The sequence below is a fragment of the Amycolatopsis sp. cmx-4-83 genome, assembly GCF_046548815.1.
Classification (GTDB): Bacteria; Actinomycetota; Actinomycetes; order Mycobacteriales; family Pseudonocardiaceae; genus Amycolatopsis; species Amycolatopsis pretoriensis_A.
The window spans coordinates 223,569-280,231 of sequence record NZ_JAEBEF010000012.1; the positions used below are offsets into that span (position 1 = coordinate 223,569).

The window sequence follows — 56,663 nt, forward strand, 5'->3', positions numbered from 1 at the left end:
CGCCGTCTCGACCGTCCAGCTCCCCGCCGCGTTGCGAGCCCCGCTCGCGATGCCGACGGGTTTCCAGCACGAAGACGGCACCGGTGCCGCGGGCGAGTCCCGCGATTCGCACCGTGACCTGCCGTCGCCGCTGGCCCCGGTGCAGCTTCCGGTCGCACCGTCCGTCCCCACCGCCCCGGGTGGCAGCACTGCCCCCGGTGGTCACCTCGACGGCCTCAACTTCGGCGTCCCCTTCTGGACGACCGAAGCCGTCGACTCCGCCGTCGCGGCCATGAGCCGCGCCGGCCTGCGCACCGCGATGCGCACCCCGGGCGAGCAGCCCGGTGTCACTCCTGACTGAACACCTCCTGCACGGGTAGCTGACGCGCCCAAGTCCGTCCTCAGCTGACGGCGCCCGCGTCCGCGACACCCGTGATCCGGCGGTGCGCTTTTTCGCGCCCGCAAGAAGTTCCTTCCCCCTCGGGTGCGGCTCGGACTCCATTTCGAATTCGACGAGCGCACCCCCACAAGCCCGCAAGGGAACCCGAAATAAAGGAGAAAAACCCCATGCAGACGTGGGCAAAGCGCGGACTCCAGACCGCACTTGTCACGGGTGGGTTGCTGATGCTGGGTACCGGCATCGCCTCGGCCGACGAGAACGTCAACCCGGACGCCCCGGCGTCCCCGCTCGACCTCAACGTGACGGTCCCCATCCAGGAGGCCAACAACGCGGTCGGGACCCCCTTCGGCCAGCTGGACCTGCCCGCCGGGCAGACGGAGCTGAGCGCCAAGCCGGTCACCAACGCGGCGAACGAAGCGGCGAAGCAGCTCGACGAAGCGAGCCCGATCAGCCAGAGCACCCTCGGCGGTGTCACCAAGGCCGACGGTGCGGGCGCCTTCACCCCGAGCCACAACAACCTCAAGGGCAACAAGGTCACGGGCGACGTCGTCGTCCCGATCCAGATCGTGGACAACGCGGTCGGCGTGCTCGGTGACGCGACCGTGCAGGGTGGCGACCACACCCAGACCTGGGACCACAACCAGGACATCGCGACGACCGGCAAGGACTCGAGCCTCGCGGGCAACGCGGTCGCCCTCGACTGGGCGCTCCCCGTCCAGATCGCCGGCAACGGCGGCGGCGTCGCCGGCGGCACCGGCCGCGTGACCGGTGGGTCGGCCAACCAGAGCGCCACCGAGACCGGGGACGTCGACACCAACGGCGACGGCTCCTCCCTCTCCGGCAACATCGTCGCCGGCCAGTTCGCCACCCCGGTGCAGGTGACCGGCAACGCCGCGTCGTACCTGCTCGGCAACGGCCAGAGCCACGGCTACTCGGCCGACACGGTCGCCACCTCCGGCGGCTCGCTGTTCAGCTCGGGCGACCAGGCCAGCGGTTCCGGCAACGTGGTCGGCGCGCCGATCGCCCTGCCGGTCAAGTTCAACTGCAACTCGGGTGCCGTGTGGGGCTCGCTGTCGAACTCCGACGGCTGCAACACCTCCGCCGACGCCACGGCCGGTGACACGCGCGAGGGCAGCCTCGGCATCCCGACCTACCTCGAGACGAGCGGCAACGACTCGTTCCTGTCCGGCAACGGCGGGGCGGCCTCGCTCTCCCCGATCGCGAACGTCGCGGGTGTCGCGGGCTCGTGGATCGGCAACGCCTCGGCGGGCATCCCCGACACCGGCAGCTCCTCCAGCACGGTCGACTCGGGCGGCTTCGTCAAGACCGCCGGTGACAACGCGAGCGGCTCGGGCAACGTCCTGAACCCGTCGGTCGCGCTGCCGGTCGAGGCCTTCGGCATCGGTGGCACCTACATCGGCCAGGCCAACGCCGCGCACGACAACACCACCGACGCCAACGCGGGCAACGGCAGCTACACCCGGGGCAACGACTCCGTGCTGGGCGGCAACATCGTCAACACCCAGGCCGCGGGCGCGCCCGAGGTCTTCGGCATCGGCGGCAGCCACATCGGCAACGCGACCGGCACGGCGACCGAGGACAAGACGGTCACCGCCGGGGCGTACGACGGCACGCAGGGCAACGACTCGTCCGGCTCGGGCAACGTCGTCCAGGTGCCGGTCGGCCTCCCCGCCGAGGTCTTCGGCGTCGGCGGCTCCTTCATCGGCCAGGGCTCCGGCTCGGCCGAGGAGACCAAGGTCGTCTCCGGTGGCGGCGGTGGCTCCACCCACGACGACAACGGCTTCCTGAGCTCCAACCTGGGCACCGTGCCGGCTTCGCTGCCGGTGCAGGTCGCCAACATCGGCGGCGCGTTCGTCGGCCAGGGCCACGGCAAGGGCTCGACCGACACGACGTCCAACGCGGGCGGCGACGTCACGGCGAACGGCCCCGCGGGCGCCGGCGCCGGCAACATCATCGAGGCCCCGGTCTCGCTCCCGGTGCTGGCCGCCGGCAGCGGTGCCGCCCTCGCGGGCATCGGCACCGGTGAGAACGACAACATCACCGACTCCTCGGCGGGCGGCGACGCCCTCACCGACGGGCAGGACGGCGCGCTCACCGGCAACATCGTCAAGGCACCGATCGCCGGTGTGGCGCAGGTCTTCAGCGACGGCGTCGCGGGTGCCGCGCTGGGCCACGGCCTGGGCACCAACGACACCACGTCGGTGGCCGGCGGCGACGCCACCACCAACGGTGACGGTGGCTCGGTGGCCGGCAACATCGTCGGCGCGGACGCGCTGCCGGTGGCGCAGGTCTTCGGGGACGCGGTCAGCGCCGCGGGTGTCGCGAGCGGCACCGGCGTCAGCATGACCTCGGTCGAGAACGCGGGCGACGACACCACCTCCGGTGTCGAAGGCGCGATCTCGGGCAACATCCTCGACCTGCCGGTGACCGCGATCGCGCAGCTGTTCGGCGACGCGGTGACCGTGGGCGGCGTCGCGCACGCCGTCGGCGACAACACGCTGACCACGGAGAACGGCGGCGAGCCGACCACCGAGGGTGACGGGTCCAGCCTGTCGGGGTACAACTTCTACCACGACATCGTGGCGCCGGTGCAGATCTTCGGGGTGCCCCTGGAGCTGCTCGGCGTGGCCACCGCCGACGCGACCGACATGACGAGCATCGACGGGGAAGCCACGGACGCGGCCGACGCGATCGCGAACCCGGTCGAGGGTTCGGAGCTGGGTGCCGGCGAGCTGCCCTCGCTGACCTCGCTCGCCAGCGGCCTGCCGACGGCCGGGCTGCCCACCGCGGGCCTGCCCGCGCTGCCGACGGCCGTCCCGGCGCAGCGCGCCGACGTGCCGGTGAGCTCCCCGATGGCCGGGCTGCCCCACCTGCCCACCGCGGGTGGCCTGCCGGGTCTGAACGGGCTCTCGGGCCTGGGCGGTTCCCTGGCCGGCGGCGCCCAGCGCGCCGACCTGCCGACCGGTGGCCTGCCGGTGCACATCCCGGTCCTGAGCGGCGGCCTGCTGCCGGCGCTCCCGGCGCTGGGTGGCACCGAGCGTGCCGACCTGCCGACCGGTGGCCTGCCCGTCGCGGTGCCGGCCCTGCCGGCCCTCGGTGGCGTCCCGGCCCTGCCGGTCGCGCTGCCGGTGACCCCGGCCCTGCCGGCCACCCCGGCGCTGCCGGTCGCGCTGCCCGCCGCCCCGGCCCTGCCGGTGAACGCGAAGCTGCCGGTGCTGGACAGCGCGGCCCCGGCCGCGCAGGTCCCGGCCATGTCGGGCCTCGACTCGACCGGCTTCCTCGCGAAGCTGCTGGGTCTGGTCAAGCGCAAGTAGTCCGGTACTGCCGGGCGGGTTCAGCCAGAGCCCGCCCGGCCGCTGACCCCGCTGTCACGGGTTGGCGTTCCACCGCGCCGCGAGGGTGACCTCGCACGGAACGCCCCCGGCCCGCGATCGCGGTACTCGAAAAGGCTCTCCTTCCCTGGAGAGGACGAACCCCAGGAGCCGACCCGGCCCCTGGGGTTCGTTCGTGTCCGGGGGAAGTCAGGAGAACTGCAGGGAGCGCTTCGCCAGGCCGTGCCAGAAGCCGTCGATCACGGTGCGGCCGGAGCCCTCGTCCGAGCTGGCGCCGAGGGAGACGAACAGCGGCGCGAAGTGCTCGATCCGCGGGTGCGCGAGCGTCGCCGCCGGTGCCTTGTGCCGGAAGTCGAGCAGCGTGTCGACGTCGCCGCTGCGCAGGACCTCGTCGCCCCAGTGGTCGAACTCGGCCGACCACGCCGGCGGGGTGCCGTCGGTGGCGCGGGCCATCCCGCTGAGGTTGTGGGTGAAGAAGCCGCTGCCGACGATCAGCACGCCTTCGTCGCGCAGCGGCGCGAGCTTGCGGCCCAGGTCGAACAGCTCCTGCGGGTCGAGCGACGGCATCGAGACCTGCAGCACCGGGATGTCGGCGTCCGGGTACATCTCGACGAGCGGCACGTAGGCGCCGTGGTCGAGGCCCCGCTCCGGCGCGTCGTGCACCGGTGTGTCGGTGGAGCGAAGCAGCTTGCGCACCTTCGCGGCCAGCTCCGGTGCGCCGGGAGCCGCGTATTCCACCTGGTAGTAGCGCTCGGGGAAGCCCCAGAAGTCGTACACGAGCGGCACGGTCGTCGTCGCGCCGAGGGTCAGCGGCGCTTCCTCCCAGTGCGCCGACACGACGAGGATCGCGCGGGGCTTCGGCAGGTCGGCCGACCAGCCGGCGAGCTGACGGGTCCAGGTGGCGTCGTCGGCGAGCGGCGGGGCGCCGTGGCTGAGGTAGAGGACCGGGGTGCGGGTCATCGAGCGCTCCAGTGATTGAAAGTTCAACTACTAGAGTACTGGACGCCGGGAGGGCCCGGGATATTCCTCAGGCGGCTTCGAGGTTGGCCGCGCACCGCTCCAGCGTGCGGATCGTCGTCCGGTAGTCGTCGTCGCTCACGCCGCCGGTCGCGGCCGCGCGGAAGGCCTTCACCTGCTCCTCGACGCGGGCGTGCGCGGCGCGGCCCACTTCGGTGAGCTCACCGGTTTCGGCGACCCAGCCGCGGGCGCGCAGGTCGGCGACCTTCGGGGCCATCGAGCCCTCGGCGACGACGAACGGCGCCATGGCCGCGTCGACCTCCTCCGGCGTGCGGGCGCCGAGGGCGATCGTGTTGAGTACCTGCCAGTGCCGCCGGGTCAGCGATTCCGCTTCGAGGACCCGGGCCATGGAGGATTCGAGGAGCTCGTGGAGGTGGCGCAGCCACCAGCCGAGGGGTTTCATGAGGACTCCGATATGTCAGTGAACAACTGCATGTAAAAGTACATGCAGTTCGGAGGTGGAGCAACCATGACGGACGCGGTGGCCGACGTCGAGCGCGCGATGATCGCGATCCGCCGCGGCCAGCAGCGGCGGGCCCTGAGCCGGATCGGCAAGGCCAGGGGCCGCGGCGCGCACGACCCGGTGCACGAACTGCTCGACGTCGTCGAGGAGCTCGGCGACCGCGGCGAGCCCAGCACGGTGACGGCCTTGAGCGCGGCGATGGGCGTCGACCAGCCCCGCGCGAGCCGCCTGGTGGCGCGCGCGGTCGAGCAAGGGCTGCTTCGCCGCGAAGCCGATCAGCGTGACGGAAGGCGCGCGGTGCTCGTGCCGACCGAAGCCGGCCAGGCGCACCTCGACGAGCTGCACGCCTTCCGGCGCTCGGTGTTCGCCGAGGTCATGGCGGACTGGCCGGACGAGGACCGCGACACCTTCGGCCGCCTGCTCACCGCGTTCGTCCGCGGGTACGGCGCCCTCGGCTAGTCGTGCGAGAGGTCGACGAAACGGCTGTAGTGCAGCTGGTGCGCGACGGTGATCGTCGCCGTCGGGCCGGCACGGTGCTTGGCGATGATCAGGTCCGCCTCGCCGGCCCGCGGGTCGTCGCGCTCCCAGGCGTCCGGGCGGTTGACCAGGATGACGAGGTCGGCGTCCTGCTCCAGTGAGCCGGACTCACGCAGGTCGGACAGCATCGGGCGCTTGTCCGTGCGCTGTTCCGGACCACGGTTCAGCTGGCTGATCGCGATCACCGGGACCTCGATCTCCTTCGCCAGCAGCTTCATCTGCCGCGAGAACTCCGAGACTTCCTGCTGCCGCGACTCGACGCGCTTGCCGGACGTCATCAGCTGGAGGTAGTCGAGGACGACGAGCTTCAGGTCGTTGCGCTGCTTCAGCCGCCGCGCCTTCGCCCGGATCTCCATCATCGTCATGTTCGGCGAGTCGTCGACGAACAGCGGCGCTTCGGACACCTCGCTCATCCGGCGGGCCAGCCGCGTCCAGTCGTCGTCGGACATCTTGCCACCGCGCATGTCGGAGAGGCGGATCTTCGCCTCGGCCGAGAGCATGCGCATGACGATCTCGGTCCGGCTCATTTCCAGCGAGAAGATGACACTGGTCAGCCCGTGCTTGATGGACGCCGACCGGACGAAGTCCAGACCCAGTGTCGACTTGCCGACACCGGGGCGGGCAGCGACGATGATCATCTGGCCCGGGTGCAGGCCGTTGGTCAGCTCGTCGAAGTCGGTGAAGCCGGTCGGGATGCCCTGGGACTGGCCGCCGCGCGAGGCGATCGCGTCGATCTCGTCCATCGTCGGCTGCAGCAGCTCTTCCAGCGCGACGTAGTCCTCGCTGGTCCGGCGCTCGGTGACGTCGTAGATCGCGGCCTGCGCGCGGTCGACCACCTCGTCGATGTTCGCGCCGTCGGCCGCGGCCGCGCCGTAGCCGTACTGCACGATCCGGGTGCCCGCCTCGACGAGCCGGCGCAGCACGGCCTTCTCCGAGACGATCTCCGCGTAGTACCCGGCGTTCGCCGCCGTCGGCACCGTCGCGATCAGCGTGTGCAGGTAGGGCGCGCCGCCGACGCGGCCCAGTTCGCCGCGCCGCTCCAGCTCAGCCGACACCGTGATCGGGTCGGCCGGCTCGCCGCGGCCGTAGAGGTCGAGGATGCAGTCGTAGATCGCCTGGTGCGCGGGCCGGTAGAAGTCGTCGGGGCCGAGGGCCTCGATGACGTCGGCGACCGCGTCCTTGGACAGCAGCATGCCGCCGAGCACGGACTGCTCGGCCGCCATGTCCTGCGGCGGCTGGCGGTCGAACCCGCCGCCGCCACCGCCCCCGCCACCGCCGTCGGGCGGTGGTTCGCTCGGGCCCGGGTCGGACTCCGCGTACATCGGACTGCGGTCGTCGGTCAGCGCCACCGCCCCGGACACCTCCTCATCGTGTCGAACACCCGTTCGATTATGCCGGATCTTCGCTCTCGAAGCACGCGGCTCGTGCCGTGCTTCCCCGTCGCCCGGACCTCGTCACCGGAGATGATCGACGACAACGTCGACCGGCGGCCGCAGACACGCGGAGCGCCACGGTGAGTACAGGCCCGAGGCGGGACGCTAGATCCCCCACACGGCCGATGGCAATTCCGGGTGGGGAGCCTTCTGTGGACAACCTGGGGATGAATGGGGGTAACCAATCACAGGTGGCGTGAGAGCTGTGGACAAGTTGGGGACAAGCGTGATCGGTCTCCCGAAATCCCCAGGTCAAGCCATGTGAACAAGCTGTGGAGAACTTGCCGAAAACTCGTTCGGCGTGTCGCGTGAAGTCCGTCCTTCGGCGTGTCGTGGACCAATCCGGGCCCATTGACCCCCAGGGCCTGTGGATGAATATCACGCAGGGTAGAGCGGCCACCCGGTGGGCTGAACGGCGCGGGCATCAGGCCGCGGTGAGCCGGCCCTGTGCGCTGCGTAACCGGTCAGCGAGAACGCGCTGGTCGGCCGGGGTGAAGGCGATCCGGTTCTCCCCGCGCCCCGGAACCTCTTCGGTCAGCCACCGGCCTTCCGACGTATCGATGTAGTTCACCGGCCGTTCGATCCGGTGCCGCGCGCCGCTCCGGTTGCGGGCCGCGACGTAGAGGCTGCCGCTGCCCATCCGGCGCAACGCGAGGATCCGGCGGAGCTCGTCGGCCTCCTGCGAACCTTCGGCCGGGCGGTCGTTGCGGAGCACCGCGAACCCGTCGTCGTCGCGGCGAGCGGTTCCTTCGATCTGGCTCTTCGGCACGGTCAGCGGAGCACCGCGACCGGGCGCCAGCTTCGGGATCTGGCCGAGGAAGTCGTCGAGGAGTTCGCCGGGGCGCGAAGAGCCGAGCACGACGACGTCCATTTCCTCGTGCTTGGCGAGCACGAACGCCTCGCCGCCGGCGCTGCCGCCGAGCAGCCGGTAGCTGACCGGCTTGCCTTGGAAGCCGCCGTCGACCCAGCCGTAGTACTCCAGCTGCGGCCGCGCGATCGCCTCGACCGTCGCGACGAACCCGGGGTGCATGCCGCGCGGGCCGAACAGCCCGGCCTTGGCGAGTTCGGCGTTGACGCGCTCGTCTTCCTCGCGCTGGGCCTCGTCGCTGTACCAGGTCGGCGTCTCCGCGAGCACCGTGTGCGGCTCGCCGCCCCGGCGCCGGATGAGGTTGAGCAGGGTGCCGGTCGTGATCGTGACTTGCCTGTCCAGCACCGCTCTTCCCCCAGTCGAAAACAGTTCTCGAACCCGCTGAAAAGCCGGGCGCGCCCATCTTGGCACGCGCCCGGTGGCCCCGCGTGCGCTACTCGCCGATGACCGGCGGCGCGGTGAGCTCGTCGGTGCCGAAGATGTCGTTCGGGTCGTCGCCGAGGAGGTACTTCGACGTGCGTTCCTCGTCGCCACCGCCCTGGCCCTTGGCGCCGTGACCCATGCCGCCCATGCCACCCATCCCGGTGGCACCGGCCCGGCCGGCCCCCGCGCCGCCCGCGCCCACGGCACCACCGGCGGCGCCGGCGCCCATGCCGCCCCGGCCCGCGCCCGCCCCACCGGGCACGGCCGCGCCGGTCGAGCCGCCGGGCCCGAAGCCCCCGCCGCCCGGGCCGAAGCCCGCCGACGGGTCACCGATCCGGCCCGAGCCGCCGGGGCCGAAGCCCCCGCCGCCGGGGATCGAGAAGTCGCCCGCGCCACCCGAACCACCGGGACCGAACCCGCCGGCCCCGGGGATCTTCGGCGGCGTGAAGCCGGACGCGTGGGTGCCGTCGAAGTTCGGCGGGGTGTAGCTGCCGGGCCCGGGGATCTGCGACGGGTCGTAGTTCCCGCCGGGGATCTGCGACGGGTCGAACTTCGGCGTCTTACCGGGGTCGAAGCCCGGCACCTTCGACGGGTCGAAGCTGCCGCCGGGCGGCGTGGTCGGCTGGCCGCCGAAGGACGGCACACCCCCCGCGCCCGGCATGTTCACGCCGGGCATCGAGCCACCGCTGCCGCTGCCGCCGCCGGTCCCGGTGCCGTTCCCGTTGCCGTCGCCACCCGGCTTCTTCTTGCCGTCCTTGCCGCCGTCGACGTTCACGTTCTCCTGCTGGCCCTTGAGCGCGGAGTACGTCGGCAGCTTCTGGCCGTTGTCGTTGCTCGCCTTGTAGTAGGTGTTGAAGGCGTCGACGTTGGCCTGGCCCTTGGCGTTGTAGTCGCGGATCGCCCGGTCGGTGTCGGTCGTCCACGGCGTCACCGCGTTGAGCAGGTTGTTCTTCGGCGGGTCCTTCGGGACCTCCTGGACCTGCGTGTGCACGGTGGTGAAGGCGTTGTGCTGCTCGCCGAGGTACTTGTCGGACTCGGTCAGCTTGGTGCCGGAGTCCTCCATCCACACCCGCAGCGGGTGCGCGCCGGCGTTCTGCGCCGCGTCGGAGCCGCCGCCCGTCCAGGCCGCGTCCATGTCCTTGGCCAGGCCGTCGATGGTGCTGAGCCGCTCGGCGTAGGCACCCTTGAGCCGGCTCGCCGCCGACTGCCCGTTCGCGATCGAACCCGCGCCGGGACCGGTGGTGATCTTCTCCCAGATGTCGTAGCAGTCGATCTTGCGGTCGCCCTGCGCCGAGGTGTGGTCGTCGGAGTGCGTGGTGGCCATGTTGTAGGCGGCGAAGCCGCCCAGCAGCACCAGTTCCAGCATCTCAGCCTCCCAGGGTGTGGATCATCGCTTCGCCGAACTTCTGCGCGACCGAGCACGGGTCCGAAGCGCCGGCGCCGTCGTCGTACTGCACCAGGATGTTGACCGCGAGCTCGTCGGTCACCGCGACGAACAGGCCGCACTTGCCGCTCTTGCGGTCGTCGACCGCGGCGGCGTAGACGGCCGGGTAGCCGGCGGCCTGGGTCTCGCCCCAGTAGGCGTCGTTGGCCTTGGTGTCGTAGACGTCCTGGAGGCCGTTCTTGTTCGCCGTCACCGTGGTCACGTCGATCTGGTTGCCCGTGTCGGCGGTTTCGGTGAACGTGCAGCTCGGGCCGTTGCCCGTGGTTCGCGGCTCGCCTTCGCCGAGGCCCAGCTCGGAGCGCGTCGACGCGGACTGCGTCGCGCAGGCGTCCGAGGTGATCGACCCGGCGTTCAGCGGGCTCGGCACCCGCGGCGCGGTGTCGGCGACCGAGCGGGTCTCGCTGCTGGATTCGGCGGTCGACGGCGCCGCGTTGGCGGTGCCCCTGGTCTTCCCGCCGCACCCGGCGACGGCGAGCACGGCGCAGGCCAGTGCCGGGACGGCGAGCAGTCGTCGGTTCACGTGGCCTGGTTCCCCGTCTTCGCCATGTCGGCCTGGGTGTCCGACTCCTTGGTGGTGATCTTCTGCTTCGCCGCGGTCAGCGCGTCGATGTAGTTCGTGACGTATTCCTGCATCTTGCGGTTCTGCTCGAGGAAGGCCTGGCCGGACGGGTTCGCGAGCTTCTCCCAGTCCTCGCTGGCGAACTCCTTGCCGGGCGCCTTCACGTTCGCCATCAGGTTGGCGTCGTTGTAGTCGCGCTTCAGATCGGCCCGAAGATCCTGCCACTTCTTGATGACGGCGTCGATCTTGTCGGCGTCGAACGTGAAGCCACCGCCACCGGCCGGTGCTGACATGTTGACTTCATTGGCCATCCGGATCCATCCCCTTCGCGTCCCCGCCCATTCTCCTCCGACGCGGCCCGTGTGTCCGGGGTTCCCCCGAAACGCGTGAAGGCGGGCCGTCCACCAGGGACGACCCGCCTTCCACGAGGTACTGCCTTACTGCGCGACGGCCTTGACCTCGAGCCGCACGTCGACCTTCACGTCCGGGTGGAGCCGGGCGCCGACCGAGTGCTTGCCCACGGTCTTGATGTGGTCGCGGAGCTCGATGACCCGCTTGTCGAGCAGGGGGCCACCGGCCGCCTTGATCGCGTCGACGATCTCGCCGGCGGTGATCGAACCGAAGAGCTTCTTCGAGCCCTCGGCCGCCTTGCCGGTGAGCTGGATGGCGCCGAGGCCCTCCAGCGTCGCCTTGATCTCCTTGGCGTGGTCGAGGTCGCGGATGCGACGGCTCTCCTGCGCGCGCTGGATGGTGCGCACGTTCTTCTCCGCGCCCTTGGAGGCCACGATCGCGTAGCCCCGCGGGAGCAGGTAGTTGCGCGCGTAACCGTCCTTGACCTCGACGATGTCGCCGGGGCCGCCGAGGTTGGCCACGTCCGTGGTGAGGATGATCTTCGCCATTTCAGTGCCCTCCCTTAGCGCGCGGTCGAGGTGTAGGGGAGCAGCGCCATTTCGCGGGAGTTCTTGACCGCGATGGCGATGTCACGCTGGTGCTGGCTGCAGTTGCCGGTGACGCGACGGGCACGGATCTTGCCGCGGTCGGAGATGTACTTCCGCAGCAGGTTGGTGTCCTTGTAGTCGATCAGTTCCGGGCGGCCCTTCTTCTCGGCCTTGCAGAACACGCAGACCTTCTTCTTGGGCTTGCGGATGGGTGGCTTGGCCACTGTCTACTCCTGGTAATTCAAATCTTTGTGGATGTGTACGAGATCAGAAGGGGGGCTCGTCCGAGAAGCCGCCGCCGCCACCGCCGCCGGCCGGCGGGGCCGAGCCCCACGGGTCGTCGGCGGGCGCGCCGCCGCCACCGCCACGGTTGCCGCCGCCACCGCCGCCGCCGAAGTCACCACCGCCGCCGCCACCGCGGCTGACCTTGTTGACCTTGGCCGTGGCGTAGCGCAGCGAGGGGCCGATTTCGTCGACCTCGAGCTCGACGACGGTGCGCTTCTCGCCTTCCTTCGTCTCGAACGACCGCTGCTTCAGGCGGCCCTGCACGACGACGCGGGCGCCGCGGGTCAGGGACTCGGCGACGTTCTCCGCCGCCTGCCGCCAGATGTTGCAGCGCAGGAACAGCGCCTCGCCGTCCTTCCACTCACCCGACTGCTTGTCGAGCGTGCGGGGCGTGGACGCGACGGTGAAGTTCGCGACCGCCGCACCGGACGGGGTGAAGCGCAGTTCCGGGTCGGACGTCAGGTTGCCGATCACCGTGATGACGGTGTCTCCAGCCATCGGGGTTCCCCTTGGGCTCAGGCCTTGGCGGCAGCGGGCTTGGCCGCGGCGCGCTTGACCTCGCGGCGCATGACCTTGGTGCGGAGCACGGTCTCCTGCAGCGACAGCTGGCGGTCCAGCTCCTTCACCGCGTCCGAGGACGAGTTCAGGTCGAGCAGGGCGTAGATGCCCTCCGCGTGCTTCTTGATCTCGTACGAGAGGCGACGACGGCCCCAGACGTCGACCTTCTCGACGCTTCCGCCCGAAGTGCGGATCACGTTGAGGAACGTGTCGAGGGTCGGGGCGACCGTACGCTCGTCGAGCGTGGGGTCCAGGATGACCATTACCTCGTAATGGCGTGACACAACCACTCACCTCCTATGGGCTCGCGGCCACGGACTGTCCGTAGCAGGAGGGTTTGTCCAGGTAAGGCTACCTGGGGGTACCGGCAGGACCGGACGGCGGGGTCAGCTCGCGCGGCGCAGGACCCAGGTCCGCACCAGCCCGGCGGTCACCCCGGCCAGCACGATCACCGCGAGCAGCATCGGCAGCTGCACGTCGTTCGAAGCCCCGTTCGAGGCGAGCGACTGCGCGTTGCCAGCGTCCCGGATGTCGGCGCCCTGCCCGCTCTGGTCGCCGACCCCGGCCTGCGGCGCGGACGCGTCACCCGGAAGGGTGCCGTTCGCGGGGTACCGGACGCCCGGGGCGACGGCCGTGCCGGCGGTCGCGGTGGGGATGCCGCTGTAGTCGCGCATCGGCGCGCTGCCACCCGTGCCACCGGCGGTGCCGGGGTTCAGGTTGGAGAGGTTGCCGGACGTGCCGCCGGGAACGGTCCCGGTGCCGCCGCCGGCCTGCGGGGTGCCGCCGTTCGACTGGGTGGGCGTGCTGGGAGCGACGTAGTTGCCGGCGAGCAGCGTGAGGCCGCACCCCTTGGCGACCGTGCTCTCCACGCTGTTCAGCGTCTTGTTCGGGTCGAACCCGAGGCCCCACGTGCCGGAGTTCGCGAGTGCGGTGCGCACCGCCTTGCCGATCGCCGCGCCGGTGGCTTCGCCGCCCGCGGAGTTCGGCACCTGACCGACCGCGATGGCGTGGATCTTGGCGATGGAGTCGCCCGCCCAGCTCCCGACGGCCAGCGTGCCGGCGTTGTTGGCGCCGTTCGTGACCAGGGTCTTCACCGAAGCCCCGTCGATCGCGATCTGGTCGCCCATCTGGCCGGTGACCGTGCCGGTGCAGCTGGTGCTCACGACCTGCTGCGCGGCCGAGGCGGTGCCCGCGGAGAGGAACGCTCCCCCGGTCACGAAGGCGGCGACGGCGGTGACGGTCAGTGCGCGGCGGGTCGTCTGCCAGGTGGGGATCTTCCGCACGAGCACTGTCCTCCAGGGGAATTACGGGGGCGTCGTTCCAGGCAACACCAGGATCAACGAAGGAGATACGCGAAAGATACTCGGCAGTCGGGTCAATTCGCAGCGGCCATTCGGCGGAGCACCCAAGTGCGGACCAGGCCCGCGCTGACTCCGGAGAGTGCCAGGACCGCGATCAGCAGCGGCAGATTCGACACGTTCGTGAAACCGTCCGATGCGGACGGTAGCGCTTCGGCGCGGCCCGCCGTCTGGACGCCGGCACTGCCGTCGGCCGCGGTGGCGTCGGGGCCGGTGAGGCCGTACTGCGGGGCGTAACCCGGGATCTGGCTGCCGTACCGGATCGCCGGGGACGGGGTGAACAGGCCGGCCGTCGCGAACGGGATGCCGCTGTAGTCGCGCATCGGGGCGTAGCCGGTGCCGATACTGAACGGGAAGCCGCCGAACGCGGGGCTCGCGCCGCCGCCGGAGAAGCCGGGGAGCAGCGGGCTGTTCGCCTCGGGGATGCCGCCGGAGCCCTGCGGGGTGCCGCCCTGCTGCGGCGCACCACCGGTCCCGCCGGACGGCGGTTGCTGCGGGTTGCCGCCGGTGCCGGGCTGCGGGGACGACTGCTTGCCGCCACCGTTGATCGTGTTGAGGCCGCTCGTGCCGGCGGAGTTGAGCCCGTCCGCGGCCTGGTTGAGCGCGCTCGCGGCCGGTGCGCCGACCACCGGTACCGGCGAGACCACGGTGTTCACCACGTTGACCGTGACCTTGCAGACCGTGTTGAGCAGGCCACCCACGACGCTCGTGAGGACGGTGGTCGCCTGGCCGACGATGCCCAGGTCGATGGTGGGAATGCCGAGCAGCGAGCCCTGGATGTGGTCGCCGGGCTTGGCGGTCACCGTGCTGCCGCACGGCACCGTCTTCGTGTCAGCCGAGGCTGTGCCGGGCAGGCCGAGCACGGCCGAACCCGCGAGCACGAACGCCGTCGCACCGACCGCCGTTGCCCTCCGTGTCCGCTCCTGCATGCGCGCCGCCCCTGGTGTCGTGGCCTCTTTCCCAGGACAACGACGTTAGGGCAGCCGGGTAACGCCCGCGCGCTCAGAAATGTCCGGCATTCGAGTGGTAGCGGGGGTGACCCTGCGTCAAGGCGTCAGGCGGGACTGCGGCGGATCCACGCCCGGACGAGGGCCGCGGCCACGATCGCGAGGGCCAGGACCGCCAGCAGCATCGGGAGTTTCGCCGGCGGCGTGATGGCGGGCAGCGCCTCCGCGGTGCCGGACTTCTCGGCGTCGACCGTCGGGACCTGCTGGCCCGGGATGATCTGCGCGACCACCGGGGCCTGCACCAGGCTGCCCGGCAGCAGCGCGGCGTTGGTGAAGATGCCCGAGATCGCGTCGCCCGGCAGGCCCGCGTTGCCCGGTCCCGTGGTCACCGGGCCGGTGCTGTCGCCCGGCGGGTTCTGCCCCGGCGGCACCGGGGACGGCGGCGCGGGCTGCGGCGGGTTCGGGGACGGCGGCGACGGCGGGGCCGGTGGGAGCGGCAGCGGGGGCAGGTCCGCGCCCTGCACGACGCCGCCGACCGTGTTGACGACGCCCTGCGCGGCCGGGCAGACGGCCTTGGCCGCCGCGTCGCCGACCACCGGGACCTCGCCGATGCCGAGCGCCTTCACGGTGTCGCCCACCGGGAGGGTGAGCAGCGGGGCCGTGCCGTTCGTGTTCCGCGCGCTCGAGTCGAGGCCGATCGTCAGCTGGTTCGGCGAGTTCAGCGGGGCGCCGGCGTCGAGCACGAGGCCCGTCTTCGCGTCGCGGGCCTGGCCGTTCTGCAGCGTGGCCGCGCAGTCGCCGCCGAGGGTCGGGCTGGTGTCCGCGCTCGCGATGCCCGGCATCGCCAACGTGGCGGACGCGGCGAAGGTGAATCCCAGTGCGGTGATCCGGGTGAGCTGCTTCCCCATCGATGCCCTCCGGCAGTCGGACCAATCTGGATCACGGAACGCGCTCACGGTACTCCACGAGCGTCACCAACCGGTCCCGCAGGGGAAAAGAGAGCCCGGAGTAGCGTGCTCGGCATGCTGATTGGCGCCCATGTCCGTGACGACGACCCGTTGACCGCGGTCGCCGAGCGCAAAGCCGACGTCGTCCAGTTCTTCCTCTCGGACCCGCAGGGCTGGAAGGCCCCGAAGCCCCACCCCCACGGCGAGGCCATCGCGGCCGACCCCGTCGAGGTGTTCATCCACTCGCCGTACCTCATCAACGTGGCTTCGCTGAACAACCGGATCCGGATCCCCTCCCGCAAGAACGTCACGCAGCACGCGGACGGTGCGGCGGCCATCGGCGCCAAGGGCCTGATCGTGCACGGCGGGCACGTCGGCGCGAACGACGACGCCGAGGCCGGCCTCGACAACTGGCGCAAGCTCTTCGAGCGCGAGCAGGAGAAGGGCGGCTTCAAGGTCCCGATCCTGATCGAGAACACCGCGGGCGGCGAGAACGCGATGACCCGCGACCTCGACGTCATCGCCCGGCTGTGGGACAAGGTCGGCGAGTTCGGCGCCGGGTTCTGCCTGGACACCTGCCACGCGTTCGCCGCGGGCTGGGACCTCGCGACCGCCGTCGAAAAGGTCAAGGCCATCACCGGCCGGATCGACCTGGTGCACCTCAACAACTCCCGCGACGAGTTCGGCTCGACCCGCGACCGGCACGCCAACGTCGTCGAGGGCGAAGGCACGATCGACCCCGAGGTGCTGGCCGAGGTGGCCCGCGCGGCGGGTGCGCCGGTCGTCGTCGAGACCCCGGCCGACGGCCAGGCCGCCGACATCGCCTACCTGCGGGAAAAGCTCGGTTAGACGGCCACGGCCTTCCGGCGGCGCCTGGTGGCGTTCGGGATGATCACGTCCCGGGCGCCGTCGAGGAAGCCGCCGGCCGGGTCGTCGTCGCCCGCCAGCCGGACCAGGTCCGTCGAGGGGCGGTAGATCTCCCGGACGATCAGCACGCACAGCCCCACGACGGCCAGGTCGCGCACCACGACCGTGCCGAGGAACCAGCCTTCGGGCAGGCCCTTGTGGTCGACGCCGAGGTAGTAGAACATCCGCGGCACCCAGACCAGCGCGTCGATCAGCATCCAGCCCAGCAGCAGCCGCCAGCGCGGGATGGCCAGCACCGCCAGCGGCACCAGCCACAGCGAGTACTGCGGGCTCCACACCTTGTTCGTCAGCAGGAACGCGGCCACGACCAGGAACGCGAGCTGGCCGACGCGCGGCCGTCGCGGAGCGGCGAGCGCGAGGTACGCGATCCCCGCGCAGCAGGCCAGGAACAGCACGGCCACCGTGAGGTTCAGGTACGCCGGCGTCTGGTTCTTCTGCAGCACGCCGTCGAACCCGGCCCAGCCCGTCGTGTACGAGAGGACGTTGTACAGCGAGTCCGGGTCCATCGGCCGCAGGGTGTTCATCCGGAAGAACTCCCACCAGCCGCGGGTGGCGGTGAGGATGAACGGCGCGTTCACCACCAGCCACGTCACGACGGTGGCGCCCGCGGTCTTCCAGAACGGCGTCAGCTTCCCCGCGCGCAGGCACAGCACGAACAGCACGCCGAGCAGGAACAGCGGGTAGAGCTTCGCCGTCGCGCCCAGGCCGAGCAGGAGCCCGGCGAGCAGCGGCCGCTTGCGCGCCCAGGCCAGCAGGCCGGTCGCGGTGAACGCGGTCGCGATCGCGTCGAAGTTGGTGAAGGCGTGCACCAGCACCAGCGGTGAGATCGCCACCAGCACCATGTCCCACGGCCGGCGTTTCATCGTCCGGCCGGTCGCCCAGACGGTGACGAGCCAGGCGAGCGCCAGGAACAGCGCCGTGAGGTCGAAGTAGATGGCCACCGGCAGCCCGCCGGGCAGCCAGCCGGCCTCGGCGACGTGGTACCAGCCCGCCGCGAGCTTCGCGTTCGCCCACTGGAAGAGGCCGGTGAACACCGGGTACTCCATGTACCGGGTGCCGTTCTCCGCCGTTTGGGAGTTCTCCTTCCACGACGTGTAGTACGGGAAGGTGCCCGGCCGGTCGAGCCGCTCGGAGCTGTAGAGCGGCACGATGTCGGAGTAGCACATCGCGACGAACGGGCGGCCCGCGCGCCAGTCGAGCTGGGTGGCGCCGCTGGAGTCCTGGTACTGCTGGATGCAGGACCCCTTGCCGAACCAGCAGAGCATCAGCGCGAGCGTGGCCAGCAGCAGCCCGACGCGCTGGGGCGACCAGAACCAGTGCCTGCCGACCGCCGCGTGCTCACCGAGCGGGCCGCCGACGGGTCTGGTGACCGCCGCCGCGAGTGGCTCGTTCCAGCTCGGGACGACCCGGTCGGCCCGGGTCAGCGTCACGGGGCCGGGGTCCGGCTCGCGCGTGGTCTCCTCTGGCACGAGGCGGATCGTATCGGTGATCGCCGAGCGCGGCGGTGAAGCCGGTGATCATGCCGGATTCGCGTAGTACGAGGCCAGGACCTCGGCGGCGGCGCCGCGGGTCACGAGCTCCTCGCCGGAGGTGTCTTCGACGACCTCGATCCGCTGCCAGTGCGGCAGCGGCAGCAGCTCCTCGAGCCGGGCGGAAACGGCTTCCCGGTGCACGTCCGGTTCGTCCCGCACCGCGCGGCCGGCCAGCACGATCCGCTCCAGGTCGAGCACCTGGACGAGGTCGGCGAGCCCGATGCCGAGGTAGCCGGCGGCGGCCCGCGTGTCCGGTGCCCGCTTGGCCATGATCTCGACGCAGCCGCGTCGCCCGCAGGCGCAGACCGGCCCGTCGTAGGCGATCGTGGTGTGCCCGAACTCACCCGCGTTGGTGCGCGGGCCGCGGTAGAGCCGCCCGTCGATCAGCAGGCCGACGCCGATGCCGGTGCCGACGAGCACCACCGCGGTCGCCGTCGGCTCGCCGTGCGGCCAGAGCCGGGCGAACGCGGCCGCGTTGGTGTTCTTGTCGAGCGACACCGGCAGCCCGGTGCGCTTCTCCAGCAGGTCACGCAGGGGGACGTCGTGCCAGCCCGGCATGTTCGTCGCGTCGCGGACCAAGCCGGCGAGGTGGTCCAGCGGGCCGACCGCGCCCAGGCACAGGCCGAGCACGTCGAAGCCGTCGGCGAGCTCGAGCGCGGCGGTGCCGATGGCCTCGACCGCCTGCTCGGGCGTGAACCCGGGCGGCAGCGGGCCGCCCGCCGTCTCCTCGACCTCGCCGATGAGGTTGGTGCGCAGCACGCGGAACTCGTCGCGGTCGAGCCGCGCGCCGAGCGCGTGCCGGGCGCCGGGCCGGACGGTCAGCAGCGTGCGCGGCTTGCCGACCCCGGCCGACGGCTGGCGCTGCTCGTCCAGCAAGCCGGCGTCGAGGAGTTCGGGCACGATCTTGGAGACGGCCTGCTGGGTGAGCCCGGTGCGTTCGGCCAGCTCGACGCGGCTGAGGCCACCGGCGCGCAGGATGTGCGTGAGCAGCAGGGCGCGGTTGTGCTCCCGCACGCCGCGCAGGTTGACCCCGGTGTCCGCCATGGACAGGATCTTCGCACGCCTGGCCAATTACGCAACAGTGTTGTTTAATGGCGGGCATGAGTGACTTGCGCGTGGGTGTTCTCGGCTACGGCATCGGCGGACGCGTCTTCCACGCCCCGCTGGTGGCGGCGACGCCCGGCCTCACCCCCGCGGTGATCACGACGTCGTCCAACGCCGCGCAGGCGCGCACCGACCACCCCGGCGCGGAGGTCGTGCCGGACGCCGACGCGTTCTTCGCGCTCGCGGACGAGCTCGACCTCGTCGTGGTCAGCACGCCCAACCGCACGCACGTGCCGCTCGCGCTGCGGGCGATCGAGGCCGGCCTGCCGGTGGTCGTCGACAAGCCCTTCGCACCCACCGCGGCCGAGGCCGAGCGGGTCGTCGCCGCGGCGAAGGCGGCGGGCGTCGGCCTGACCGTGTTCCAGAACCGGCGGCTCGACTCCGACTTCCTCACCGTCCGGAAGGTCCTCGAGTCCGGCAAGCTCGGCGAGATCTTCCGCTTCGAGTCCCGCTACGACCGCTGGGTGCCCAAGCCCAAGGACAACTGGCGCGAGTTCGGCGACCCGGCCGAGGCCGGCGGCCTGCTCTACGACCTCGGCGCGCACATCGTCGACCAGGCGCTGCAGTTGTTCGGCCCGGTCACGCGCGTCTACGCCGAGGTCGACCGCCGCCGCGCCGGCGTCCAGGTCGACGACGACGTCTTCGTCGCGCTGCACCACGCGAACGGCGTCCGCTCGCACCTGTGGGCGAGCGCGCTCGCGGGCACCCTGAACCCGCGCTTCCGGGTGCTCGGCGACCAGGCGACCTTCACCAAGTACGGCCTCGACGTGCAGGAACCGCAGATCAAGGCGGGCATGCGCCCGGGTGACGACGCGTGGGGCGTCGAGCCGGCGTCCGACGCGGGCAAGATCGGCGTCGGCAACGACACCAAGACCGTCCCCACCGAGACCGGCCGCTACGAGTCGTTCTACGCGCAGGTGCGCGACGCGCTGCGCGGCGAAGGCGAGTTCCCGGTCGACCCCGAGTCGTCGGTCGCGGCCCTGCGCGTGATCGAAGCCGCGCACCGCTCCGGCGTCGAAGGCGCAGTGGTCGCCCTCTGACCGGCCGTGACCTCGGTGACCCCCAGCTCCGAGGTCACGGCCTCCTTCGGCCGCGCTGCTGGTCCTGCAGCTCCTGCAGCCGCTGCTGGAATTCGCGGATCCGGTCCAGCTGGTCGTTCTGCTGCCGGTTGCCGCCGTCGCCGAACTGGACCGAGTCCCGCTGATCGCGCTGTTGTTGCTGCGGCGGCGGCGGTTGCTGGACCTGCACCCGGTCCTGCGGCGAGCTGATCGCGGCGACGCGGTCGAAGCGCTCCCCCGGCCGGCCGCTCAGGTAGAGCTGCATGAACCGGTCCCAGATCGGGCCGGCGAGCGTCGAACCGAACAGCGGGGCGCCACCCGGGCCGCGGAGGGCCTTGTCGCCGTCGCCGCCCACCCAGACCGCGGCCGACACCGAAGGCGTGTAGCCCACCATCCACGTCTGGGAGTTCGCGTTGGCCGCCGACGCGGGTTCGTCGTTCTGCGGCGTGTGCTGCTGCGTCCCCGTCTTGCCCGCGCATTCGTGACCGGTCGGGCAGGTCAGCCGGGAGAACTGGATCACCGGCGCCAGTGCCGCCGTCACGTTCCCGGCGATCTGCGCGCTCTTCTGCGTGTCGTTGTCGGCGAACGCGTCGGCCGAGCGGAGCTTCGCCTCGTACGCGGTTTCGCCGTTCGCGTTGGTCACCTTCTGCACGAAGTGCCGGTCGCGCTGGACGCCGCCCGCGGCGAAGGTCGCGTACGCCGAGGCCATGTCGGACGGCGTCACCTGCGTGCCGCCCCCGCCGATGGAGATGTTGTTGTCGCCGGTGAACAGCTCGCTGCGGCCGCCGTTGTCCTTCGTCCGGATACCCGCCTCCCGCGCCGCTTCCGCCACGCCGGCCGGCTTCGTCACGTTGAGGACCATGTCGTAGAACACCGTGTTCGTGGACCGCTGCATCGCCTCGGAGACGGTGCACTCCTGCGAGCAGCTGCTGCTGTCGCCGGCGTTGCGGATCGGGAGGTCGACGCCGGGGAACGTGCGCGGGGACGTGCCGTCGAACCGCGCGTCGAGGCCCCGGCCGAGCTTGAGGAACGCCGCCAGATCGAACGGCTTCATCGACGACCCGGGGTTGTGCGCCTCGTCGGCCCAGTCGCGCCCGGCTAGGTCCTCGCCGTTCGGGCCCTTCACGATCGCCTCGCCGCCGTGGTAGGCGAGCACGCCGCCGGTCTTCGGGTCGACGGCGACCAGCGCGTTGAGGATCCGGTCGTCGGTCTGGCCGTCCATCCCTTCGGCGACCGCCTTTTCGGCGGCCTGCTGCGCCTGCGGGTCGATCGTGGTGAACACCTGGAACCCGCCCGAGTAGTACTGCTTCTCGTCGATGCCCTGCGCGGCCAGCTCGGCCTTGACCTGCTTCTTGATGAACGGGTTCAGCGCGCCGGCCTGCCTGCTCTCGCGCAGCGGGATCGGCGTCGGGAACTTCGCGGCGGCGCGCTGGGCCGTCGTCAGGTAGCCGTTCTTCAGCATCCGGTCCAGCGCCGTCGTCCACCGGTTCGTCGCGACGGCCGTGTTTTCCGAGCGGCCCGGCTGCTGGATCAACCCGGCGAGCAGCGCGGCCTGCGAGTAGTCGAGCTGGCCCGCGTCCTTGCCGAAGTACGCCTGCGCGGCGGCCTGGATCCCGTAGGAGCCGCGGCCGAAGTAGATGATGTTGAGGTAGGCGGTGATGATGTCCGCCTTGTCGTAGGTCTGGTTCATCTTGAACGACTTCGCGAGCTCGGCCCACTTGCGGGTCAGCGTCGGATCGTCGTCGCCGGAAGCGTTCTTGATGTACTGCTGGGAAATCGTCGACCCGCCGCCGGAACCGCCGGTGACCTGGTTGTAGGCCGCGCGCAGGATGCCGCCGACGTCGAAGCCGGAGTTCGTCTCGAAGGACGCGTCTTCGGTGGCGATCACGGCTTTCTTGACGACGTCCGGGATCTGGTTCGCCGCCAGGATCTGCCGGTTGCCGCCGGTGGGCACGTCCTTGCCCATCTCGGTGCCGTCGCTGAACAGGTACGTGACGGCCTGGCCCTGCGCCTGCGCGATCGTTTCCGGCGAGGGGACGTCGACGGCGAGGTAGGTGATCGCGAAGGCGATCCCCGGGACGGCGAAGAACAGGCCCGCGGCCACGTACCCGATCCGCCGGACCCGCCGCCACCGCCGTCGTCGCAGGTCCTGGGCGGTGAGCGGCCGCGGCCGCCGCGGTGGCTCGCCCGCGCGCTGCCGGATGATCGGCACGGTCGGCGGCTCGTCCGGCTCGGTCCCGTTGTGCGCGTGGTGGGTGATCAGCTCGGGCTCGCTGCCCAGCAGCCCGGCGCGGGGCGCGGGCCGCCGGGCGCGACGGCGACGGGGGTCGGGCTGCCGGTCGTGGTTCACGGGCCGTCCTCCACGGTGGGCTGCGGACGCAGTCCTCTCGGGAGGCACACGTACCACCGCCCACCGTGGTTCAGCCGGCTACTCCTCCGGGTCCGGCGTACCGGTCGGAGTCTCCTTCGGGGTCGTCGACGGCTTCGTGTGCTTCGGCGGGGTCGACGGCTTCGACTCCTCGCCGGTCGGGGTGCCGCCGGTCTGGTCGCCGTTGTCCCCGTCGTTTCCGTTCTCGCCGGTCGGGGCCGATTCCGTCGTCGGCGCCACGTCGGACGACGGCGGGGGCGCGACCGCACCGCCGATGCGGTCGACCTTGTCGAAGCGCTCGCCCGGCTTGCCCGTCAGGTACAGCGACAGGAACTTCTGCCACATCGGACCGGCGATCGTGGAGCCGTAGATCGGCGAGTTGTTCTTGCCGTGCAGCGGCTTGTTGCCGTCACCGCCGACCCAGGCCGCCACCGAGACCGACGGCGTGTAGCCGACCATCCAGGTCTGCGAGTTCGCGTTCGCCGCCCACGCCGGCTCACCCGCGGTCTTCGTGTGCTGCTGCGTACCGGTCTTGCCGGCGCACTCGTGGCCGTTGGGGCACTTCAGCTTCGAGAACCCGATGACCGGCTTCAGCGCTTCGGTGACGTTGCCGGCGATCTGCCGGCTCTTGTCCGAGTCGCTGTCGAACACGGCCTTGGCTTCGGTCGGGGCCTCCCACGCGACTTCGCTCTGCGCGTTGGTCACCTTGAGCACGAAGTGCCGTTGGCGCTGCTGGCCGTTCGCCGCGAAGGTCGCGTACGCCGCGGCCATGTCCAGCGGCGTGATCTGGGTTTCGCCGCCGCCGAGGGAGATGTTGTTGTCCTTGGTGGAGATGATCGACTGGCCGCCGTCCTCCTTGACCTTGACGCCGGCCTCCTTCGCGGCTTCCTTGACCGGGCCCTGCTTGGTGTCGTGCAGGACCATGTCGTAGAACACGGTGTTCGCCGAACGCTCCATCGCTTCGGCGACGGTGCACTGCTGCGAGCAGCTGCTGCCCGGGCCGGCGTTGCGCACGACGCGGCCGTCGAAGACGCGGTTGTTGGAGCCGTCGTAGGTGGTGTCGAGTCCCTTGCCCATCTTGAGCAGCGCGGTGAGGTCGAACGGCTTCATCGACGAGCCCGGGTTCTGCGGGGTGTCCGCCCAGTCGCGCCCGGCCTGGTCCTGCCCGTTGACCTGCACGATCGGCTTGCCGCCGTAGTAGGCGAGCACGCCGCCGGTCTTCGGGTCGACGGCGACGAGCGCGTTGAGCAGGTTGTCGTCGACCTGGTTCTTCATCGCGTCGGTCGCGGCCTGCTCGGCGGCCTGCTGCGCCTTCGGGTCGATGGTCGTCTGGACCACGAAACCGCCGGAGTAGTAGCGGTCTTCCGAAATGTCGTGCGCGGCCAGCTCTTCCTTCACCTGCTGCACGACGAACGCGGGCGGCGCGCCGGCCTGCTGCTTGCTGTCCTCCAGCGGGATCGGCGTCGGGAACTGCGCCGCCGCGCGGTCGGCCGCGGAGATGTAGTTGTTCTTGACCATCCGGTCCAGCGCGGTGTTCCAGCGGTCGTTCGCGACCTTGGGGTTCTCCGACCGGCCCGGTTGCTGGATCAGGCCCGCGAGCAGCGCGGCTTCCGAGAAGCTGAGGTCCTTGGCTTCCTTGTGGAAGAAGGCCTGCGACGCCGCGCCCACCCCGTACGCCCCGCGCCCGAAGTAGATGATGTTCAGGTACGCGGTGATGATGTCCTTCTTCTCGTACGTCTGGTTCATCTTGAAGGACTTGGCCAGCTCGGTCCACTTGCGCGTCAACGTCGGGGCGTCGTTGTCGGTGGCCTTCTTGATGTACTGCTGCGAAATCGTCGAACCACCGCCGGTCCCGCCGGTGGCCTGGTTGTAGACCGCGCGCAGCAGGCCGCCGACGTCGAAGCCCGAGTTGGTCTCGAAGGAGTCGTCCTCGGTCGCGATCGCCGCGTGCTTCATGACGTCGGGGATCTGCTCGGGCGTCAGCAGCACCCGGTTGCCACCGCGCGGCACGTCCTTGCCCATCGGCGAACCGTCGGCGAAGAGGTAGGTCACCGCCTGGCTCTGGTTCTGCGCGACCTCGGTCGGCGAGGGCACGTCGACCAGGAAGTACGTGACGACGAACGCGATCGCGGGCAGCACGAAGAACAACCCGAAGAACCCGTAGGCGACCCGCCGGATGATCTTCCAGCGGCGCTTCTTGCGCTGTTCCGGGGTGAGGACCGGCTTGCCGTCTTCGGGCTGCTCGACGTCGTCGTAGCCGCCCGGCTCCTCGTACGCGTGGTGCGTCATCAGCTCGGGGCCGCCGCTCATCGGCGGCGGCTCGGGCCGGTACCCCCGCGGCTGCTGCGGCGGTTGCTGCTGCCAGGGCTGCTGCGGCCGGCGCGGCGGCTGCCCGTTCGGGCCCTGCGGTCCGGACGGCCCACGACGGCGCGGATCAGGACCCTGGCCCGGCGGCCAGGAGCGGGATCGATCGTCGGGCACGGGGCAGTCCTCCAGGTTCGCGGGCAGCGACAACCGCCACCCCTTTAGGAATGGACGCGCAGCACCCCGCCGGGTTGCCGGTGATCACCCCGAAAACGACTCAGGGCCCTCCGCGCGATCGCGGAGGGCCCTGAGGGGGCTAGCCCGGGCCGGCGCCCGGTGGAGCAGCGACTCCGCCACCACCACCCTGGTTGTTGCCCAGCGGGAACGTCGGCGTTTCGCCAGGTCCGGGCCGGGTCGGCCGGGTCCGCGACGTCGGCGTTTCCGTGTCGGTCTTCGTCGGCTCGGTGCTGGGCGACGACTCCGTGGTGGTCGGCGGGGTCGTCGTGGTCGGCGTTTCCGGCGGCTTCGTCGGCGTCGTGGTCACGTCGTTGACGTCCTTGCCGATCGGCGCGACCTTGTCGAACTTCTCCGCCGGTTTGCCCTTGAGGTAGAGGTTCATGAAGTTCTGCCACGTCGGACCGGCGATGGTCGCACCGAAGATCGGTTTGTTCTTCGGGTCGTGCAGCGGCTTGTTGCCGTCGCCGCCGACCCAGACCGCGGCCGACACCGACGGGGTGTAGCCGACCATCCAGGTCTGCGCGTTGCGGTCCTTGTACGCCGCCGGGTCGTCGTCCTTGGCGGTGTACTGCTGCGTACCGGTCTTGCCGGCGCACTCGTGGCCGGTCGGGCACTTCAGCTTCGAGTGATCGATGACCGGCACCAGCGCCTCGGTGAGGTTGCCGGCGATCTGCTGGCTCTTGGCCGCGTCGTCGGAGAACGCCGGGTTGGTCTTGATGTTGTTCTCGTCGAACTCGACTTCGTCCTGCTTGTTCGTGAGCTTCGAGACGAAGTGCTGCTCGTGGTAGGTGCCGCCGTTGGCGAACGACGCGTACGCCGCCGCCATGTCCTCCGGCGTCACGGCCGTGCCACCACCGCCGAGCGAGATGTTGTTGTCGTCGGTGTAGAGGACGCTCTTGCCGTCCGGCGCGACCTTGACCCCGGCTTCCTTCGCCGCTTCCGCGACCCGCGACGGCTTCGTCACGTTCAGGACCATGTCGTAGAACACGGTGTTCGCCGAGATCTCCATCGCTTTCGCGACGGTGCAGTCCTTGCCGCAGCTCGCGCTGTCACCCGCGTTTCGGACCGTGCGGCCGCCGAGCACCCGGTTGTTCGAGCCGTCGAACGTCTCGCCGAGGCCCTTGCCCATCTTGAGGAACGCCGCGAGGTCGAACGCCTTCATCGACGAACCCGGGTTCCGCGCCTGGTTCGCCCGGTCCTGGCCGATCTGGTCCTTGCCGTTCGCGTCCTTCACCAGCTCCGGCCCGCCGTAGTAGGCGATCACGCCGCCGTTCTTCGGGTTGACCGCGACCAGCGCGTTGAGCAGGTTCTCGTCGGTCTGGCCCTTCATGCCCTCCTGGGAGGCCTGCTCCGCCGCGGCCTGCGCCGCCGGGTCGATCGTGGTGTAGATCTTCGCTCCGGTCGAGAACAGCCTGTTCTCGTCGTAACCCTTCGCCGCCAGCTCGTCCTTGATCCGCTGCTGGAGCTGGTAGGTCATCTTCCCGGAGTTTTCCTCCTTGTTCGCGTTCTTCGCGATCGGCGTCGGGAACTGGGCGGCGGTGCGCTCGTCCGCCCGCAGCCACTTGTTGGCGACCATCTGGTCCATCACGTACGTCCAGCGCTGCAGAGCGTACTTCTGGTTCTCCGAGCGGCCGGGGCCCTGGATCAGGCCGGCCAGCAACGAGGCTTCGGACGCGTTGAGGTCCTTCGCGTCCTTGTTGAAGTACGCCTTCGCGGCCGCCTGGATGCCGTTCGCGCCGCGGCCGAAGTAGACGATGTTCAGGTAGGAAGTGATGATCTCTTCCTTGGACTGCTGGTTGTTCATCTTGAACGACTTCGCCAGCTCGGTCCACTTGCGGGTCAGCGTCGGGGCGTCGTTCTGCGTGGCCTGCTTGATGTACTGCTGGGAGATGGTCGAACCACCGCCCTGGCCACCGGACACCTGGTTCCAGACCGCGCGCAGGATGCCGGTGACGTCGAAGCCCGAGTTGGTCTCGAACGTCGCGTCTTCCGCCGAGTACACGGCGTGCTTGACGACGTCGGGGACCTCGCCCGGCTTGAGCAGCTGGCGGTCGCCGCCCGGCGGGAGCTCGCGGCCCATCACCTGGTTGCCGGCGTCGTAGTAGGTGATCGGCTGGTTCTGCAGCGACTTGATGCTCTCCGGCGTCGGCACGTCGACCAGGAAGTACGTGATGACGAACGCGATCGCGGGGACCACGAAGAACAGGCCGACGAAGGCATACGCCACCCGCCGGACGATCTTCCAGCGGCGCTTCTTCTTCTGCGCCGGCGTCAGGATCCGCTTGCCCTTTCCGTCGAGCTCGTCCTGGGGCTCGACGTCGTCGGCGAACTCGTTGAACGCGGCGTCCTCGTAGCCGTCGTCGTACGGGTCGCGCCCGAAGTCGTCGGTGCCGTTGTGCGCGTGGTGGGTGATGAGGTCCGGCTCACGGCCCGGGGGCGGCACCGGCCGGCCGCCGCGCGGCTGGCGGAAACCCTCCGGCGGCGAAGCGGGCGGGCCCTGCTGGGGACGCTGCCCGGTCGGCGGGACGGCCCGCCGCGGCGGCATGCCCTGCTGCCCGCGGGGACGCTGCGGTCGCCGGGGCGGCTCTTCACCCGGCCACTGCGGGCCGCCTTCGTCGCCGGACGGCCACTCGGGCGCGCCACCGCCGCCACGCGGGTTGCCGCGGGGCGGGGTGTTGCGCTGAGGTCGGCGGGGGGCTTCTTCGCCGGGCCACGCCGGTCCGGGGTCTTCCCCCGGCCACTGGCCGGACTGGGCACGGCGAGGTGCATCTGGCTCCTGGCCGGGCCAGGAGCGGTTGCGGTCGTCGTTCACGAATGGGCCTCCCAGACCGGCGCCCGGTAGCGCGCCGTTCTGCGCTCTTCAGCGGTTGTGTTCCAGCTCACCGGCCCGCGGTCCTCCGTGGACCGTCGGCCGGCTCCCCCGTACCGAGGACGTACGACCGGACCAGGTGGTTCCAGTGGCACGCCCGGCACACTTCGACGTCGTACACGGTGAACTCGGCGAACATGCCGGCCATCCTGGCCAGCTCTTCGGGTGTCCTCGCCGAACCCGCGACGTGCTTGAGTTCGTCACCGTAGACCCAGGACACCAGGGTCAGCGGTTCCTGGCGGCAGATCGGGCAGGGCTGGTCACCGGCCCGGCCGTGGAACTTCGCCGCCCGCAGCAGGTACGGGCTCGCGTCGCAGGCTTCGTAGCCGCCGACGCGCCCGGAGCGGACTTCGGCGAGCAGCGCACGGCGCTGCAACGCGTAGTCCACGACCTGCCGCTGGTTAATCACCAGGACAGAGTACGGGCTCTTCCTGTGTGGTCCACGCCCCCTAGCGCGACCAAGTGCCCGACCGGGGCGGACACGCCGGACGTTCGATAACTCTCCGGTGAATTTCGCCCGCACTGAGTAGACGGTCGAGGTTAGCTTCGCCACTTCGATGTATCGGCGCGATATAGTGGCTGAGTAGGTTGGATCGAGGCGACCCGTTCGGAGCAACGTCCGTCGCCCCGGTTTGTTCCCGGAAGGGGGTGCGGTGTGCTGGAGTTCGCGATCCTGGGTCTTCTGCACGAAGCGCCCATGCACGGGTACGTGCTGCGCAAGCGGCTGCACGAGACGCTCGGCACGCTCCGGACGTTCTCGTACGGCTCGCTGTACCCGACCCTGCGGAAGCTGCTGCGGGCCGGGTACCTGGTCGAAGAGCTGGACGAGGCCGACGACCGGGCGTGGTCGCGGCGCGGACGGCGGGTCTACAAGCTCACCGCGGAGGGCAAGGAGCGCTTCGGTGAGCTGCTCGGCGACGCCGGGCCGCAGACCTGGGACGACGAAGGCTTCGGTGTTCACCTGGCCTTCTTCTCGCGCACCCCGGCCGACGTGCGGATGCGGATCCTCGAGGGCCGCCGCCGCCGGGTCGAGGAGCGCCGCGAGGGATTGCGGGCGGCGCTGTCGCGGGCCGAGGAGAAGATCGATCGCTACACCCGCGAGCTGCACCGGCTCGGGCTGGAGACCAGCGAGCGGGAGGTGCGCTGGCTCAACGAGCTGATCGCGCACGAACAAGCCGAGCGGCAGGGTCCGGAAACCTGAGCCGCCCGGCGCGGGCCGCAGCGTCGCGGCACCTGACCTACTGAACAGACACGGATTGAAGGAGAAACCCCCATGGGCGAGAACCGCCGCGTACGGGTGGCCATCGTGGGCGTCGGCAACTGCGCGGCGTCGCTGGTCCAGGGAGTCCAGTACTACCGCGACGCGGACCCGGCCACCCGCGTCCCCGGTCTGATGCACGTCGACTTCGGCGGGTACCACGTCCGCGACATCGAGTTCGTCGCCGCGTTCGACGTGGACGCCAAGAAGGTCAGCCGCGACCTGTCCGAGGCGATCTTCGCCTCGGAGAACAACACCATCAAGATCGCCGACGTGCCGCCGCTCGGCGTCACCGTCCAGCGCGGCCACACCCACGACGGCCTCGGCCGCTTCTACCGCGAGACGATCGAGGAGTCCGACGAGACCCCGGTCGACATCGTCGCGGCGCTGCGCGAGGCCGAGGCCGACGTGCTCGTGTCGTACCTGCCCGTCGGCTCCGAGGTGGCGGACAAGTTCTACGCCCAGGCCGCGATCGACGCCGGCGTGGCGTTCGTCAACGCGCTGCCCGTGTTCATCGCCTCCGACCCCGAGTGGGCGAAGAAGTTCGAAGACGCCGGCGTCCCGATCGTCGGCGACGACATCAAGTCCCAGGTCGGCGCCACCATCACGCACCGCGTGCTGGCGAAGCTGTTCGAGGACCGCGGCGTCCAGCTCGACCGGACGATGCAGCTCAACGTGGGCGGGAACATGGACTTCCTGAACATGAAGGAGCTCGAGCGGCTCGAGTCGAAGAAGATCTCGAAGACCCAGGCCGTCACCTCGCAGGTCGACCGCGACCTCGGCAAGGGCAACGTCCACATCGGACCGTCGGACTACGTGCAGTGGCTCGACGACCGCAAGTGGGCCTACGTCCGGCTCGAGGGCCGCGCCTTCGGCGACGTGCCGCTGAACCTGGAGTACAAGCTCGAGGTGTGGGACTCGCCGAACTCGGCGGGCATCATCATCGACGCGGTCCGCGCGGCGAAGATCGCGAAGGACCGCGGCATCGGCGGTCCGATCCTGTCGGCCTCCTCCTACTTCATGAAGTCGCCGCCGGAGCAGTACGACGACTCGACCGCGCGCGACGCCGTCGAGAAGTTCATCCGCGGCGAGATCGAGCGGTAGGACAGACCTGCTCCAAGAAGGCCGTCACCGCTGGTGGCGGCCTTTTTGGCGTGGTGCACTAAACCGGTGGGGCGGGGCGCGCGTTGGCGGGGTGTGAGTGCGAGCGTGGGCGAAAGCGTGCCGGGGGACCTGGGCGCGCCGACCTTCCACGACCTGTTCCGGGAGTACTTCGGCCAGATGACCCGGCTGGCGCACCTGCTCGGCGCGGACGACGGCGAGAACGTCGCCCAAGAGGCCTTCGTCAAGCTCCACCAGCGCTGGGACTCGCTCAGCGACCACACCCGGGTGGCCGGCTACCTGCGCACGACCGTGGTGAACATGTCGCGGTCGCGCACGCGCCACCTGCGCGTGGTCCGGCGCACCCCGCAGGACCGGCCGCCGGACGAGCTGTCGGCCGAGGTCAGGGCGGTCGCCAACTGGGAGCACCAGCAGCTGCGCGCGGTGCTGGAAAAGCTCTCGAGGCGACAGCGCGAGGTCCTCGTGCTGAGGTATTGGCTGGACCTGAGCACGGCGGCCATCGCGGAGACGCTCGGCATCTCGCCCGGCACCGTGAAGGCGACCACCCACCACGCGATGGAGAACCTGCGCAAGCACTTGGGGGACGACCTGGGAGGTGAGCGATGACCGACCTCGAACGCAAGCTGGCCGACGCACTGCGGGACCAGGCGGCGGAGGTCGCGCCCAACCTCGACGCGGCCTGGGCGGAGCAGCAGCGCAGGCAGCGCCGGCCGCACCGCCGCCGCCGGGCCGCCGTGTGGATCGCGCCGCTGGCCGCCGTGCTGGTGGTGCTGACCAGCGTCTCGATCGTCACCCAGGTCACCACGGCCCAGTCGCCGCCGCCGGAGCCGGCGACGCGCCCGGGGCAGGACCTGGTGCTCGCCACCCCCGAGATCACGCCGGCGAACCTGAGCGGCGGCGGTGAGCCGGTCGCCCTCACCGACTTCGCGGGCCAGACGGAAGCCTGGACCTCCTTCGCGCTCAACCCCCAGGACCCCGCGGGCCGGCCGCTGCTCTGCGTCTCGGCGTTCGTCAAGGGGCTGACCCACGGCGGCGGCGCGCAGTACGGCATCGAGTCGCCGTCGTGCGTCCCGCTGGCGGACGGCGTCGTGCGGGCCGGGTACGTCGGCAAGCCCGGTGGCCCGCTGCCGGCCGGCAAGGCGGTCTACCTCGCCGACCCGTCGGTGCGGGTGCTGCGCCTCTACGACGGGGCCGGCGACCTGAGCTCGGCCAAGGAGGTCGGCACGCTGGGGCGCGACCGCGTCTACCTCGCCGACGTCAAGCCGGGGTCACCGCCGGTGCGCTACGACGTCAACCCAGGCCCAGCGCACCCGGCAAGCCGGTGATCTCCGCCACCACCGCCGTCGCCTGCGCGAGCACCTCGGGATCCGGCGGGAAGTGCGGGTTCGGCACCGCGTACACGGCCATCTTCGCCGCCAGCGCGGACCGGAGCCCGTTCGTCGTGTCCTCCACGGCGGCGCAGTCCTCCGGGGCCACGCCCAGCAGCTCGGCCGCCCGCAGGTAGACGTCCGGTGCCGGTTTGCCGGCGCCGACCTGCTCGGACGACACCGCCGCGCCGACCGGGAGGCCGGTCACGTCGAGGAAGCCCTTGATCAGGATCACCGGCGACGAGCTCGCGATCGCCACCGGCCAGCGCGCCGACACCTGCCGCACGACGTCCACGGCACCCGGGATCAGCGGCGGTTCCGCGGCGTACCGGGCGGCCATCCGCTTGACGACGATCGTCGCGATCTCGGCCGGGGTCGTCCGCGCGCCGAGCTCTTCCACCAGGTAGCGGGCCCATTCCGGGGTGCTCATCCCCTGCTGCGCCCGGGTCGCCTCCTCGCGCCAGGTGCCCCCGTGCTCGGCGACGACCGCGCGCCGCACCTCGTCCCAGATCCGCTCGGAATCCACCAGCACGCCGTCGAGGTCGAAGATCACCGCGTCCATGCCCCGAGCCTAGCTTGTGAGAGGAGTTACTTAGCCACCCTTACTAATTTTTGTTAGCCTGGCTAAGTGACTTCCCCGATCGCCGACCTCGCCCACCGGCTGCGGCCGCTGGTCTTCCGGCTGTACCACCAGGTGCGCCGCCAGACCCCGCAGCTGTCGCTGACCCTCACCCAGGGGTCGGTGCTGAGCGAGCTGGTCAACGGCGGTCCGCGGCGGATGAGCGCGCTGGCCGAGTTCGAGCAGGTCAAGCTGCCGTCGATGACCGACGTCGTCGGCCGGCTCGAACGGCTCGGCCTGGCGGTCCGCCGCCCGGACCCCGCCGACGGCCGCGCGGTGCTCGTGGACGTCACCGACGAGGGTCGCCGCTTCTACGCCGAGACGGTGGCCGCCCGGGAGGAGTTCCTCCGCGAGCGGCTCATCGCCATGGACGACACCGACCGCGCCGCGATCGAAGCCGCCCTGCCGGCTCTCGCCAAATTGCTCGTCGACACCAAGAAGGAGGAACTGATCAGCGATGAGCGCTGAACACCACTCGAGCCTGCTGGACGCGGTCAAGGGTCAGCCCAAGCAGGTGTGGATCACCGCGTTCGCCGCGGTCATCGCCTTCATGGGGATCGGCCTGGTCGACCCGATCCTGCTGTCCATCGCCAAGGGCCTGGACGCGACGCCGTCGCAGGTCACCCTGCTCTTCTCGTCCTACCTCGGCGTCCAGGTCATCGCGATGCTGGTGACCGGCGCGGCGAGCGCGAAGTTCGGGCCCAAGCGCACGGTGCTGGTCGGGCTGACGCTGATCGTCGCGGCCACCGCCCTGTGCGCGGCCGCCGGGTCGATCGAGCAGCTCGTCGGGCTGCGCGCGGTCTGGGGCCTCGGCAACGCGTTCTTCATCGCGACGGCGCTTTCGGTGATCGTCGGCGCCGCGACCGGCGGCCAGTCCGGCGCGATCCTGCTCTACGAAGCCGCGTTGGGTGTCGGCCTGTCGGTCGGCCCGCTGCTGGGCGCGCTGCTCGGCAGCATCTCGTGGCGCGGCCCGTTCGTCGGCACCGCGATCCTGATGGCCGGCGCGCTCGTGCTGTGCGCGGTGTTCCTGAAGAGCGACAAGCACGAGAAGCGTGACCCGATCAAGCTGCTCGACCCGCTTCGCGCGCTGAAGCACACCGGTCTGCTGCGCACCTCCGTCGCCTCGGCGCTCTACACCGCCGCCTTCTTCGCGGTGCTGGCCTGGTCGCCGTTCGTCCTCGGCTGGAGCGCCATCGCCGTCGGGCTGATCTTCTGCGGCTGGGGCCTGTGCGTCGCGGTCGCGGGGGTCGCGCTGGCCCCGCGGCTGGCCGCCAAGCTCGGCGAACGGCACGCCGCCGCGGCCGCCGTCTTCGGCTACGCCGTGCTGATGCTGGTGCTCGCCGTGCCGAGCAAGCCGGTCCTGGTCGTCGGGATCATCGTCTCCGGGCTGGTCTCCGGCCTGCTGAACACGCTGTTCACCGGCACCGCGATGTCGATCAGCGACGCGCCGCGCCCGGTCGCGAGCGCGGGCTACAACTTCTGCCGCTGGCTGGGCGGCGCGGTGGCCGCGACGCTGGTCGGGCACGTCGCCGAGTGGTTCGGTTCGCCGCAGGCACCGTTCGTCGTGTCGGCCATCCTGTGCGTCGTCGCCGGTGTCCTGCTCTCGCTGCGGGAGAAGAAGGCGGACCCGCACACCGTGCCGGCGGAAGCGGTGCTCGTCGGCGAGGAGTTCTGACCCGCCGTTCGGGCTAGCCGTACACCCGCCGTTCACCTGTATGTCTGGAATGGCTGGTTTGGGAGGCTTACGGTCGGTTCGTTCCCGAACTCCCACCCTGGAGGCCTCGTGCCCGACCGTCTGCTTCCGCTCCTGCCCGTCCACCCGAGCGGCCGCTCCCCGATCACCTGCGAATACCGCTGTGGCAACGCCTGTGCCCACCCCGAGCCGAACGAGTCCGGGAACGAGTACTTCGGCGACGTCGTGAAGGACATCTCCCGCCGCGGGGCCTTCAAGGCCGGCGCCGTGATGGCCGCCGCCGCGGGCGGGTTCGCGGCGCTTTCGGGGACCGCGGCCGCCGCGCCCGCGCGGAAGCCGCCACGTCCGGTGCCCGGCACCGACTTCGACCCGGTCCCGTCGAACAAGCTCGACGCGGTCGTCGTCCCGGACGGCTACGCCCAGCGCGTCGTCATCCGCTGGGGCGACCCGGTGGTGCCGGGTGCCCCGGCGTTCGACTTCACGAAGCAGACCGCGGCCGCGCAGGCGAAGCAGTTCGGCTACAACAACGACTTCGTCGGCCTGCTCCCGCAGGACCCGCTGGGCCTGACCAACCTGCTCGTCGTGAACCACGAGTACACCGCCGAGGTGCACCTGTTCCCGGCCGACCAGTACGACCCGGCGAACCCGACCGAGGAGCAGGTGAAGATCGCCTGGGCGGCGCACGGCCTGTCGGTGCTGCTGACCCGCCGTGACCCCGTCCACGGCGGCCTCGAGGTCGTGCCGAGCCGGTACGCCCGCCGCATCACGCTCGACACGATCTTCGAGGTGCGCGGCCCGGCCGCCGGGTCGAAGTACCTGAAGACGTCGGCCGACCCGAGCGGGCGCAGGGTCCGCGGCACGCAGAACAACTGCTCCGGCGGCGTGACGCCGTGGGGCACAGTGCTTTCCGGCGAGGAGAACATCCACCAGTACTTCGCCAACTCGGAGAAGGTCACCGACCCGGTCGAAGCCGCGCGGCTGAAGCGGTACGCCATCGGCACCGGCGCGAGCACCCGCAAGTGGGAGCGGTTCGACAAGCGCTGGGACGTCGCGCAGGAGCCGAACGAGCCGAACCGGTTCGGCTGGGTCGTCGAGATCGACCCGAACGACCCGACGTCGACACCCATCAAGCACACCGCGCTCGGGCGCCTCAAGCACGAGGGCGCCAACATCAAGATCACCGCCGACGGCCGCGTCGCCGCGTACACCGGGGACGACGAGCGCTTCGAGTACATCTACAAGTTCGTCTCGAAGGGCAAGTACAAGCCGGGCAAGAGCGCGCACGCGCGGCGGCACAACTCGGCCCTGCTCGACGAGGGCACGCTGTACGTCGCCCGGTTCACCGGCGACAGCCCGCTTCCGGAGATCGACGGCACCGGAAAGCTCCCGGCCGACGGCGAGTTCGACGGCGCCGGCGAATGGCTCCCGCTGGCGAGCGGGAACAAGTCCTTTGTGGACGGATTCACCGCCGAAGAGGTCTACGTCTTCACCCGGCAGGCGGCCGACAAGGTCGCGGCCACGAAGATGGACCGCCCGGAGGACATCGAGCCGAACCCGGTCAACGGCCGGGTTTACGCGGCGCTGACCAACAACTCCGACCGCGGCGCGGCGGGCAAGGCCGGCGTCGACGAGGTGAACCCCCGCGTGGCCAACAAGAACGGCCAGATCCTGGAGTGGGAAGAGCACCGCGGTGACGCGGCCTCGACGAGGTTCTCCTGGCGGCTGCTGCTCGTCTGCGGCGACCCGGCCGCGGCCGACACCTACTACGGCGGCTTCGACAAGAGCAGGTCAGCCCGATCTCCTGCCCGGACAACGTGACCTTCGACCGCCACGGCAACCTGTGGATCTCCACCGACGGCAACGCGCTCGGCGCGAACGACGGCCTGTTCTCGGTGCCGGTCACCGGGCCGGAGCGCGGGCACGTCAAGCAGTTCCTGTCGGTGCCGCCGGGCGCCGAGACGTGCGGCCCGAACGTCACCGACCACGTGGTGCTCGTCGCGGTCCAGCACCCCGGCGAGAACGCGGCGAGCTCGGCGAACCCGACGTCGCACTGGCCGGACGGCGGCACGGCGCAGCCGCGGCCGTCGCTCGTCTCGGTGTGGAAGAAGGGCCGCTTCGGCCTGCCGGGCCGCATCGGCGAGCGCTGACGGGCCCAGGTTCACTCTGAAGTGGACGGTTCTCGGCCGGTGGGGGCCGGTGGCACGCGCCATAGTCGAGACATGGTCCGTTCGGCGCGCGTGGTGGCAGTGGCGGTGGTGGCGCTCTCGGGGACGGTCGCACCCGCGGCCGCCGCGGAGCCGCCGCCGTCGTGCGGCGGGGTGGCCGCCAACCCGAGCGTCGAGGAGACCGCGCGCAACGGCGCCCCCGACGGGTACGTGTTCACCCCGGCCGCGCCGGTCCCGCCCGGGACGCCGGCCGCGAAGGCGCCGAAGCTGCTGACCGACCAGGCGTACGCCGTCGACGGGCAGCGCTCGGCGCTCGTCCAGACCCCGGACGGCAAGCCCAGCACCGCCGTCCAGACCGAGAAGTTCGTCCCCGGCGGCGTCTACACGCTGAGCGTCTGGACCGCTTCGCACGCGCCGGGCAACGGCGCGGCCACCGGCCTGCGGTTCTTCGACGCGACCGGCGCGCAGGTGCAGGAAAGCAAGCTCGCCGTCGACCACTACGCGGGCGACGGCCGGCTGGCCCGGCAGGACTTCCCGGCCGCGACCGCGCCGGCGAAGGCCACCGCGGTCAAGTTCTTCACCACCACCAGCCTGGAGCGGCTGCGCTGGGACTGCGTCGACCTCAAGCTGGCCGCGTACTCGGTGAAGAAGGAAGTGCAGAACCCGGCGACCGGCGCGTGGGGCTCGTTCGCCACGGTCACCGCGGGCGAAACCGCGCACTACCGGATCACCGTGACGAACGACGGCACCGAGGACCTGACCGGGATCGCGGTGCAGGACCCGTGGTGCCCGGCACCGGTCGAGCCGTTCACGCTGGCCGCGGGCGCGAACAAGCAGCTGACCTGCGACCACCCGGACCTCACGGTGGCCGACAACGGGCACGTCAACACGGCGAAGGTGACCGGCGTGCACCACCCGGGCGGCACGCTCGGCGACAAGACCGCGTCGGCGACGATCACCGTCCTGCCGCCGCCGTCGATCGCGAAGATCGGCGACTTCGTCTGGGCCGACCGCAACCGCGACGGCCTCCAGGACCCGGACGAACCCGGCGTCGCCGGCGTCAAGGTGACGCTGAAGGACGGCGCGGGCGGCGCGGTCGGCACCGCGACCACGGACGCCGCCGGGAAGTACGGCTTCGAGAAGCTGAAGGACGGCACCTACCAGGTCTGCTTCGCCATCCCGGCCGACCACCTCGCGACCCGCCAGGACGCCGGCGCCGACGATCGCGATTCGGACGCGGACGCCGGCGGCTGCACCGCGCCGCGCACGGTCGGCGGCCCGTCCCACGAGGACTTCGGCGCCGACCTCGGGCTGGTCACCCCGGCGAACCGGATCGGCGACTTCGCCTGGACCGACACCGACGGCAACGGCCTGCAGGACCCGGGCGAGCCCGGTCTCGCCGGCGTCAAGGCGGTGCTGAGCAACGGCGTCAGCGTCGTCACCGGCCCGGACGGCGCGTACGCCTTCACCGGTCTCGAAGACGGCAGCTACCAGGTCTGCTTCACGGCGGAGGGGCACAAGCCGACGAAGAAGGACGCCGGCGACGACGCGAAGGATTCCGACGCGGACCCGGTGACGGGCTGCGCGGACCCCCGGACGCTCGGTCCCGGCGCGCGCGACGACCACACGGTCGACGTCGGCTTCGCCTAGTTACGGTGGGGGTATGACGGACTTGCCTCTCGCCCTCGTGACCGGCGCCTCCCGCGGGATCGGCGCGGCGGTCGCGCACCAGCTCGCGCCGACGCACCGCCTGCTGCTCGGCGGCCGCGACGCCGAAGCGCTGTCCGCGCTGGCGAAGGAGCTCCCGGGCGCGAAGCCGTGGCCGGTGGAGCTGACGAACCCGGCGTCGCTCGCCGAAGCGGTCGCGGGCATCGAGTCCCTGGACGTCTTGGTCCACTCGGCGGGCGTCGCGCGCATCGCCCGGATCGAGGACACCTCCGCCGCCGTGTGGCGGGACAACTTCGAGGTCAACACCCTCGCCGTGGTCGAACTGACCCGCCTGCTGCTCCCCGCCCTGCGCGCGGCCCGCGGCCACGTCGTGGTGATCAACTCCGGCGCGGGCCTCAACGCCCGCCCGGGCTGGTCCCCGTACGCGGCGAGCAAGTTCGCGGTCCGCGCCTTCGCCGACGCCCTGCGCGAAGAGGAGAAGGACATCCGCGTGACGTCGGTGTACCCGGGCCGCACGGACACCGAGATGCAGCAGGAGATCTTCAAGGGCGAAGGCCGCGACTACGACACCACGCACCTGCTGCGCGCGGACTCGGTGGCGACCGCGGTGGTGACAGCGGTGTCAGCCACCCCGGACGCCCACCAGACGGACATCACCCTCCGCCCCCGCTGACCCGCCCGAAGCGGAGCTTTCACGTGAAAGCTCCGCCCCCAGGTGGGCGCTTTCACGTGAAAGCGGCGTTCTAGCGGAGGCGGGCGGCGGTCTCGGCCACGCCGGCCTGGACCTTCGCCCGGTCCACCTTCACCGACTCGCCGTCGGCCACGACCTGCTCGCCCGCGACCCACACGTCGCGGACCCGCCGCGAGCCGGCCGCCCACACCAGGTTCGACAGCAGCTGCACGTCCGGCACGTCCAGGCCGCACGCGAACGCCGGGTCGTCGAGGTCGATGTGCACCAGGTCGGCCCAGCGGCCCGGCTCGAGCGCCCCGATGTCGTCGCGGCCCAGTGCCGAAGCTCCGCCGCGGGTCGCCAGCAGGAAGACGTCGGCCGCGGTCAGCACCGTCGAGTCGCCCGTCGCCAGCCGGGCGAACATGGCCGTGAGCTGCAGTTCTTCCCACAGGTCGAGGTCGTCGTTCGACGCCGGGCCGTCGGTGCCGAGGCCGACCGCGACGCCCGCCGCGCGCAGGTCCTTGATCCGCGCGATGCCCGAGGCCAGTTTCGCGTTCGAGCCCGGGCAGTGCGCCATGCCGACGCCGTGCGCCGCGAACAGCGCGATGTCGTCGTCCGACAGGTGGATCGCGTGCGCCGCCAGCACCCGGCCGTCGAGCATGCCCAGTTCTTTCAGCAGCGCGGGCACCGAACCGTGCGAGGCGCGGACCGCGGTGTCCTCCGCCGCCGCCTCGGCGACGTGGATCTGGATCAGCGCGCCCCGCGAAGCAGCCGATTCGGCCGTCGCGCGCAGGGCTTCCGCCGACAGCATGTACGCCGAGTGCGGGCCGTAGCCCAGCTCGACGCGGTCGCCGTGGCCGAAGCGCAGGCCGTCGGTGTCGATCCAGCGCTCGATGCCGGCCAGCTGGGCCCGCCAGTCCAGGCCCGGCAGCTCCATCACCGGCGGCGCCACCAGCACGCGGGCACCGGTGGTGAGCACCGCGTCGACCAGCTGCTCGCCTTCGAAGTACATCTCGGCGCTCGTCGTGACGCCGTGGCGCAGCATCTCGACCGAGCCGAGCAGCATGCCGGTGCGGATGTCCTCCGGCCGCAGCTTCGCTTCGGCGGGCCAGATGATCTCGTTGAGCCAGGGCAGCAGCGGGAGGTCGCCGCCCATCCCGCGCAGCAGCGTCATCGGGCTGTGCGCGTGCGTGTTGACCAGGCCGGGCAGCAGGATGCCGGTCAGGGTGGTGACCGGTGCGGCGGACTCGGGGGCGGTGGCCGCCGGTCCGCAGTGGGAAATGCGCCCATCGGCGTCCACATCGACGACCGCGTCACGCAGGAGCGAACAGGACGCGTCGGCCGGGAGAACGACAGGGGCGTGGAAACGGCGTTGCATCTCTGGATACTACGCACCCTCGATTACGAGACGACTCCACTCCGCCACGCCCAGGCCGCGATCTCGACGCGGTTCCGCGCGCCGATCTTGCCCTGCACCGACGCCAGGTGCGTCTTCACCGTGGACAGGGACAGGAACAGCTCCGCGCCGATCTCGGTGTTCGTCAGCCCGCGCGCGGCCGCCTGCACGACGTCCATCTCCCGCGCGGTCAGCGGCTCCGACGGCGGCGCGACCTGCGCCTTCACCGCGCCACCGCCGTCGAAGTGCTTGAGCAGCCGGATGGTGATCTGCGGCGACACCAGCGCGTCACCGCGGTCGGCCGCGCGGACCGCCTCGATCAGCAGCGCCGGACCGGCGTCCTTGAGCAGGAAGCCGTGGGCGCCGTTGCGCAGCGCCGTGTGGACGTACTCGTCGAGGTCGAACGTGGTGACCACGACGACCTTCAAGGGATCGTGCACGTCCGGCCCGGCCAGCTGGCGCGTGACCTCCAGGCCGTCGAGGCCCGGCATGCGGATGTCGAGCAGGCAGACGTCCGGGCGCAGCTCGCGGGCCTTCGACACCGCCGAGACGCCGTCCGCGACGTCGGCGACGACCTCGATGTCGTCCTGCGCGTCCAGGATCATGCGGAACCCCATCCGCACCATTTCCTGGTCGTCGGCGATCAGTACCCGGATCACTCGTCCCCTTCCCCGGCGGCCAGCGGCAGCCACGCTTCGACCCGCCAGCCGCCGTCCGGGCCACGCCCGGCCGACAGCCGTCCTTTGAGCAACGCGACGCGTTCACGCATCCCGACCAGACCGTAGCCGCCCGATCCGCCGGCCGGCCGGTGCGTCGGTTCGCGTCCGTCGTCCGTCACCCGCAGGTGCAGTTCGGGGCCCTGGACCTCGGCCACGACGAACGCCTCGGTCGCGCCGGACGCGTGCTTGCCGACGTTCGTCAGCGACTCCTGCACCAGCCGCAGCGCCGAGCGGCCGACCTCGTGCGGCAGGTCCGGCGGCAGGTCGAGGTGCATCGACGTCGGCACGCCGTGGTTGGCGCCCTCGACCAGCTTCCGCAGGTCGGCACCCAGATCGGTGGTCGCCTGTTCGCTGAACTCGCTCGACCCGGCCGGCGCGTCCCCGCGCATCGAGCGGACCAGCCGCCGCATCGCCGCGAGCGCCTCGACCCCGGCGTTCTCGATCCGGGCCATCGCCTCGACGGCGACCTCCGGCTTCTGCGCGGCCATCATCCGCGCGGCCTGCGCCTGGACGACGATGCCGGTGACGTGGTGGGCGACGACGTCGTGCAGCTCGCGGGCCAGCGCCATCCGCTCGGCCGTCTGCGCGTCGGCCACCGCCGACTTGACGACCGTGGTGCGCTCGGAGTCCCGCGAGCGCAGCATCAGGCCGGTGGCGATCGAGATGCCGAGCAGCAGCGCGGCGGCGAAGGCGAGGACGGACAGCGTCTGCGGGTCGGTCTGCAGGCCCGACGGCTTGTCCGAGTTGAGGATCGCGGCGAGCGCGACGACGCCGGAGAGGATCGACACCCGCGGCCACGACGCGTTGAGGCCGCGGGCGCGGGTCACGTTCACCACCACGCCCATCGCGGCGATGACCTGCACGAACGGCACGCCGCCCGGCATCGGGTAGTCGTAGCGCAGGTGCAGGAACGGCGTCACGACCGCCGACAGCAGCAGGATCCCGGCGACGCCGAGGAGCGCGTCCGCGGGCCGCCGCGGCGAGAGCACCGCGATGGCGGCCGCGACGAGCGAGCAGAACAGGATCGGGAAGCCGCGGGCGTTGCTCGAATACGTGTAGCCGAACTCGAACAGCAGCGCGAAGCCGAGCAGGCCCATCAGCGGCCACTGCCCCATCGCGAGCTCGTTCACCCGGCGCAGCCGGCGCACCCGCGGATCGGCCTGGGGGCCGCGGTCCCGGGTCGCGATGGCCGGCACGACCGGCCCGATGAGCAGCAGCAGGCCGAACACCAGGCCCTGGGTCGCCGTACCGCCGTCGATGTCGCCGACCCCGCCGTACCGGCCGAACAGGGCGACCAGGCCCCCGACGACCAGGAAGCTCACGACGCAGAGCGCCACGCCCGCGCGCGCCCGCCGGGTGACGTAGTAGACCATCAGCACCCCGGCCACGACCTCGGTGATGGTCACCTTCGGCAGCACGCTGGAGTACGGCGGGATGTGGAACGCGTGGATGAAGAGGGTGGAGAACACCAGCACCGCGCCACCGGCCACGCCGGCGACGGCCGCGCGCTTCTGGGCCCACACCGCGCACGCCGTCATCGCGAAGATGCCGGGCAGCAGCCCGAAGTCGACGAAGCGCGGGCCGTTGTCGTCGAGCGCGGCCTGCGTCGTGAAGACGACGTCGAACAGCAGGGCGGCGAAGAGGACGGCCGTGGGCACGCCGATGCGCCGTACGAGAGCGGCGGTGCGCGTGTAGAGGGTGTTCGGAGGGGGCGCGGCGGTCACAACGTGACGTTAGAGGATCCGCCCCGGTTCGCACCTTGGCCGAGTGGCTCGCCCTCCCTCGGCCGATCGGCCGATGCGGGGCGGGGCGTGACTGGCCGTCTGCCCGAAGTGGACACCCCCCGATCTCCGCGAAGCTCATCGGCACCAAGATCCGAACCGACAGGGAGAAACCTCGTGGACCCGAACACTCCACAGTGGACCGGTGGCCCGGTGCTGTCCGGCCGTGGGCTCGTGAAGCGCTACGGCGCGCAGTACGCCCTGGCCAGCATCGACATCGACATCCAGCCGCGGGACGCCGTCGCCATCGTCGGCCCGTCCGGCTCGGGCAAGACGTCGCTGCTGCACGTGCTGGCCGGCATCCTCCGGGCCGACGACGGGCAGATCTTCCTGGCCGGGCAGCGGATCGACCACCTCGGCGAGAAGAAGCGCAGCGAGCTGCGCCGCACCGAGTTCGGCTTCGTCTTCCAGTCGGGGATGCTGGTCGCGGAGCTCTCGGCCGAAGAGAACGTCGCGCTGCCGTCGCTGCTGGCCGGGCTCGGCCGCAAGGAGGCCATCGACGCGGGCCGCCAGTGGCTCTCGCGGCTCGGGCTGGCCGGCAAGGAAAAGCGCCGCCCCGGTGAGCTGTCCGGTGGCGAGGCCCAGCGCGTCGCGATCGCGCGGGCGCTGACCCACCGGCCGAAGGTGATCTTCGCCGACGAGCCGACCGGCGCGCTCGACACGCGCACCGGCCGCGAGACGATGGACGCCCTGCTCGGTGCCGCCCACGAGACGGGCGCCGCGGTGATCGTCGTGACGCACGACCGCGAGCTGGCCGAGTCGATGCCGAAGACCGTCGCCATCCGCGACGGCCTGATCGCCACGAGGCAGGCGGCGTGAACTCGCTCCAGATCGCCCTGCGGGTGCTGAAGGTCGACCGGCGGACCCGGACGTCGGCGATCCTCACCGCGATCGGGGTGGCCGTCGCGACCGGGCTGGTGCTGCTGCTGGCGACGCTGCCGTTCGCCACGCAGAACCGCGAGCAACGCGCCCTCTGGCAGGGCGAGCACTTCTACAGCGGCCTCGCCGGGGACGCCCCGGCCAAGATCCTCTACAGCTCGTCGAAGGACTACTTCGACGGCAACCAGATCATCCGGGTCGACGTCGCGGTGGCGCCCGGCGCGACCGCCGCGGGCGTCCAGCTGCCGCCGGGCGTGCCGCAGCTGCCGGGACCGGGCGAGACCGTCGTGTCGCCGGCGCTCGGCCGGCTGCTGCAGGGGCACCCGGCCGACCAGCTCGGCGACCGGTTCGGCAAGCCCGTCGGTGCGCTCGGGGAGGACGGCCTCCGCTTCCCGGAGCAGCTCGTCGCGCTCGTCGGGCACACGCCGGACGCGATGCCGGTGCGCGCCGACCCCATCCCGGGCTTCCCCGGCGGGAAGGCGAGCCCGGACGCCCTGCTCATGCTGCTGTCCTGGGTCGGGATCATCGTGCTGCTGGTGCCGAGCCTGGTGCTGGTTGCGTCGTCGGCGCGGCTGACCGCGGCCCGGCGGGAACGGCGGCTCGCCGCGATCCGGCTGGCCGGCGCGACCCCGGGGCAGGTCACGAACATGGTGGCCGCCGAGACGACGTTGTCCGCGGGCATCGGCGCGGTGCTCGGCCTGCTGATCAGCCCGGCGCTGCACGGTCTCGCGTCGTTCGTGCCGTGGGGCGGCGGCACCTGGCTCGCCTCCGACTTCGCGCTGCCGGTCGGCCTGACGGTGTTCATCGTCCTGGCCATCCCGGTGCTCGTGGTGCTGGCCGGCATCCTCGGCCTGCGCCGCGTGCTGAAGAACCCGCTGTTCGCGACCGGCGGCCATACGAAGAAGCCGTTGCACTGGTGGCGGCTGCTGGCGCTGCCCGCGGCCGGGCTGTTCTTCCTCGTCGCGGTGACGACGGCGAAGGACTACGGCGGCATCACGTTCGTCATGGCGGGGCTGTTCCTGCTGGTCGGCTCGGCCGCGATCGTCGGGCCGTGGGTGACGTCGGCGGTCGGCGGCACGTTCGTCCGGATCTGGCGGCGGCCGTCTTCGCTGCTCGCCGGCCGTCGCCTGCGTGACGACCCGAAGGGCGCCTACCGCTCCTCCGCCGGGATCGTGCTCGCGGTGTTCGCCGGGTCGATGGCGCTGACGCTGCTACCGACGTTCGAGTCGATGGCCGGTGGCGGGCGGTCGTTCGCGGACTCCACGCTCTACGTCGACACCGACGGGCAGCACGCGAGCAAGCTCGTCGAGCAGGCCAACGCGTCCCTGGCGAAGTACGGGCAGCCGGACAAGGCCGTCGCGGTCGGCGAGATCTACCTGGTCCAGGGCGAGGGGAACAACCGCACCGGCCACCGCGCACTGGTGATGAGCTGCGCGGACGCCGTCAAGCTGACCCGGTTCGGGCTCACCGCGGACAACTGCACGGGCGGGCCGGCCGTCTTCGGCGACTCGGCGCTCGACCTGGCGCGGTTCAAGGTCACCGACACCTGGGAAGGGCAGGCGTCGCCGGTCAAGTCGGGCACGCGGGCGGAAGCCGTCCACCTCCCGGACCCGGACCTGGCCAGCACGTCGATCATCGACCCGGCCGCGCTGCCCGACGGCTTCACACCGAAGTACGTCACCGTGGTCGCGCCGACCACCGACGCGAACCGGGAGATCGTCCGGACGGCGCTGGCCGGACCGGCCGTCGGGGAGGAGATCGGCAGCCGGGACCAGTACCTGGTCAACCAGCAGACCGAGCTCGGCGACCTGCGCCGGGTCACGGTGATCGGGCTGCTCGCCGCCGGTGTCCTGGCCGGGTGCAGCGCCGCGGTCGCGACCGCGGGCTCGGTGATGGACCGCCGCCGCACCTTCGGGGCGCTGATGGCGGCCGGCACACCGGTCCGGGTGCTGGCACGGGCGCTGCGGATGGAGGCCGCGCTGCCGGCGCTGGTCGCCACCATCGGCGCGGGAATCGTCGGGGTGCTCGTCGGTGTTGGTCTCTTCAGCATGGTCGACGAGCGGGGCATCGTGCTCAGCCCGTGGCTGCTGGCGCCGGTCGTGCTCGGGATGGGCGTGGCCCTGCTCGGCGCGTCGGTCTGCACCCCCGCGCTGAAGCGGGTCCAGGCCGAACCGCTGGCCGACGAATAGGGAGGACGTTCGCCCCTCTGTCGGGGGAGGGGCGAACTCCTACCGCTTTTCGAAGATGAGGTCGTGCGAGACGCGGCCTTCGACTTCCGCGCGCTGCTCGAACTTCGTCACCGGCCGCCATTCCGGCCGCGGCGCCCAGCCGTCGTACCGGTTCTTCAACAGCGGCTCGGCGGAGCAGACCTCGAGCATCTGCTCGGCGTAGTTCTCCCAGTCGGTCGCCATGTGGAAGGTGCCGCCGGGCGCGAGCCGCGACGCCACGAGCGCGGCGAACGACGGCGACACGATCCGCCGCTTGTGGTGCTTCTTCTTCGGCCACGGGTCCGGGAAGAACAGCCGGACGCCGTGCAGCGTGCCCGGCTCCACGTGCTCGGTCAGCAGGACGACGGCGTCGCCGTGCAGCAGCCGCAGGTTCTCGACGCCCAGCTTTTCGGCGCGCAGCATCAGCTGGCCGAGGCCCGGGTCGTAGACCTCGGCCGCGACGTAGTTCAGCTCCGGCGCCGCGGCGGCCAGCTGCGACGTCGTCTCGCCCATGCCGGAGCCGATCTCCAGCAGCACCGGCGCTTCGCGGCCGAACCACTCGGTGAAGTCCAGCGTCCCGGCGGGCAGCTCACCGACCGTGCGGCCGAGGTCCGGCCACAGTTCGTCCCACGCGCGTTGCTGCCCGACGGTCATCCGGCCGCCGCGCTTCACGTAGCTGACGACGCTGCGAAGCCGGGGTTGGTGCTCGTTTTCCACCCACGGAATGTAGCCGGGCGCGCAGCGCCTCCGTTGAGGGCGGTGGCGGGGGCATGGATGGATTAACGAACCGCTTCGAGCTCCCCGAGCCGAGACCGCAGGCCGGCCAGCCCGGCGATCGCGAGCGGGTCCGGCGTCCGGCCGCTGTGCGCCGGCAGGACGTCGATCCAGCCCGGGTGCCGGTCGGTGTTCATGACCGTCGTGGGAATCGCGTGACCCGATTTCCCGCGCTCGGACGGGATGAACTCCCAGTACCCGGATTCGCCGTCCGCGGCCCACGGGACGAATTCCCAGCCCGGGCGCCTGCCGAGCAGCTGCGCGATCCGGTCCTCGACGCGGAAACCCTGTTCCCGCGAGTCGAGGGTCCCGTCCGCCACCGCCCGCAGCCACCAGGGCGCGGGGATCGGGCCCGCCATCCCGGCCGAAGCGCGGAACAGGGCCAGGACGCGGTCTTCGGGCGCGCGGTGCACCCAGGCCCGGCGGAGTTCCGCGGGCGTGGCCGCCGTCATGGCGGCCTGCGGGAGTTCGATCGCCCGCGACCATTCCAGGTCCAGCATGGGTTCGAGCCGGGGAGCGTCGTCTTCGACGCGAGCTCGGGGAATCGTACTGCCCAATTCTTGACCGGTGTCCACCGTCAAGGATCACCTCCAGGGGAGCTCAGACGGGTCCGGCACGCTCTCTCTTACGAATATTGCCTGGTCATAGCAGTATGTCCGGTGGCTGTGAGAGAAGCCACAGGCGTTTCATCTTCTTTTAACAAAGGTTTTTGCGGTATTGAGACGACGGTCACGCTCAGGCGTCGCGCCGGGACGTGACAAGCACGCCGGCCACGAACAGGGCAACGGTGATCGCCGCGAAGTAACCGAGGTAGCCCCACGGGCCGAGCGGCGCCGACGGCAGCTGCAGCGGCCCCGCGGCGAACCCGCCCGCCCCGACGAACTCGTCGGCGGCGTGGAACGGCATCCACTGGTAGATGTGCCGCCCGGCGCCCGGGATGAGGATCACCAGTCCTTCGAGCACCTGGGTCCAGACGAGCACCACCGTCAGCCCGAAGGCGACGCTGCGCAGCAGGAGCGCGACACCGACGCCGGCCACCGCGGTGAACAGGAACGTCAGGCCCTGGCCGAGCACCGCGCGCCAGTCCGCGCCCGAGTGCAGCGCGAGGTCGGCGTCCGGCTGCACCAGCGACGCCAGCCCCCACGAGCCGAAGCCGACGACCAGCCCGAGCACCGCGCCGACCGCGGCGAGGACCGCCAGCTTCGCCAGCAGCGCGGGCACCCGGCTCGGCACCGCCTGGAAGGTCAGCCGCATGGTGCCCCAGTTGAACTCCGACGCCGTCGCGAGGATCGCGAGCACGAGCAGTACGGTCCGGCCGTTGCCGCTCGCGAGCTGGGTGTTGCCCACGGTCGCCGGGATCTCCGGGCCGGCCAGCGCGAAGAACAACGCGGTGAAGCCGAGCGGCGCGACGAACGCGATCGCCAGGCACCACCAGGGCGCGCGGGTGCTGAAGAGCTTGATGCGCTCGGCGCGAAGGAGGTTGGTGATCATCGGGCCGCCTCCGAAGCCGGCCCCGCGAACTCGACGGATTCGCGGGTGAGGTCGAGGTAGGCCTGCTCGAGCGAGCCGGTGATCGGGCTCAGCTCGTGCAGCGTCGCGCCCGCGTCGAAGGCGAGCTGCCCGATCCGGTCACTGTCCATTCCGGACACCAGGAAGGCGCCGTCGGCTTCGCTGAACTCGGCCTGCCCGGTCAGCGCGGCCCGCAGCTCGTCGGCGTGCGGCGTGCGCACGCGCACGCCGTGTTCACTCGTCCGCGCGACGAAGTCGGCCATCGTGCCCTGGTAGATGAGCCGGCCGCGGCCGATCACCACGAGGTCCTGCGCGGTCTGCGCCATCTCGGGCAGCAGGTGGCTGGAGACGAACACGGTCCGGCCCTCGGCGGCCAGCGCGTGCAGCAGCTGCCGGATCCAGGCCATGCCCTCGGGGTCGAGGCCGTTCACCGGCTCGTCGAACAGCAGCACGCGCGGGTCGCCCAGCATCGCGGCGGCGATCCCCAGCCGCTGCTGCATGCCGAGGGAGTACTGCAGGACGCGGGTCTTGCCGACGCTCGTCAGCCCGACCAGGGCGAGCACCTCGTCGACGCGCTTGTCGGGGATGCCGTTGGTGGCGGCCAGCCAGCGCAGGTGGTCGCGCCCGCTGCGGCCGGGGTGGCGCCAGGTGGCGTCCAGCATCGCGCCGACCGTCCGAAGTGGATCCCGCAGCTTCCGGTACGGCGTGCCGTCGACGAGCACCGTGCCCGCGTCGGGCGTGTCGAGGCCGAGGACCAGCCGCATGGTCGTGGACTTGCCGGCGCCGTTCGGGCCGAGGAACCCGGTGACCCGCCCCGACTGCGCGGTGAACGTCAGCTCGTCGACCGCGGTCGTGGCGCCGTACCGCTTGGTCAGCGCGTTCGCTTCGATCATGCGCTCCCCCGTCCCGTCACCCCGGGAGCCTACTGCGAAACGGGAATCCGGGTCGCCCCCCGACAGCGCGACCCGGATTCCCGTTTTCCCCTGTTACCCCTCAGGCGTCCCGCTTCTTCGCCACCCCGAGTGCGACGAGCAGGAACACGATCGCGATGCCGGCGAAGTAAGCCAGCGCCCAGCCGGGGCTCAGCGGCGAGTCCGACGGCGACGGGCCGTCGACGACCGCGGAGCCTCGCAGGAACTTGTTCGCCACGTTGAACGGCATCCACTCGTGGATGTGGGCGCCGATCTTCGGGATCAGCCGGATCAGGTCTTCCACGGCCAGGTTGTAGATGAGCAGCAGCGCGATGGCGCCGGCGCTGTGCCGGATCAGGACCCCGATGGCGACGGCGAGCACCGCGCTGATGGCGAACACCGGGCCGAGGCCCGCGACGTTCAGCCAATCCTGCGTGGAGTGCAGGCCGATGCCGTCGTTCGGCCGCATGAGCATGCCGAGGCCGAGGGCGCCGAACGCGGCGAGCTCGCCGATCACCAGCGCGACCAGCGCGACGACGACCGCCTTGGCGATCAGCGCCGGCGAGCGGTGCGGCACCGCCTGGAACGTGGTGCGGATGGTGTTGAAGCGGTATTCGGTGGTCACCGCGAGCGCGGCGAGCACCATGACGACGGCGATGCCGAACTGCGTGCCGCCGAACTGGAGGGCGGACAGCGTGACCGGCGAGTCGGCCGGCGTCGCACCGGAGATGATGGCGGCGAAGCCGATGCCCAGTGCGAGGGCGATGAGGGCGCACCACCACGGCGAGCGGGTGGAGAACAGCTTGATGCGTTCTACCGCGAGCAGGTTCATGATCTTGGTTTCCCCGTTTACTTGGCGGACTCGAGCACGTGCTGCGCCTCGGCGTCGAGCCCGGTGTGGTACTCGACGGAGTCGCCCGTGATCTGCATGAAGGCCTGTTCGAGCGAGCCGGTCTGCGGGCTCAGCTCGTGCAGCACGATGCCGTTGGCGGCGGCGATCTCGCCGATCTTGTCGCTGTCCAGCCCGGACACCACGAGCGCGGCGTCGTCCCCGGTGACGCCGGCGCTGGCGCGCTGCAGAGCGGTGCGGAGCTCGGCGAGCTGCGGCGAGCGGACCTTGACCGTGTTCTCCGCCGCGCGGGAGACGAAGTCCTGGGTCGACGACTGCGAAATCAGCTGCCCCCGGCCGATCACCACGAGGTTGCTCGCGGTCAGCGCCATCTCCGAAAGCAGGTGGCTGGACACGAACACGGTGCGGCCTTCCTCGGCCAGCCGGTGCATGAACTTCCGGATCCAGAGGATGCCCTCGGGGTCCAGGCCGTTCACCGGCTCGTCGAACAGCAGCACCTCGGGGTCGCCCAGCAGGGCGGCCGCGATGCCGAGCCGCTGCGACATCCCGAGCGAGAACCCGCCGGCACGCTTGCCCGCGACGCTGGTCAGGCCGACGGTGTCGAGCACCTCGTCGACGCGGGTGTTCGGGATGCGGTTGGACTTCGCCATCCACTGCAGGTGGGCGCGCGCCGAGCGGTTCGGGTGCACCCACTTCGCGTCGAGCAGCGCGCCGACGGTGCGCAGCGGCTCCTTGAGGTCGTGGTACTTCTTGCCCCCGATGGTGACCTGGCCACCGGTCGGGTTGTCCAGGCCCAGGATCATGCGCATGGTGGTGGACTTGCCAGCCCCGTTCGGGCCGAGGAAGCCGGTGACCTGACCCGCGGCCACGGAGAACGACAGGTTGTTCACCGCCAGTGTCTTTCCGTACCGCTTGGTGAGGCCGGTTGCCTCGATCATGACTGCTCCTCTTCCGCCCCTCGCTTACGACGCGTTCATCGTCGCGGGTCGGAGGCCGTTCGCGCGTCACCCTGTAGACCGAACCGGCCCCCCTACCTGAGTAGTACCTTGCTGGCTCTTCGGCCGATGCGCGATCCGTGATGACCCTGAGCCGACCCTGATTCGCGGGTATTAATGAACTGTGGTTCAATAATGGGGTGGCCCGGCCGAGGAGCATCACCGACGAACGGCTGCTGGGTGCGGCGGAGACCGTGATCGGCCGCTGCGGCCCCGGTTTCACGCTGGCCCAGGTGGCGGCGGAGGCGGGCGTCTCGGTCGGCACGGTCGCGCAGCGGTTCGGCTCGAAGAGCGGCCTGCTGCAGGCGATGAGCCGGCGGGCCACGCGGCGGGCGGTCGAGCAGATGCGGGAGTGCGCCGAGCGGGCGGACGACCCGGTCGCCGGCCTGCGCGCCGCGGCGGTGTCGGTCTACGCGGTGCTCGGTGACGCCGAAGAAGCGGCGAACCACCTGGGCCAGCTCGGCGTGGACATCGGCGACCCGGTGCTGCGGTCGCTGCTGGGCGAGCACTTCACGGCGGTCGAGGACGAATTGCGGCGGCTGGTGCGGGCGGCGGCTCCGTCGCTGCCGCACGCGCCGAGCGTGCCGCGGGCCGCGCGGGCGGTGCTCGGGGTCATCAACGGGGTGTCGATCGACTGGTCGATCCGGCCGCACGGGCGGCTGGCCGACCGGCTGGCCGAGGACGTCGACGCGGTGCTGACCGCGTGGCGGGGACGGGAGGACGCATGAGTTTGCAGGGCAAGGTGGCCGTGGTCACCGGGGCGACCCGGGGCTGCGGGCGGGCGATCGCGGTGGAACTGGGCCGCGCGGGCGCGACGGTGTACGTCACCGGCCGCACGACGCGTGAAACGACGTCACCGCTGAAGCGCCCGGAAACGATCGAAGAGACCGGCGAACTGGTCGAAGCGGCGGGCGGCAGGGCGGTGGTCGTGCGCTGCGACTTCACGTCGGTGTCCGATGTGGACGCGCTGAAGGCGCGCATCGAGTCCGAAGTGGACGGAATCGACATCCTGGTCGACGACGTCTGGGGTGGCGACATGTACTTCCACTTCGACGCGCCCTTCTGGGAGACGCCGCTGGAAGACGCGCTGAACCTGACGCACAACGCGCTCGACACGCACCTGATCGCGCTGCACAGGCTGCTGCCGCTGGTGGTCGCCCGCCGCGGCCTGGTGCTGGAGGTGACCGACGGCGACAACGACGACTACGTCGGCGCGGGTCTCCCTTATTACCTGGCCAAGTGCGGTATCCGCGCGCTCGGCCGCGCCCTCGGCGTGGAGCTGGAGAAGAACGACTGCGTCGGCCTCGCCGTGACGCCGGGGTTCCTGCGGTCGGAGTCGATGCTCGACCACTTCGAGGTCACCGAAGACAACTGGCGCGACGCGGTCGGCAAGCTCGCGCCGGTCGACTTCAAGATCTCCGAGACGCCGTACCTGCTGGCCCGCGGCGTCGCGGCCCTCGCCCAAGACCCCTCCGCGTCCCGCTTCGCCGGCCAGACCCTGGCTTCGTGGACGCTGATGAAGGAGTACGGCTACACCGACGTCGACGGCGACCGCCCCGACTTCGGCCGCTGGATCACCGAAGTCCGCAACGCGGGCAAGGACCCGGCAACAACCCCACCAGACACCTTCCGCTAGCCCCAATCCGCCACTTTCACGTGAAAGCTACGGCCCAGGATGAAGCTTTCACGTGAAAGTGGCGGCCTGGGGACAACTTTCGGGGGATGTGGACAACCAGCCGGAAGTTGATCTTGAGGGCCCGGGCGGGACTCGGACGTGCGGCACGATCGAGTCGTGTCGTTCACCACCTCTGCCGACCTCGTCGAGTTCGCCGAGCCGTTCCTGGGCAGCCAGGCCATGGCCACGGGCGCGGTCACCGAGCGAGCCTTGCGATCTCCGCTCTTCACCAGGCTTTTCCGCAACGTCTACGTGGCTTCGACGGTCCCGGTCACGCACGTTCTGCGATGTCGTGCCGCCGCACTGCTCGCGCCGTCGCGCGCGGTTCTCACCGGGTGCTCCGCCGCGGCGGTTCGTGGGGTGGAGCTGGTCGGGACGCATGACCCGGTCGAGTTCGTGCTGCCCGAGAGCGTGCTGTTCGCCATGCAGGACGGCGTGCACATCCGGCGGACCAGCCGGGGAAGGATCGACAGCGAGCCGTGGCAGGAGATCAGGCTGGCCTCCTCGGCACGCCTCGCCTTCGACATCCTGACCAACACGAAGCTGCACCGATCGCTGCCGAGGGTCGTCGGCTACCTCGACGCTCTGCTGAGGGCCGGAGAAGTGGACGCTTCAGTGCTCGCGGACTACATGAGGGGCCGCCGCGACAACGGGGTCGTGCGCGCGAAGAAGGTGCTCCGGCTCGCCGATCCCCGCGCGGAGAGCATCCCGGAGTCCGAGCTGCGGGTCTGGCTGACGGTCGCCGGCCTCGAACCCGACCCGCAGGTTCCGGTCCACGACGAGCACGGCGTGTTCGCCGGCCGACTGGACTTGGCTTACCCCACGCAGAAGCTGGCAGTGGAGTACGACGGAGACTGGCACCGCGGCGGCGATCAGCCACAACGCGATGAGGCACGACGGCAAGCGATCCGCGCGCTCGGCTGGCGCTTCGTGATCGTCACCAAAGCCGAGCTCTACGAAGCGCCAAAGGCCGTGGTGGCGTCGGTCCGGGCCGCACTTTCACGTGAAAGTGCGGCTTGAGTCAGGCGAGGCCGGGGCGGGCGAGACCGGTTTCGTAGGCCAGCACCACGGCCTGCACCCGGTCTCGCAGCTCCAGCTTCGCCAGGATCCGCCCGACGTGCGTCTTCACCGTCGCCTCGGAAAGGAACAGCGCCTCGGCGATCTCCAGGTTCGACATGCCCTTGGCGATCAGCACGAGCACCTCGCGCTCGCGGTCGGTCAGCACGTCCAGCTCCGCGGTGTCGCGCATCGGCGGGCCGCCGGAGCCGACGAAGCGGTCGAGCAGGCGCCGGGTCACCGACGGCGAGACCACCGCGTCGCCCGAAGCGACCGCCCGCAGCGCCGACACCAGGTGGTCGGGCTGGGTGTCCTTCAACAGGAACCCGCTCGCCCCGCCCTGCAGCGCCGCGTAGACGTACTCGTCGAGGTCGAACGTCGTCATCACCAGCACCCGCGCGGTGCCGTCGGCGACGATCCGCTTGGTCGCCTCGACGCCGTCGAGCACCGGCATCCGGACGTCCATCAGCACGACGTCGGGGCGCAGTTCCTCGGCCATCTCGATCGCCTGTGCGCCGTCGCCGGCCTCGCCGACGACGTCGATGTCGGCCTGCGCGCCGAGCACCATCCGGAAGCCGACGCGCATCAGTTCCTGGTCGTCGACGACCACCACACGGATCACTTGTCCAACCTAACCGGCAGGGCCGCGCGGACCTGCCACCCACCGCCCGGAGCCGGGCCCACTTCCAACGTGCCGCCGTAGACGTGCGCGCGTTCGCGCATGCCGATCAAGCCGTTGCCGCCCGGCAGGCGCTGCGAAGCACCGGTCGCGGCGAGCTGCGGGACGCGGCCCGCGCCGTCGTCGGACACCAGCACCTCGACCAGGTCGCCGGTCCGGTGCACCCGCACCGACGCCGTCGCGCCGCGGCCGGCGTGCTTGAGCGTGTTGGTCAGCGACTCCTGGACGATCCGGTAGATCCCCAGCGAGACGCCGGCCGGCAGGTCGCCGAGCTCGTTGGTCTCCAGCTCCACCGGCACGCCGGCGGTCCGCATCCGCTCGGCCAGCTCGGCGAGGGCGTGCGCGTCCGGCTGCGGGACGCGCGGCTCGCCGTCCGCGTCGTCGCTGCGCAGCACGTCCAGCAGGCGCCGCAGCTCCCCGAGCGCGCCGCGGCCGGTCTCGGAAATCGTTTGCAGGGCCCGCTGGGCGAGCTCGGGGTTGCTCCGCAGCGCGTACGAAGCGCCGTCGGCCTGCACCACCATGACGCTCACCGCGTGCGCGACGACGTCGTGCAGCTCGCGGGCGATCCGTCCGCGCTCCTCCGCCACCGCGATCCGGGTGGCCTGGTCCCGTTCGGTCTCGAGCAGGTGCAACCTGGCCTCCACTTCCACGTCGTAGGCGCGCCGGGCCCCGACGAACTCGCCGAGCGTCCAGCACAGGGCGATGCCGAACGCGAGGAACAGCACCGAGATGAACAGCTCGTCCGTCTGCTCCAGCGCCAGCTGCAGGGCCGAGGAGACGATCACCGCGCCGACGAACACCAGCCCCTGCCGCCGCCCCGCGTAGACGACGACCGAGTAGATGCTCATCGCGAGGCCGGCGACGCTCGCGACGCCGAGCTGCAGCGTCGCGTGCACGACGCTGATCACCAGCACGACGTACGCCGACCACAGCGGCGACTTCCGCCGGAACACCAGCGGCACCACCATCGCGATGTTCACCGGCACGGCGATGTACCACGGCGGCAGCTCCGCGAGTTCGGCCAGGCCGTCGGCGACGAACAGCAGCATGTCGATCAGCCCGAGCAGGACGGCCAGCACCGTGTCGCCCGCCATGGGGTGGGCACGCATCCAGAGGCTCAGCCGTCGCACCAGACAACACTAGGTCCCGCGGCCGGGAACGCGCGTCGGTCGGCGGTACCACCTTGGGTGCGACCTCCGGATGAGGGACATGGCACGATTCACGGGGTTGTCGCCTACGACGGGAAGGGCTGGGGGCCGTGACGTCACCGGAGCAGGGCCGGCTCGCGGGTCCGCTGTCGATGTCGGTGGCCAACCTGTGCCACCGCCTGCAGTCGCAGGTCTCCGCGCGCACCGCCGCCGGGTTCGCCGAGGTGCTGCGCCGGCTCGGCGCGCCGCTGCAGGTGGCCGTGGCCGGGCGGATCAAGTCGGGCAAGTCGACGCTGGTCAACGCGCTGATCGGGCGCCGGGTCGCGCCGACCGACATCGGCGAGTGCACGCGGCTGGTGACCCGCTTCCAGTACGGCACGGTGGACCGCGTCGAAATCGTCTTCACCGACGGCCGCAAGCAGGTGCTCCCCTTCGCCGCCGACGGGATGATCCCCGCCGAGCTCGGCGTCGACATCGACAAGGTGTCGCACATCGAGGCGTACCTGACCAACGCCGTCCTGCAGGGCATGACGGTGATCGACACCCCGGGCCTCGGCTCGCTCGACGCCGCTTCGGTGTCCCGCACCGAGCAGCTCCTGGGCGCCGCGAAGCACCGCCAGGACGACGGCGACGAAGAGGGCTCGGACGAGCTCGACGACACCTCCCGCAACGCCGTCGCCGGTGCCGAAGCCGTGCTGTACGTCGTCACCCAGGGCGTCCGCGCGGACGACCAGCAGGCGCTCGCCGCGTTCACCGCGGCCACGGCGAGCCGGGAAGCGGGCCCGGTCAACGCGATCGCCGTGCTCAACAAGGCCGACACCATCACGCCCGAGTCGGTCGAAGGCTCCGGCGGCGACGTCTGGAAGGCCGCGACGCTGCTGGCCGAGAAGCAGGCGTCGACGCTGAAGCCGCGCGTCGCCGACGTGCTGCCGGTGATCGGGCTGATCGCCGAGTCGGCCGAGTCCGGCGGCTTCACCTCCGCCGACGCCGAGGCGCTGCGGCAGCTCGCCGAGCTCGACGACGACATCCTGCAGACCATGCTGATCTCGGCCGACATCTTCACCAGCTGGGAGTGCGACGTCCCGTCGGGCACGCGGCTGCGGCTGCTGGAGAAGCTCGACCTGTTCGGCGTCTCCCACGCCGTCGAGGCCATCCGCAAGGAGCCGGAGCTGACGGCGGGCGCGCTGCGGCGGTCGCTGCTCGACGCGTCCGGCCTGGAAGCGGTGCGGCACCGGTTGTCGATCGTGTTCGCCGCCCGCGCCGACGGCATCAAGGCCGCCGCCGCGCTCGCGTCGGTCACCGCGCTCGCGCACGCCTCGGCCGATCCGGCCGAACGCCAGCGCGTCCACGACGCCATCGAGGTGCTGCTCGCCAAGCCCGAAGCCCACCAGCTGCGGCTGCTCGAAGCGCTGACGCTGGTCGCGTCCGGCGCGGTCGACATGCCGGAGGACCTGTCCGAAGAGGTGCTCCGGGTGGGCAGCAACGCCGACATCGGCGCCCAGCTCGGCAAGCCCGGCGCCCCGCGCCCTGAACTGGCCGCGCACGCCCTCGAACGCGCGGGCTGGTGGCGGTCCTTCGCCTCCTTCGGTGCGACGCCGGCGCAGAGCCGCGTCG

At 71.2% G+C, this 56,663-nt stretch carries 51 protein-coding genes and 1 pseudogene (2 of these 52 cut by a window edge); 20 read left to right on the top strand and 32 right to left on the bottom strand.

Translation table 11 applies throughout. The annotated features are described in order from the left end of the window. A protein-coding gene (locus ACLJQM_RS35285) for a hypothetical protein (RefSeq protein WP_410634685.1) crosses the window boundary here: on the top strand, nt 1-340 show its end. 575 nt of this gene lie to the left of the window's left edge; only the last 340 of its 915 coding nucleotides appear in the window; its start codon lies beyond the left edge, outside the window; the stop codon is at nt 338-340. Between the two features lie 206 nt (nt 341-546). After that, the gene (locus tag ACLJQM_RS35290) at nt 547-3,714 is read left to right on the top strand and encodes a PE-PGRS family protein (RefSeq protein WP_410634686.1); all 3,168 of its coding nucleotides are present in this window, start codon (nt 547-549) and stop codon (nt 3,712-3,714) included. Nucleotides 3,715-3,921: 207 nt separating this feature from the next. On the opposite strand, the gene ACLJQM_RS35295 is transcribed toward ACLJQM_RS35290, so the two are convergent. Next, nucleotides 3,922-4,692: a dioxygenase gene (locus ACLJQM_RS35295; RefSeq protein ID WP_410634687.1), complete on the bottom strand. Its 771-nt coding sequence runs from the start codon at nt 4,690-4,692 to the stop codon at nt 3,922-3,924. A gap of 67 nt (nt 4,693-4,759) precedes the next feature. Next, entirely contained in the window at nt 4,760-5,152 is a 393-nt protein-coding gene (locus ACLJQM_RS35300) for a helix-turn-helix domain-containing protein (protein WP_410634688.1), read from the bottom strand. Between the two features lie 66 nt (nt 5,153-5,218). Between ACLJQM_RS35300 and ACLJQM_RS35305 the strand changes: the two genes are divergently transcribed. Further along, nucleotides 5,219-5,671 (top strand): MarR family winged helix-turn-helix transcriptional regulator, encoded by a 453-nt coding sequence (locus ACLJQM_RS35305; RefSeq protein WP_247016401.1) that lies wholly within the window; start codon nt 5,219-5,221, stop codon nt 5,669-5,671. Here ACLJQM_RS35305 and dnaB read toward each other — a convergent pair. From dnaB to ACLJQM_RS35365, 12 genes are all read right to left on the bottom strand, one after another. Next, nucleotides 5,668-7,098: a replicative DNA helicase gene (gene dnaB / locus ACLJQM_RS35310; RefSeq protein ID WP_360778138.1), complete on the bottom strand. Its 1,431-nt coding sequence runs from the start codon at nt 7,096-7,098 to the stop codon at nt 5,668-5,670. The genes ACLJQM_RS35305 and dnaB overlap by 4 nt on opposite strands. 508 nt (nt 7,099-7,606) lie before the next feature. Next, nucleotides 7,607-8,395 (bottom strand): ESX secretion-associated protein EspG, encoded by a 789-nt coding sequence (locus ACLJQM_RS35315; RefSeq protein ID WP_247016403.1) that lies wholly within the window; start codon nt 8,393-8,395, stop codon nt 7,607-7,609. Nucleotides 8,396-8,483: 88 nt separating this feature from the next. Further along, a complete protein-coding gene (locus tag ACLJQM_RS35320; protein ID WP_410634690.1) occupies nt 8,484-9,839 on the bottom strand; it encodes a hypothetical protein in 1,356 nt (451 codons plus the stop codon). Between the two features lies 1 nt (nt 9,840). Further along, nucleotides 9,841-10,437, bottom strand: a complete 597-nt coding sequence (locus tag ACLJQM_RS35325; protein ID WP_410634692.1) for a DUF3558 domain-containing protein — start codon at nt 10,435-10,437, stop codon at nt 9,841-9,843. After that, nucleotides 10,434-10,787, bottom strand: a complete 354-nt coding sequence (locus tag ACLJQM_RS35330; RefSeq protein ID WP_315863238.1) for a hypothetical protein — start codon at nt 10,785-10,787, stop codon at nt 10,434-10,436. The genes ACLJQM_RS35325 and ACLJQM_RS35330 overlap by 4 nt, the downstream gene beginning before the upstream one ends. 126 nt (nt 10,788-10,913) lie before the next feature. Then, nucleotides 10,914-11,375, bottom strand: a complete 462-nt coding sequence (rplI, locus tag ACLJQM_RS35335; protein ID WP_003098743.1) for a 50S ribosomal protein L9 — start codon at nt 11,373-11,375, stop codon at nt 10,914-10,916. 14 nt (nt 11,376-11,389) lie between these two features. Next, complete coding sequence (rpsR, locus tag ACLJQM_RS35340) at nt 11,390-11,638, bottom strand: 30S ribosomal protein S18 (RefSeq protein ID WP_003098744.1); 249 nt, start codon at nt 11,636-11,638, stop codon at nt 11,390-11,392. 43 nt (nt 11,639-11,681) lie between these two features. Beyond that, entirely contained in the window at nt 11,682-12,197 is a 516-nt protein-coding gene (locus tag ACLJQM_RS35345; RefSeq protein WP_360778056.1) for a single-stranded DNA-binding protein, read from the bottom strand. 17 nt (nt 12,198-12,214) lie between these two features. Next, nucleotides 12,215-12,541: a 30S ribosomal protein S6 gene (rpsF, locus tag ACLJQM_RS35350; RefSeq protein WP_176742059.1), complete on the bottom strand. Its 327-nt coding sequence runs from the start codon at nt 12,539-12,541 to the stop codon at nt 12,215-12,217. Nucleotides 12,542-12,643: 102 nt separating this feature from the next. After that, complete coding sequence (locus tag ACLJQM_RS35355; protein WP_410634693.1) at nt 12,644-13,546, bottom strand: hypothetical protein; 903 nt, start codon at nt 13,544-13,546, stop codon at nt 12,644-12,646. A gap of 86 nt (nt 13,547-13,632) precedes the next feature. After that, nucleotides 13,633-14,544, bottom strand: coding sequence for a hypothetical protein (locus ACLJQM_RS35360; protein ID WP_410634694.1), 912 nt, complete (start codon nt 14,542-14,544; stop codon nt 13,633-13,635). 125 nt (nt 14,545-14,669) lie between these two features. After that, nucleotides 14,670-15,470 (bottom strand): hypothetical protein, encoded by an 801-nt coding sequence (locus ACLJQM_RS35365; RefSeq protein WP_360778050.1) that lies wholly within the window; start codon nt 15,468-15,470, stop codon nt 14,670-14,672. A gap of 114 nt (nt 15,471-15,584) precedes the next feature. Between ACLJQM_RS35365 and ACLJQM_RS35370 the strand changes: the two genes are divergently transcribed. Continuing rightward, nucleotides 15,585-16,358 (top strand): deoxyribonuclease IV, encoded by a 774-nt coding sequence (locus tag ACLJQM_RS35370; RefSeq protein WP_247016419.1) that lies wholly within the window; start codon nt 15,585-15,587, stop codon nt 16,356-16,358. Here ACLJQM_RS35370 and ACLJQM_RS35375 read toward each other — a convergent pair. Both ACLJQM_RS35375 and ACLJQM_RS35380 read right to left on the bottom strand, forming a co-directional pair. Then, a complete protein-coding gene (locus ACLJQM_RS35375) occupies nt 16,355-17,905 on the bottom strand; it encodes a glycosyltransferase family 87 protein (protein ID WP_410634695.1) in 1,551 nt (516 codons plus the stop codon). The genes ACLJQM_RS35370 and ACLJQM_RS35375 overlap by 4 nt on opposite strands. A gap of 48 nt (nt 17,906-17,953) precedes the next feature. Further along, on the bottom strand, nt 17,954-19,012 hold the full coding sequence (locus ACLJQM_RS35380) for an ROK family transcriptional regulator (RefSeq protein WP_360778136.1): 1,059 nt from the start codon (nt 19,010-19,012) through the stop codon (nt 17,954-17,956). Between the two features lie 56 nt (nt 19,013-19,068). Here ACLJQM_RS35380 and ACLJQM_RS35385 point away from each other — a divergent pair, with 56 nt between their 5' ends. Next, entirely contained in the window at nt 19,069-20,112 is a 1,044-nt protein-coding gene (locus tag ACLJQM_RS35385; RefSeq protein WP_410634696.1) for a Gfo/Idh/MocA family oxidoreductase, read from the top strand. Nucleotides 20,113-20,146: 34 nt separating this feature from the next. Here ACLJQM_RS35385 and ACLJQM_RS35390 read toward each other — a convergent pair whose 3' ends face one another. From ACLJQM_RS35390 to ACLJQM_RS35405, 4 genes are all read right to left on the bottom strand, one after another. Further along, nucleotides 20,147-22,480 (bottom strand): transglycosylase domain-containing protein, encoded by a 2,334-nt coding sequence (locus ACLJQM_RS35390; RefSeq protein ID WP_410634697.1) that lies wholly within the window; start codon nt 22,478-22,480, stop codon nt 20,147-20,149. Nucleotides 22,481-22,558: 78 nt separating this feature from the next. Beyond that, entirely contained in the window at nt 22,559-24,808 is a 2,250-nt protein-coding gene (locus ACLJQM_RS35395; RefSeq protein ID WP_410634828.1) for a transglycosylase domain-containing protein, read from the bottom strand. A gap of 310 nt (nt 24,809-25,118) precedes the next feature. Beyond that, nucleotides 25,119-27,851, bottom strand: a complete 2,733-nt coding sequence (locus ACLJQM_RS35400) for a transglycosylase domain-containing protein (RefSeq protein WP_410634698.1) — start codon at nt 27,849-27,851, stop codon at nt 25,119-25,121. Nucleotides 27,852-27,918: 67 nt separating this feature from the next. Next, complete coding sequence (locus tag ACLJQM_RS35405) at nt 27,919-28,317, bottom strand: DUF5318 domain-containing protein (protein ID WP_247016431.1); 399 nt, start codon at nt 28,315-28,317, stop codon at nt 27,919-27,921. Between the two features lie 246 nt (nt 28,318-28,563). On the opposite strand from ACLJQM_RS35405, the gene ACLJQM_RS35410 reads away from it, so the two are divergent. The 4 genes from ACLJQM_RS35410 (at nt 28,564) to ACLJQM_RS35425 (ending at nt 31,613) form a co-directional block, all read left to right on the top strand. Beyond that, nucleotides 28,564-29,109 (top strand): PadR family transcriptional regulator, encoded by a 546-nt coding sequence (locus ACLJQM_RS35410; protein ID WP_086856499.1) that lies wholly within the window; start codon nt 28,564-28,566, stop codon nt 29,107-29,109. 72 nt (nt 29,110-29,181) lie between these two features. Continuing rightward, entirely contained in the window at nt 29,182-30,270 is a 1,089-nt protein-coding gene (locus ACLJQM_RS35415; RefSeq protein WP_247016433.1) for an inositol-3-phosphate synthase, read from the top strand. Between the two features lie 105 nt (nt 30,271-30,375). Further along, nucleotides 30,376-30,894 carry an RNA polymerase sigma factor gene (locus ACLJQM_RS35420; RefSeq protein WP_247016435.1) on the top strand — a complete coding sequence of 173 codons (519 nt, stop codon included), beginning with the start codon at nt 30,376-30,378 and terminating at the stop codon, nt 30,892-30,894. Continuing rightward, a complete protein-coding gene (locus ACLJQM_RS35425; protein ID WP_360778035.1) occupies nt 30,891-31,613 on the top strand; it encodes a hypothetical protein in 723 nt (240 codons plus the stop codon). The genes ACLJQM_RS35420 and ACLJQM_RS35425 overlap by 4 nt, the downstream gene beginning before the upstream one ends. On the opposite strand, the gene ACLJQM_RS35430 is transcribed toward ACLJQM_RS35425, so the two are convergent. Beyond that, nucleotides 31,579-32,217, bottom strand: coding sequence for an HAD family hydrolase (locus tag ACLJQM_RS35430; protein WP_247016439.1), 639 nt, complete (start codon nt 32,215-32,217; stop codon nt 31,579-31,581). The two genes, ACLJQM_RS35425 and ACLJQM_RS35430, sit on opposite strands and share 35 nt — an antisense overlap. A 66-nt stretch (nt 32,218-32,283) precedes the next feature. Here ACLJQM_RS35430 and ACLJQM_RS35435 point away from each other — a divergent pair, with 66 nt between their 5' ends. The 5 genes and pseudogenes from ACLJQM_RS35435 (at nt 32,284) to ACLJQM_RS35455 (ending at nt 38,473) form a co-directional block, all read left to right on the top strand. Then, nucleotides 32,284-32,742: a MarR family winged helix-turn-helix transcriptional regulator gene (locus ACLJQM_RS35435; protein ID WP_247016441.1), complete on the top strand. Its 459-nt coding sequence runs from the start codon at nt 32,284-32,286 to the stop codon at nt 32,740-32,742. Continuing rightward, a complete protein-coding gene (locus ACLJQM_RS35440) occupies nt 32,732-33,949 on the top strand; it encodes an MFS transporter (protein WP_360778030.1) in 1,218 nt (405 codons plus the stop codon). Before ACLJQM_RS35435 ends, ACLJQM_RS35440 begins: the two co-directional genes overlap by 11 nt. A 108-nt stretch (nt 33,950-34,057) precedes the next feature. Beyond that, nucleotides 34,058-36,114: pseudogene (locus ACLJQM_RS35445) on the top strand (PhoX family protein). A 72-nt stretch (nt 36,115-36,186) separates the two neighbouring features. Continuing rightward, nucleotides 36,187-37,782: an SdrD B-like domain-containing protein gene (locus ACLJQM_RS35450; protein WP_410634700.1), complete on the top strand. Its 1,596-nt coding sequence runs from the start codon at nt 36,187-36,189 to the stop codon at nt 37,780-37,782. Between the two features lie 13 nt (nt 37,783-37,795). Next, nucleotides 37,796-38,473, top strand: a complete 678-nt coding sequence (locus ACLJQM_RS35455; protein ID WP_410634702.1) for an SDR family oxidoreductase — start codon at nt 37,796-37,798, stop codon at nt 38,471-38,473. Nucleotides 38,474-38,543: 70 nt separating this feature from the next. Here ACLJQM_RS35455 and ACLJQM_RS35460 read toward each other — a convergent pair whose 3' ends face one another. The 3 genes from ACLJQM_RS35460 to ACLJQM_RS35470 are packed head-to-tail and all read right to left on the bottom strand — an operon-like array spanning nt 38,544 to nt 42,309. Beyond that, nucleotides 38,544-39,848, bottom strand: coding sequence for an amidohydrolase family protein (locus tag ACLJQM_RS35460; RefSeq protein WP_410634703.1), 1,305 nt, complete (start codon nt 39,846-39,848; stop codon nt 38,544-38,546). Between the two features lie 23 nt (nt 39,849-39,871). Continuing rightward, on the bottom strand, nt 39,872-40,525 hold the full coding sequence (locus tag ACLJQM_RS35465) for a response regulator transcription factor (RefSeq protein WP_410634704.1): 654 nt from the start codon (nt 40,523-40,525) through the stop codon (nt 39,872-39,874). Then, nucleotides 40,522-42,309 (bottom strand): sensor histidine kinase, encoded by a 1,788-nt coding sequence (locus ACLJQM_RS35470; protein WP_410634705.1) that lies wholly within the window; start codon nt 42,307-42,309, stop codon nt 40,522-40,524. Before ACLJQM_RS35470 ends, ACLJQM_RS35465 begins: the two co-directional genes overlap by 4 nt. Before the next feature lie 174 nt (nt 42,310-42,483). On the opposite strand from ACLJQM_RS35470, the gene ACLJQM_RS35475 reads away from it, so the two are divergent. Next, nucleotides 42,484-43,185 (top strand): ABC transporter ATP-binding protein, encoded by a 702-nt coding sequence (locus ACLJQM_RS35475; protein ID WP_410634707.1) that lies wholly within the window; start codon nt 42,484-42,486, stop codon nt 43,183-43,185. Beyond that, nucleotides 43,182-45,434 (top strand): FtsX-like permease family protein, encoded by a 2,253-nt coding sequence (locus ACLJQM_RS35480; protein WP_410634708.1) that lies wholly within the window; start codon nt 43,182-43,184, stop codon nt 45,432-45,434. The genes ACLJQM_RS35475 and ACLJQM_RS35480 overlap by 4 nt, the downstream gene beginning before the upstream one ends. A gap of 39 nt (nt 45,435-45,473) precedes the next feature. Here ACLJQM_RS35480 and trmB read toward each other — a convergent pair whose 3' ends face one another. The 6 genes from trmB to ACLJQM_RS35510 form a co-directional block, all read right to left on the bottom strand. Next, entirely contained in the window at nt 45,474-46,169 is a 696-nt protein-coding gene (gene trmB / locus ACLJQM_RS35485) for a tRNA (guanosine(46)-N7)-methyltransferase TrmB (RefSeq protein ID WP_247016462.1), read from the bottom strand. Nucleotides 46,170-46,231: 62 nt separating this feature from the next. Then, complete coding sequence (locus ACLJQM_RS35490) at nt 46,232-46,783, bottom strand: hypothetical protein (RefSeq protein ID WP_360778013.1); 552 nt, start codon at nt 46,781-46,783, stop codon at nt 46,232-46,234. A 178-nt stretch (nt 46,784-46,961) separates the two neighbouring features. Next, on the bottom strand, nt 46,962-47,717 hold the full coding sequence (locus tag ACLJQM_RS35495; protein WP_360778011.1) for a hypothetical protein: 756 nt from the start codon (nt 47,715-47,717) through the stop codon (nt 46,962-46,964). After that, nucleotides 47,714-48,628: an ABC transporter ATP-binding protein gene (locus ACLJQM_RS35500; protein ID WP_360778009.1), complete on the bottom strand. Its 915-nt coding sequence runs from the start codon at nt 48,626-48,628 to the stop codon at nt 47,714-47,716. The genes ACLJQM_RS35495 and ACLJQM_RS35500 overlap by 4 nt, the downstream gene beginning before the upstream one ends. Before the next feature lie 100 nt (nt 48,629-48,728). Continuing rightward, nucleotides 48,729-49,478, bottom strand: coding sequence for an ABC transporter permease (locus tag ACLJQM_RS35505; protein WP_410634710.1), 750 nt, complete (start codon nt 49,476-49,478; stop codon nt 48,729-48,731). Between the two features lie 17 nt (nt 49,479-49,495). After that, on the bottom strand, nt 49,496-50,434 hold the full coding sequence (locus tag ACLJQM_RS35510; RefSeq protein ID WP_360778004.1) for an ABC transporter ATP-binding protein: 939 nt from the start codon (nt 50,432-50,434) through the stop codon (nt 49,496-49,498). A 197-nt stretch (nt 50,435-50,631) separates the two neighbouring features. Here ACLJQM_RS35510 and ACLJQM_RS35515 point away from each other — a divergent pair, with 197 nt between their 5' ends. The 3 genes from ACLJQM_RS35515 (at nt 50,632) to ACLJQM_RS35525 (ending at nt 53,186) form a co-directional block, all read left to right on the top strand. Next, nucleotides 50,632-51,219, top strand: coding sequence for a TetR/AcrR family transcriptional regulator (locus ACLJQM_RS35515; protein ID WP_247016473.1), 588 nt, complete (start codon nt 50,632-50,634; stop codon nt 51,217-51,219). Continuing rightward, nucleotides 51,216-52,127, top strand: coding sequence for an SDR family NAD(P)-dependent oxidoreductase (locus ACLJQM_RS35520; protein WP_360778000.1), 912 nt, complete (start codon nt 51,216-51,218; stop codon nt 52,125-52,127). The genes ACLJQM_RS35515 and ACLJQM_RS35520 overlap by 4 nt, the downstream gene beginning before the upstream one ends. Before the next feature lie 156 nt (nt 52,128-52,283). Next, on the top strand, nt 52,284-53,186 hold the full coding sequence (locus tag ACLJQM_RS35525; protein WP_410634712.1) for an endonuclease domain-containing protein: 903 nt from the start codon (nt 52,284-52,286) through the stop codon (nt 53,184-53,186). 1 nt (nt 53,187) lies between these two features. Here the strand turns inward: ACLJQM_RS35525 and ACLJQM_RS35530 are convergent, their stop codons facing one another. Further along, a complete protein-coding gene (locus tag ACLJQM_RS35530; protein WP_247016479.1) occupies nt 53,188-53,844 on the bottom strand; it encodes a response regulator in 657 nt (218 codons plus the stop codon). After that, entirely contained in the window at nt 53,841-54,995 is a 1,155-nt protein-coding gene (locus tag ACLJQM_RS35535; RefSeq protein WP_410634829.1) for a sensor histidine kinase, read from the bottom strand. Before ACLJQM_RS35535 ends, ACLJQM_RS35530 begins: the two co-directional genes overlap by 4 nt. A 206-nt stretch (nt 54,996-55,201) precedes the next feature. Between ACLJQM_RS35535 and ACLJQM_RS35540 the strand changes: the two genes are divergently transcribed. After that, nucleotides 55,202-56,663 carry the 5' portion of a dynamin family protein gene (locus tag ACLJQM_RS35540; RefSeq protein WP_360778130.1) on the top strand. The gene runs 56 nt beyond the window's last position, so only the first 1,462 of its 1,518 coding nucleotides appear in the window; it begins with the start codon at nt 55,202-55,204; its stop codon lies off the right edge, out of view.

Coding starts and splice junctions, on each gene's coding strand:
- ACLJQM_RS35290 (WP_410634686.1), top strand. CDS start 547: ATGCAGACGTGGGCAAAGCGCGGACTCCAGACCGCACTTGTCACGGGT.
- ACLJQM_RS35295 (WP_410634687.1), bottom strand. CDS start 4,692: ATGACCCGCACCCCGGTCCTCTACCTCAGCCACGGCGCCCCGCCGCTC.
- ACLJQM_RS35300 (WP_410634688.1), bottom strand. CDS start 5,152: ATGAAACCCCTCGGCTGGTGGCTGCGCCACCTCCACGAGCTCCTCGAA.
- ACLJQM_RS35305 (WP_247016401.1), top strand. CDS start 5,219: ATGACGGACGCGGTGGCCGACGTCGAGCGCGCGATGATCGCGATCCGC.
- ACLJQM_RS35320 (WP_410634690.1), bottom strand. CDS start 9,839: ATGCTGGAACTGGTGCTGCTGGGCGGCTTCGCCGCCTACAACATGGCC.
- ACLJQM_RS35330 (WP_315863238.1), bottom strand. CDS start 10,787: ATGGCCAATGAAGTCAACATGTCAGCACCGGCCGGTGGCGGTGGCTTC.
- rplI (WP_003098743.1), bottom strand. CDS start 11,375: ATGGCGAAGATCATCCTCACCACGGACGTGGCCAACCTCGGCGGCCCC.
- ACLJQM_RS35345 (WP_360778056.1), bottom strand. CDS start 12,197: ATGGCTGGAGACACCGTCATCACGGTGATCGGCAACCTGACGTCCGAC.
- ACLJQM_RS35360 (WP_410634694.1), bottom strand. CDS start 14,544: ATGCAGGAGCGGACACGGAGGGCAACGGCGGTCGGTGCGACGGCGTTC.
- ACLJQM_RS35365 (WP_360778050.1), bottom strand. CDS start 15,470: ATGGGGAAGCAGCTCACCCGGATCACCGCACTGGGATTCACCTTCGCC.
- ACLJQM_RS35370 (WP_247016419.1), top strand. CDS start 15,585: ATGCTGATTGGCGCCCATGTCCGTGACGACGACCCGTTGACCGCGGTC.
- ACLJQM_RS35380 (WP_360778136.1), bottom strand. CDS start 19,012: ATGGCGGACACCGGGGTCAACCTGCGCGGCGTGCGGGAGCACAACCGC.
- ACLJQM_RS35385 (WP_410634696.1), top strand. CDS start 19,069: ATGAGTGACTTGCGCGTGGGTGTTCTCGGCTACGGCATCGGCGGACGC.
- ACLJQM_RS35395 (WP_410634828.1), bottom strand. CDS start 24,808: ATGAGCGGCGGCCCCGAGCTGATGACGCACCACGCGTACGAGGAGCCG.
- ACLJQM_RS35415 (WP_247016433.1), top strand. CDS start 29,182: ATGGGCGAGAACCGCCGCGTACGGGTGGCCATCGTGGGCGTCGGCAAC.
- ACLJQM_RS35425 (WP_360778035.1), top strand. CDS start 30,891: ATGACCGACCTCGAACGCAAGCTGGCCGACGCACTGCGGGACCAGGCG.
- ACLJQM_RS35430 (WP_247016439.1), bottom strand. CDS start 32,217: ATGGACGCGGTGATCTTCGACCTCGACGGCGTGCTGGTGGATTCCGAG.
- ACLJQM_RS35440 (WP_360778030.1), top strand. CDS start 32,732: ATGAGCGCTGAACACCACTCGAGCCTGCTGGACGCGGTCAAGGGTCAG.
- ACLJQM_RS35450 (WP_410634700.1), top strand. CDS start 36,187: ATGGTCCGTTCGGCGCGCGTGGTGGCAGTGGCGGTGGTGGCGCTCTCG.
- ACLJQM_RS35455 (WP_410634702.1), top strand. CDS start 37,796: ATGACGGACTTGCCTCTCGCCCTCGTGACCGGCGCCTCCCGCGGGATC.
- ACLJQM_RS35460 (WP_410634703.1), bottom strand. CDS start 39,848: ATGCAACGCCGTTTCCACGCCCCTGTCGTTCTCCCGGCCGACGCGTCC.
- ACLJQM_RS35495 (WP_360778011.1), bottom strand. CDS start 47,717: ATGATCACCAACCTCCTTCGCGCCGAGCGCATCAAGCTCTTCAGCACC.
- ACLJQM_RS35500 (WP_360778009.1), bottom strand. CDS start 48,628: ATGATCGAAGCGAACGCGCTGACCAAGCGGTACGGCGCCACGACCGCG.
- ACLJQM_RS35505 (WP_410634710.1), bottom strand. CDS start 49,478: ATGAACCTGCTCGCGGTAGAACGCATCAAGCTGTTCTCCACCCGCTCG.
- ACLJQM_RS35510 (WP_360778004.1), bottom strand. CDS start 50,434: ATGATCGAGGCAACCGGCCTCACCAAGCGGTACGGAAAGACACTGGCG.
- ACLJQM_RS35520 (WP_360778000.1), top strand. CDS start 51,216: ATGAGTTTGCAGGGCAAGGTGGCCGTGGTCACCGGGGCGACCCGGGGC.
- ACLJQM_RS35535 (WP_410634829.1), bottom strand. CDS start 54,995: ATGGCGGGCGACACGGTGCTGGCCGTCCTGCTCGGGCTGATCGACATG.